A 55095-nucleotide genomic window follows, 5' to 3' on the forward strand; every position below is an offset into this window, starting at 1 on the left:
TGCCGGTGAAGCCCGGCTTGTAGTTCAGGCGGCTCTGGTGAAGATAGACCTCATCCCCCAGCAGGAACCGCGCCACATTGGCCACACGGCTGTCCGCCGCCAGCCGCGCGAACAGCGCGTCGTGTTCGTCAAGCCGGAACACGGTGCGCACCGCGTCCGATCCGGGTTCGGTCACCAGATCCTCTGACCGGATCTGCTGGCCATTGGCGCGCAGCTTCGCCGAGGTGTCGATCAGCAGCCGCACCTCTTCGGGCGTGAACAGGTCACGCCGCACCAGATAGCCTTTTTCGGCGTAAAACTCCGCCTCCTCGCGGGAGACGGGGGCCTTGTCCGTCCAGTCGGACCACAGCACCGGGTCGCGCCGGGCCGTCATCCGCTCTGCATCGGGCAGGCGGGTGGGGTAGGCGTCGGGATCGGTGAACTGCGCGGGTCCGGTTGTGACGTTCATGGGTTTTCCTCCTTCTTGACAGGGCGCGCCGGGCGGCCCTTGGGCCTGCCCGCGCTGTCCAAAGTCGGTCCCCGGACGCCAAATCCGGCCCCTGTCGCAAGGGGCGCCGGGTAAAAATCCGGGGTCCGCTTTGACATTGCTTAGATACACTATAGGTTATTCAGCATGAAAACAAACAATCTGGGAGAAAATGCTTTGACCATCAAACGTCTTGCCACCCTCGCTGCCGGGTCTGTCCTGCTGGGAACCACCGCGCTGTCCGCCGCCACGCTGGAGGAAATTCAGGACAGCGGCACCATCCGCATCGCGGTCGCCAACGAGATCCCCTATGGCTTTGTCGATCCCATGGGCAACGCCCAGGGTGCGGGTCCGGACGTGGCCAAGCACATCATGGAAGAACTGGGCGTCGAGAACATCGAATGGGTGACCACCGATTTCTCCTCGCTGATCCCCGGCCTGCAGGCTGACCGGTTCGACATGGTCGCCGCAGAGATGGCCGTGCTGCCGCAACGCTGTGAAAGCGTTCTGTTTTCCGAGCCCAACACCTCCTATGGCGAGGGCCTGCTGGTCGCGGCGGGCAACCCCAAGGACATCCACGCCTTTTCCGATTTTGCGGAGAATGACGACCTGACCGTCGCCATCATGGCGGGTGCCGACCAGCTGGAAATGTTGCAGGAACTGGGTGTGCCCGAGGACCGCATGGTGACGCTGGCCGCCAATTCCGACGCGATTTCCAACGTGTCGACGGGCCGCGCGGACGCCTATGCCGCCACCAGCCTGACCGTGGCGAGCCTTGCCGACAAATCCGATCAGGTGGAAGGCGCGGCAGAGTTCACCGACCCCGTCATCGGCGGCGAGCCGGTGCGCAGCTGGGGCGCCTTCACCTTTGCCGAAGGCTCCGAATCGCTGCGGGATGCGGTGAACGAAGAGCTGACCGCGTTCAAGGAAACCGAGGAATGGGCGGAAATCCTGACCTCCTACGGCTTCTCCGACGCGGATGTGCAGGGATCCGGCACCCGCGCCACCGAGGATCTGTGCGCCGCCGAGGCCATGTAAGCCAGCGCCGGGCCGGCCCCGCGCCGGCCCGGACGACTTTTGAGGATATGCCTTTATGGATGAGATGACCTGGCTGGATTACCTGCCCGTGCTGGGGCAGGGCGCCTGGGTGACCGTTCAGCTGACCGTCTGGTCCACGCTTTTTGGCGCGCTTCTTGCCTTTGCCGCAGGCTTGGGGAAGCTCGCGCGCAACGCCGCCGTTCGCGGGCTTTCCGTCGCCTATATCGAGATTTTCCGGGGCACCTCGCTGCTGGTGCAGCTGTTCTGGCTGTATTTCGCCCTGCCGCTGGTGGGGCAGGCCATCGGCATCAACCTGCGGCTGCCGCCGGTCACGGCGGGCATTCTGGCGCTGTCGCTGAACATCGGGGCTTATGGCGCCGAAGTGGTGCGCGGCGCCGTGCAGGCCGTGACACGCCAGCAATACGAGGCCGCCCGCGCGCTGAATTTCACCCCGCGCCAGACCCTGTTCCGCATCGCGCTGCCGCAGGCCATCCCCGAGATGATGCCGCCCTTCGACAATCTGGCCATCCAGAACCTGAAGGACACGGCGCTGGTGTCGCTGATCTCGCTCGCCGATCTGGCGATGCGGGCGGAACAGCTGCGCAATTACACCCAAGACAGCACCACCATCTACACGCTTGTTCTGCTGATGTATTTCGGCATGGCGCTGGTGCTGACCGCCTTCATGCGCGGGCTGTCGTCGATGGTGGGCCGCTGGCGCCCCGCACAGAGGTAACACATGCTTTTTGGCTTTGAATGGGACACGACCAACGGCTGGACGCTGGCGGTGTCGATCCTGCCGATCCTGATGCGCGGGCTTTGGGTCACGCTGCAGGCCACCGTCTTGGGCTTTGCCATCGCCATGGTGCTGGGGCTGGTGCTGGCCGCGCTGAAGGCCGCGCCCTCCCGGCTGGTGTCATGGCCCGCGCGCGGGGTTTCGGAATTCCTGCGCGACACGCCGCTGCTGATCCAGCTTTTCTTCCTCTATTACGTTCTGCCGGAATTCGGCATCATCCTGCCTGCCTTCCTGACCGGGGCGGTGGCGCTGGGGCTGCAATATTCGGCCTATCTGTCAGAGGTGTACCGCGCCGGGATCGAGGCGGTGCCGCGTGGCCAGCACGAGGCCGCGCGCGCGCTCAACCTTGCGCCGCGCCGGACCTTCAGCCGCATCGTGGTGCCGCAGGCCATCCCGCGCATCGTGCCCGCCATGGGCAATTACCTTGTCTCCATCATGAAGGACGTGCCGGTGCTGTCGGTGGTCACCGTGCTGGAGATGCTGAACGTCGCCAAGATCATCGGCGACCGGACCTTCAACTATCTCGTGCCGCTCTCCATGGTGGGCGGCCTGTATCTGATCCTGACGCTGGTTGCGGCGCAGGGCGTGCGGCGTCTGGACCGGGCGCTGCCAAAGACGGGAATCCCGCTGAAATGACCGACCCCATCATCCGATTTGACAAGGTGGCCAAGCGGTTTGGCGACATCTCCGTGCTGGACGGGCTGGATTTCACCGTCAGCCGCGGCGAGAAAGTCACCATTATCGGCCCTTCGGGGTCGGGCAAATCCACCATCCTGCGCATCCTGATGACGCTGGAGGATATTTCCGACGGCACGGTCTGGGTGGATGGCGAACCGCTCTGGCACGAAAAAGCCGGGGAGGGCACGCTGAAACCGGCCTCAGAGGCGCATCTGCACAAGATGCGCGGCAAGCTGGGCATGGTGTTCCAAAGCTTCAACCTGTTCCCGCACATGACCGTGCTGCGCAACATCACCGAAGCCCCGGTGCAGGTGCTGGGCCTGTCCAAGCCCGAGGCCAAGGACCGCGCCATGGGTCTGCTGGACATGGTGGGGCTGTCCGATCACGCCGAAAAATACCCGCACCAGATGTCGGGCGGGCAGCAGCAGCGCGTCGCCATCGCCCGCGCGCTGGCCATGCGCCCCGACATCCTGCTGTTTGACGAACCGACCTCCGCGCTTGATCCGGAACTGGTGGGCGAGGTGCAGGAGGTGATCCGCAAGCTGGCCTATGAACATGACCTGACCATGCTGCTGGTGACCCACGAGATGCGCTTCGCGCGTGAAATCTCGGACCGGGTGTGTTTCATCGACAAGGGCTCGGTGCATGAAGAGGGCGCGCCGGAGGATCTGTTCACCGCGCCGCAGCAGCCGCGCACGCAGGAATTCCTGCGCGCCGTGCTCGACGGCTGAGATGCGGGCTTGCGCCCTGTTTCGATATTGCTAGAAATACCGAAACAGGAGCGCCGCCCATGGATTTCGACCTGACCGCCGCCCGGCTGGGCGCGCTTGGCAATGCCACAAGGCTGCGGATTTACCGCCTGCTGGTGCGCGCGGGCGATCCGGGCCTGAGCATGGGGCAGCTGCAGGACAAGCTGGGCATCCCCGGCTCCACGCTCAGCCATCACTGCCGCACGCTGGTGCAGGTGGCGCTGATCCTGCAGGAGCGGCAGGGCACCACCGTGCTGTGCCGCGCCAATTACCCGGTGATGCAGGGGCTGCTGGCGGATCTGGCGGCGGAATGCTGCGTCGATGCGGGGGGCGGGGCATGAGATCGCCGCTGGCGATGATCGCGGCGCTGGGGGTCACGCAGATCATCGGCTACGGCTCGCTCTATTATGCCTTTCCGATCATGGCCCCTGCCGTGGCGCAGGAATTTGGCGTCAGCGAGCCGCTGCTCTTTGGCCTGCTGTCGGCGGGGCTGCTTCTGGGCGGGCTGGCGGCGCCCCGGCTGGGCGGGCTTCTGGACCGGATGGGCGCGCCCCGGGTCATGGCGGCGGGCAGTCTGCTGATGGCGGGGCTGAGTGCGGCGCTGGCGCTGGCGCCGTCGCTGCCGGTTTATGGCGCGCTGCTGCTGCTGATCGAACTTCTAAGCTTTACCGTGCTTTATGACGCGGCCTTTGCCACGCTGGCGCAGCGCCAGCCGCAGGACACCCGCCGCGCCATCACCCGGCTGACGCTGATCGCGGGCTTTGCCTCGACCCTGTTCTGGCCGCTGACCGGCTGGCTGGTCGACCATCTGGGCTGGCGCGGCGCGCAGGGCATCTTTGCCGCGCTGCATCTGGGGATCGCGGTGCCGCTGCATCTGGCGCTCGCTGCCCGTCCCCGCCGGCAGGCCGCCCTGCAGCCCGTCGTCAAACCGCCGCTGGCGCTGCCGCCGCCGCTGACCGGTGCGGCGGCGCGGCAGGCCTTCGTGCTGCTGGGGCTCAGCTTTGCGCTGACCGGCATGGCGATTTCGGCGCTTGGCGTGCATCTGGTGCCCGTCCTGCTGGCGCGGGGACTGGGAGAAACCGCCTATCTGGCCGCCATGGTCATGGGCCCGGCGCAGGTGCTGATCCGGGTGGTGGACGCGACGCTGTGGCGGCATCTGCACCCGCTGCAGGTGGCGGTGGTGTCGGCGGCGGCGATCCCGGTGGCGCTGGCGCTGCTGCTGGTGCCGGGCCCTGCGGCGCTCCTGGCCTTTGCCTTTGCGCTGTGTTTCGGGGCCGGGCAGGGCCTGTCCAGCATCGTGCGCGGATCGGTGCCGGTGGCGCTTTTCGGGGTGACGGGGCTGGGGCAGCGGCTGGGACGGCTTGCCGCGATCCGCAGCGTGCTGGGGGCTTCGGCGCCGTTCCTGTTTGCATGGGCCATGGCGCAGCTTGGGGCGCAGGCCGCGATCTGCGCAGCCCTGGCCGTGGCGCTGGCGGGGGTGCTGGCGCTGGTGATGCTGCGCCGTCAGATCGACCGGGCGGTCGCGCTGTCGGTCAGCGCCTGACGCGGGCGGCGCGGGTCAGAGCCCCGGCGCCGGATCGTGGTTCAGCCGGTAGCCGATGCCGCGCACCGACCGGATCGGGTCATGCCCCAGCTGCGACCGGATGGCCCGGCGCACGCGGCTGACATAGGCGTCGATGTTGCGCGCGCCCTCTTCCCAGCTGCGGGTGCCAAAGGCCAGCTTTTCCAGCGTGGCACGGTCGAAGACCGCGTCGGGCACGTCAAAGAACGGCCCCAGCAGGCACAGCGCCATCTTGGTCAGGCTGCCGACCCGCCCGTCATAGCTGATCCGGAACCGGCCCTCGTCCAGTTCGAACCGGCCAGACTGCCGGGTGCCGCGCAGCGAGGCGGGGCGTTCCCGGCGGACCAGCGCGCGGATGTTGAGAAAGGCCTCCGCCTCGGTGCAGGCGGGATCAAGCCGGGCCATGCGCGCGCAGCTGACCGCGTCCGTGGTCAGGGCCAGCAGCGGCAGGGTTTCGGTTGCGCGCGCGGCGTCGATCTGGGCGGCAAGTTCGCGCGGATCGCGGCCCAGATCCGCCATGACGCACAGCACCAGATCGGGTTTTTCGGTGGCGATCCGGGCCAGCGCCCGGTCGGGATCGCGTTCAAAGCCGGGGCGGAATCCGGCCAGCACCAGCGCCGAGGCCACCGCCCCGGGCACTGTCGCGTCGGCGGACAGGATCAGGGCGCCGCCCGTCCTGTCCGTGGTCAGAGGGGCGAGGATGAGACCGGGGTCATCCCAGTGCATACCCTGCTCCACGCACGGTGCGCAGAAGATCCTCGCCGCCATGCACGCCAAGCGCCTTGCGCAACCGACCGATATGCACGTCGACCGTGCGGGTGTCGACATAGATGTCGCGCCCCCAGACCCGGTCCAGCAGCTGTTCGCGCGACCAGACCCGGCCCGGTTTTTCCATGAAGGTGGACAGCAGGCGGAATTCGGTCGGCCCCAGCTTCAGCTCCTGCCCGCCGCGCGTCACGCGATGGGTTTCGGCATCCAGCACGATGTCTTCGAATTCCAGCCGCAGCCCGGCGGCGGCGGGACGGGCCCGGCGCAGCTGCGCCTTCACCCGCGCCATCAGTTCGCGCAGGGAATAGGGTTTGACCACATAGTCATCGGCGCCGGTTTCCAGCCCGCGCACCCGGTCCACTTCTTCGGACCGGGCCGACAGCATGATGACCGGCACGCCCCGGGTCTCGGGGCGGGTCTTGATCTGGCGGCAGACCTCGATGCCCGACAGGTTCGGCAGCATCCAGTCCAGCACGATGACGTCTGGATTTTCCTCATCCAGCAGGACCATGGCTTCTTCGCCATTGCCGGCGGAGGCGACACGAAATCCCTCCGCCTCGAGGTTGTAGCGCAGCACTTCGCGCTGCGCCGCCTCGTCCTCGACCACCAGCACCGTCGGTTGATCGGCGGGCATGTCTTACTCCAGTTCGAAATCGGTCGACAGCTTCGGATCCGACGAGGTGCGGTCGCCCTTGACGCGGTCCTCCACGGGAAGCGCGCCGGAGGTCAGGAACACCACCTGTTCCGCGATGGAGGTGACGTGATCCCCCATGCGTTCGATGTTCTTGGCGATGAAATGCAGATGCATGCAGGAGGTGATGTTGCGCGGATCCTCCAGCATGAAGGTCAGGAATTCGCGGAACAGCGTGTTGTACATCTGGTCCACGTCGCTGTCGCGGTCGATCACGTCGCGGGCCAGCGCCTCGTCGCGCTTGATATAGGCGTCGAGCGCGTCTTTCAGCATGTGCTCCACGTCGCGGGCCATGCGGCGCAGCGCCGAGGTCGAGCTGCCGATGGGCTGCAGCTGCGCCAGAACGCTGGTGCGCTTGGCCATGTTCTTGGCCAGATCGCCGATCCGTTCAAGGTTGGCGGACATGCGCATGACCGACAGCACCACCCGCAGGTCGCCTGCGGTGGGGGCGCGCAGCGCGATCACCCGCGCCGCCTCGTCGTTCAGCATCTCTTCGAGAACGTCGATGGCCTTGTCGCCGGAGCGCACCTGTTCGGCCAGCTCCTCGTCGCGGGTTTCCAGCGACTTGGCGGCGTCGTGGATCGCCACCTCGACCAGACCGCCCATCTTGAGGATCTGGGCCTGAATCCCCTCCAGATCCCGGTCGAAGGCAGAGGCGATGTGTTGTTTGAGGTCGCTCATGGCTTATCCGATCCGTCCGGTGATGTAGGATTCCGTGCGCGGGTCCACAGGGTTGGTGAAGATCTTGCTGGTCTCGCCGTATTCCACCAGATTGCCCAGATGGAAGAACGCGGTCTTCTGGCTGACGCGGGCGGCCTGCTGCATGGAGTGGGTGACGATCACCACCGAATAGTTGGTGCGCAGCTCGTCGATCAGCTCCTCGACCTGTGCCGTGGCGATGGGGTCAAGCGCCGAACAGGGCTCGTCCATCAGCAGCACTTCGGGTTCGGTGGCCACGGCGCGGGCGATGCACAGACGCTGCTGCTGCCCGCCGGAAAGCCCGGTGCCCGGCGACTGCAGGCGGTCCTTGACCTCGTTCCAGATGGCGCCGCGGCGCAGCGCCTTTTCCACGATCTCGTCCAGTTCGGCCTTGTTCTTGGCCATGCCGTGGATGCGCGGCCCGTAGGCCACGTTGTCATAGATCGACTTGGGGAAGGGGTTCGGCTTCTGGAACACCATGCCCACCTTGGCGCGCAGCTGGACCGGGTCCACCCGCTTGTCATAGATGTCCTGCCCGTCGATCGCGATCAGACCCTGCACGCGGCAGATGTCGATGGTGTCGTTCATCCGGTTCAGGCAGCGCAGGAAGGTGGACTTGCCGCAGCCCGACGGTCCGATGAAGGCGGTGACGGTCTTGTCGAGGATGCTGATGTTCACATCCTTGATGGCGTGGGTTTCGCCGTAATAGACCTGCACGTCCTTGGCGACAATCTTGGTGTCCGTGGCTTCCACTTCGGTCTTCCTCAATGGGGAGTCATACATGTGTCTTGTCCTTTACCCGGGTTACCAGCGGCGCTCGAACTTGCGGCGCAGGACGATGGCGATCACGTTCATGGCGAGCAGGAACACCAGCAGAATGATGATCCCGCCCCAGGCGCGTTCGTAATAGGCGGGATCCGCGCGCTTTGCCCATTCGTAGATCTGGGCGGGCATGGCGGAGTTGGGCGACATGAAGCCGGCCGCGATCCCGTCGGGGTAGTTGGTGGCAATATAGCCCACCATCCCGATCAGCAGAAGCGGGGCGGTTTCGCCAAGCGCCTGCGCCAGACCGATGATGGTGCCGGTCAGGATGCCGGGCATGGCCAGCGGCAGCACATGGTGGAACACCGACTGCATCTTCGAGGCCCCGACCCCCAGCGCCGCGTCCCGGATCGAGGGCGGCACCGCCTTCAGCGAGGCGCGGGTGGAGATGATGATGGTCGGCAGCGTCATCAGGGTCAGCACCAGACCGCCGACCAGCGGCGCGGATTGCGGCAGATGCGCGAACTGGATGAAGGCGGCAAGGCCAAGGATCCCGAACACGATCGACGGCACCGCCGCGAGGTTGGAGATGTTCACCTCGATGATGTCGGTGATGCGGTTCTGCGGCGCGAATTCCTCCAGATAGATGGAGGCGGCGACACCGATGGGCAGCGCCAGCAGCAGCACGGTCAGCATCATGAAGAACGAGCCGATCATCGACACGCCAAGCCCGGCCTGCTCTGCCCGGCTTTCCGAAGCGTCGGCGCCGAAGATGAAGGCAGAGTTGAAGCCCTTGTGCACCACGCCCGCGTCGCGCAGCGCGTCGGTCAGGTCCAGATGCTCCACCGCGATGCTGCGGTCATCGGCGATGCCTTCGCGGCTGACCCGGCCCTTGAGATAGCCGTCCACCCGCGAGGAGGCGAGCAGCCGGAATTCCACCGTCTCGCCGATGCGGTCGGGATTGGCGAGCACGAAGTCGCGGATTTCGGCGGGACCGGCGGGCGACAGCAGCGCCTTCATGTCATTGGCATCGGCAAGCTCTGTGGTGATGCCCTGCTCCTGCACGACGGCCCAGAGACCTTCCTGCACCAGCGGCGTATAGCCGAAGGTCGACACTTTCTGGATTTCCGCGATGTCGCCGGTGCCGGTCTTGTCCAGCCGTTCCGGGTCCAGATAGACCGGGACGTTGATGAAGGTCTGCTGGAAGGCGCCGACCCCGTTGTAAAGGATCGACCCCAGCAGCACGACAAGGAAGAACAGGCCGGTGCCGATGGCGGCCAGACCATAGGCGCGGAAGCGTTTTTCGGCGGCGTTGCGGCGGCGGGTGCGGGCATCGGTGGCCAGCAGCCCCGTGGCGGGCGCTGCGGCACCGGAATGGGTTGCGTCGGTCATCAGTCGTACTGCTCCCGGTATTTGCGCACGATATAAAGCGCGAAGACGTTGAGCCCCAGCGTCATGACGAACAGCGTCATGCCAAGGGCGAAGGCCACCAGAGCCTCGGGGCTGGAGAAATCGGCATCCCCGGTCAGCTGGCTCACGATCTTGGCGGTGACGGTGGTCATGGCGTCGAAGGGGTTCAGCGACAGCCGCGCGGCGGCACCCGCGCCCAGCACCACGATCATCGTCTCGCCGATGGCGCGCGAGGCGGCCAGCAGCACGGCGCCCACGATGCCCGGCAGGGCGGCGGGCAGGATCACTTCGCGGATGGTTTCCGACTTGGTGGCGCCCAGCCCGTAAGAGCCGTCGCGCAGCGACTGCGGCACCGAGTTGATGATGTCATCCGACAGCGAGGAAACGAAGGGGATCAGCATGATGCCCATGACGAGCCCTGCGGTCATCACGGCGGTGCCCGACTGCATCCAGCCCAGACCCTCGCGCCCGAACACCTCAAGCAGCAGCGGCCCCACGGTCAGCAGCGCGAACAGACCGTAGACGATGGTGGGGATGCCTGCCAGCAGTTCCAGCAGCGGCTTGGCCCATGCCCGCAGCTTCGGCCCGGCATATTCCGACAGGTAGACCGCCGCAAAAAGCCCGATCGGCACCGACACCAGCAGCGCGATCAGCGAGATGTAGAAGGTGCCCCAGAGCAGCGGCCAGATGCCCAGCTCGGACCCGCCGCCGAACGAGGGCGACCATGTGAAGGAGCCGAAGAATTTCGCGGCCGGATAGACGCGGAAGAATTCGACCGTGTTGAAGATCAGCGACAGCACGATGCCGATGGTGGTCAGCACCGCGATGGAGGCGGCGGCCAGCAGCAGGGCGCGGACGCCCTTTTCCACGGCATTGCGGGCGCGGAACTCCCCTTGGGATTCCCGGACCCCCAGCGCGAGCCCGCCTGCGGCCAGCGCCAGAACCACCACGGTCATCAGCAGCCCGCCGGTGGCGTTCACAGAGCGGTAGGTCTGCGCGGCGCGCAGCAGGTCTGGACTGACATTGGAGCCAAGCGCGATGCCTGCTTCCGCCAGCCGTTCGCGCACATCGGTGAATTCGGTGCGCAGCGAGGAGGCCTGCTCCTGCCCCATCAGGCCGCGCGACACGGCAAGATCGAGCCCGTCCGCCACCCGGCGCACGTCCGACATCACCAGCCCCAGCGTGGAGCCTTCGGGAATTGCGGTCTGGGGAAGCTGCTGTGCGGCCTGGTTGTTGACCACGAAAGGCTGCGCCAGCAGCCAGATGACCAGCGCCAGCAGGGCCGGGGTCATCACCTTCATGGCCACGTTCCACCCATAATAATTGGGCAGGGAATGCAGGTTGCGGCTGTTGCCGCCGACGGAGGAGATCGCGCGGACACGTCCGGCGAAATATCCCGCCACGGCCAGCGCGAATATGATCAGGATCAGCCAGAGAACAGGCATTGGGCCCCCAGGTCAGGTCTCGGTGACAATCACCAAACGCAACCGGAGGGCGGCAGCGTGCCGCCCTCCGGTCATCGGAAAATTTCCGATTACATGCTTTCGCCCATGGTCACTTCGTCGGCGACCTTCTGCTGGGTGTCGCCCAGCTCGGGGTCGGCCACGAGGCCATAGTTGGACAGCGGGCCGGAGGGGCCGGCGATCTCGTCAGAGACGAAGAACTCGGCATATTCCTTCAGGCCGGGGATCACGCCGATATGGGCTTTCTTCACGTAGAAGAACAGCGGGCGCGACACCGGGTATTCACCGGTGGAGATGGTGTCGGTGGAGGGGGCGACGCCGGACATGGTCGCAACCTTCAGCTTGTCGGTGTTGTTCTCGTAGAACGCCAGACCGAACACGCCCACACCGTTGGTGTTGCTGTCGATACGGGCCAGGGTCTCGGTGTAGTCGCCGTCGATGTCGACCGAACGGCCATCGGTGCGGACCTGCAGGCAGGCGCCTTCGGCGTCGTCTTCGGACATGCCGCCCGCGATCATGGCTTCCATCGCGCCGGTTTCTTCGCAGCCAGCTGCCAGAACCTTCTCTTCGAACACTTCACGGGTGCCGTGCTTGGTGCCCGGGATGAAGGCGGCGATTTCGACTTCCGGCAGATCGGCGTTGAAATCCGACCACATGGTGTGGGGGTTGTCGACCAGTTCGCCGTCAACCATGACCTTGGGGGCCAGAGCGTTGAACCAGTCGGCGGGCTCGAACGCGGTGAAGTCCGGGCCGGTCTTCTGGCTGGCGAAGACGATGCCGTCATAGCCGATGCGGACTTCCATGATGTCGGTCACGCCGTTGGCGGCGCAGGCTTCGACTTCGCTGTCACGGATGGCGCGCGATGCGTTGGCGATGTCGATGGTGTTTTCGCCCACGCCTTCGCAGAAACGCTTCAGACCCGAGGAGGAGCCGCCGGATTCGATCACCGGGGTCGGGAAGTCGAAGTTTTCGCCGAAAGCTTCTGCCACGATCGAGGCGTAAGGCAGAACGGTCGACGAACCGGCGACCTGAACGTTGTCACGGGCAGCGGCAGCGGTGGCCGATGCTGCGGCGAGCGCCAGAGCCGAGACTGCGAGTTTGACGGATTGCATGTGGATGCTCCTGTTGCAACGGTTGCGGCCAGTCATTGACCTCGGTCCGACCGCTAAGTGGATTCGGTAATCCTTATGCAAATTATTGGTGACAGTTTTGTAACAAGGTTCGACCTTTCTTGGCCATGGCAGAATCCCCTGCAGGCAGCCTCGGGCACTGCGGCGCCGGGTCGGGCCGTGACAGCTGCGCCATCTCCATGGATTTTGGGCCGCAGGGGCGCAGGGGCACAGGGGGCAACCTGCCCCGCCTGTTGATCCTGAATCTTTGGAAGCTGGAGGTTCGGGCGTGGCGTCCACGCCAGCCCACAGGTTTTCGACCGCATCCGCAAGGTTCATCCCCCACCGCGCGTTCAGGCCGCGTGCCAGCTTGCGGCTGAAAACCTCAATGTCGATCCCGCGCTGGTCCTGTGACGCGCCCACTGTTACGCGCCCAGGGGCGAGACCGGGCAGAGCCTTGGCCTGATGGGGCGGAAAAGCGCATCACGGGACTGATGCGCCTTCGATGTGGTCCGGGACAAGATTTCACCGGAACCTCCCGGCCTGACCTGATGGAAGGGCACGGTGCGGAAAACGGGGTCCGGGGCCACGTTTGGGATGGGGGGCACGACTGGCAGCAGAGGCGGAGCACCTGAAAGCAGCCCGCTTTCGCGCAGAAAACCCCCACAAAGGACTGTCCGCCGCCTGCGGCCGAAGCGTTTGGGGGAATGGCCGCAGGTGCCGTATCTTTGTTCCGCAACGTCACAGGACTGTCACCAAAGCCCGTTACCCCCGGGCCAAACGCAAAATATGGGGAAAAACATGAAAGCTCTCTGCACTCTGACGGCTGCCGCCACGCTCGCACTCGCAATCCCGGCCCATGCCGAATTCGCGCTCGACAGCCGGTTCACCGATGCCGATGGCGATCTGATCGCCGATATTCCCAGCGATGCGGCCCAGCAGGTCGATCCTGACACGCTGATCTTCGCCTATACCCCCGTCGAGGATCCGGCGGTCTATGCCGAGGTCTGGCAGGGGTTCCTTGACCACATGGCCGAAGTCACCGGCAAGGACGTGCAGTTCTTCCCGGTCCAGTCGAACGCCGCCCAGATCGAGGCGATGCGGGCCGGGCGCCTGCATGTGGCGGGGTTCAACACCGGGTCGAACCCGCTCGCCGTGGCCTGCGCGGGCTTCCGCCCCTTTGCCATGATGGCCGCCGAAGACGGCTCTTTCGGCTATGAGATGGAAATCATCACCTACCCCGACTCGGGCATCGACAGCATCGAGGCGATCAAGGGCAAGCAGATGGCCTTCACCTCCGAAACCTCGAATTCGGGCTTCAAGGCACCTTCCGCGATCCTGTCCGCCGAATTCGGCATGAGCGCCGGCGCGGATTTCGAACCGGTCTTCTCGGGCGCGCATGACAATTCGATCCTTGGCGTCGCCAACAAGGATTACCCCGCCGCCGCCATCGCCAATTCGGTCAAGGCCCGCATGATCGAGCGTGAGGTGGTCACCCCCGACCAGCTCGTGACACTTTATACCTCGGAAACCTTCCCGACGACCGGCTACGGCACCGCCTACAACCTGACCCCGGAGCTGCAGGAGTCCATTCAGGAAGCCTTCTTCAGCTTTGACTGGGAAGGCTCCGCGCTGGCCGAAGAGTTCAGCAAGTCGGGCGAAGAGACGTTCATCCCGATCACCTTCCAGGAAGACTGGGCCGTGATCCGCACGATCGACGAGGCCACCGGCGTCGTCTACGCTTGCGAATAATCCCCCGACAGTCCTGAATGCTCATGGGCGGCACTCTGCTGCCCATGACTTTTTTTGCGGAGTGCCCAAGATGCTGACCCTCGAAGGTCTGTCCAAGACCTACAAGACCGGCGACGCCGCGCTGACCGAGGTGTCGCTCAGCGTGCCCAAGGGCCAGATCATGGGGCTGATCGGGCCGTCCGGCGCGGGCAAGTCGACGCTGATCCGCTGCATCAACCGGCTGGTCGATCCCACCGCGGGGCGGATCCTGCTGGGCGATGTGGATCTGGTCCGGCTGGGCAAGGCCGACCTGCGCCGCCAGCGCCGCCGCATCGGCATGATCTTTCAGGAATATGCGCTGGTCGAACGGCTGACGGTGATGGAAAACGTGCTGTCGGGCCGTCTGGGCTATGTGCCGTTCTGGCGCAGCTTCCTGCGCCGCTATCCCGGCCCCGACATCCAGCGCGCCTATCAGCTGCTCGACCGGGTCGGGCTGATCGACCATGCCGACAAGCGCGCCGATGCGCTGTCCGGCGGGCAGCGGCAGAGGGTCGGCATCGCACGGGCGCTGGCGCAGGATCCCGAACTGCTGCTGGTGGACGAACCCACCGCCAGCCTTGATCCCAAGACCAGCCGCCAGATCATGCGCCTGCTGACCGAGATCTGCGCCGAACGCGGCCTGCCCGCCATCGTCAACATCCATGACGTGCCGCTGGCCCAGCAGTTCATGCAGCGCATCGTCGGGCTGCGCGCGGGCCGCGTGGTGTTCGACGGCGCCCCCGACCAGCTGACCCATGACGCGCTGACCGCGATCTATGGCGAAGAGGACTGGAACGCGATGCGGCAGGGCGATGACGAACAGTCGCAGGCCGAGGCAGAGGCGCGCGACCGCATGGCGGCGCTGGCCCGATGACCACGCAGCGCTATCCCACCACATGGCGCCGCCCGCCGCAGATCCTCAAGGACCGGCGCTGGCGCATCGCGATCCAGATCGGCATCGTGGTCTATCTTTTCCTTGCCATCGGCACGGTCGAGGTGAACTGGTCCCGCGTCTATGACGGGCTGGAACGCGGCCAGCGCTTTGTCATGGGCTTCCTGCAGCCCGATTTCACCAGCCGCTGGCGCGACATCAGTCAGGGTCTGGTGGAAAGCCTGACCATGACGCTGACCTCCACCGTGATCGGCGTCGCGATTTCCGTGCCCATCGGCATCGGGGCGGCCCGCAATCTTGCGCCGCGCGGGGTCTATTACGTCTGCCGCGCCATCATCGCGGTCAGCCGCGCGCTGCAGGAGGTGATCATCGCGATCTTTTTCGTGGCGATGTTCGGCTTTGGCCCCTTCGCGGGCTTCCTGACGCTGTCCTTCGCCACCATCGGCTTCATCGCCAAGCTGGTGGCCGATGACATCGAGGAGATCGACGAGGCACAGGTGGAGGCGGTGCGCGCCACCGGCGCCTCATGGGCGCAGCTGGTGAATTACGCGGTGCAGCCGCAGGTGATGCCCCGGCTGATCGGGCTGTCGCTCTACCGGCTGGACATCAACTTCCGCGAAAGCGCGGTGATCGGCATCGTGGGGGCGGGCGGGATCGGCGCCACGCTCAACACCGCCATCGACCGCTACGAATATGACAGCGCCGGAGCCATCCTGCTCATCATCATCGGAATCGTCATGATCGCCGAATACAGCTCCAGCTATCTGCGGAAGTTCCTGCAATGACCGAGATCTCTCATTACCGCCAGATCTGGTCGCACCGCACCCCGCGCGCGCGGCTGCTGCTGTGGGCGGGCTGGCTGGCGCTGGTGGCGCTGTTCGTCTGGTGCTGGCAGGTGATGACGCAGGACACGATCTGGTTCTTCGTCGCCGACGCGCCGCAGCAGGCCGCCGATATCGGCGGGCGGATGCTGCCGCCGCGCTGGTCCTACCTGCCCGAACTGATGCAGCCGCTCTGGGACACGCTCAACATCGCGACGCTGGGCACGCTGGGCGGGGTCATCATGGCGGTGCCGGTGGCGTTTTTTGCCGCGCGCAACACCACGCCGTCGGTCACGCTGCTGCGGCCCGTCGCGCTGTTCATCATCGTGGCGTCGCGGTCGATCAATTCGCTGATCTGGGCGCTGCTGCTGGTGGCGATCATCGGGCCGGGCCTGCTGGCCGGGATCGTGGCCATCGCGCTGCGCTCCATCGGCTTTGTGGGCAAGCTGCTCTATGAGGCGATCGAAGAGACCGATGCCCGCCAGATCGAGGCGATCGAGGCGACCGGCGCCAGCGCCGCGCAGGTGCTGAGCTATGGCATCGTGCCGCAGATCATGCCCGCCTTCTGGGGCATCACCGTCTTCCGCTGGGACATCAACATCCGCGAAAGCACCATCCTTGGTCTGGTCGGCGCGGGCGGCATCGGGCTGAAGCTGCAGGGCTCGCTCAACACGCTGGCATGGAGTCAGGTGTCGGTGATCCTGCTGCTGATCCTTGGCACCGTGGTGCTGAGCGAATGGGTGTCGTCGCGGGTGCGGCAGGCGATCATCTGAGCCGGGGGGCGGGCGCGGGATCAGACCCGCAGCCCTTCGGCATTGAACAGATGCAGCGCCTCGGGCGGGAAGCTGACCGCGATGGCCGGGCCCGGCGACAGCCAGCGCCGGTCATGGGTCAGCACCTTGAACACGGCACCCGCCAGCGTGAGATGCAGGATGATGCCATGCCCGGTGGGTTCCACCAGATCCACGGTCGCATCCAGTGCGCCCTGCCCGGCGGGAGCGGGCTGCACATGTTCGGGCCGGATGCCCAGCGTCGCCCCGCCCATGGCGGCGGGCATCGTCTCGGGCAGCGCCACCTGCCGCCCGTCGGCGAGCCGCAGCACCCCGCCCGCCACGTCCCCGGCCAGAAAATTCATCCCCGGCGAGCCGATGAACCCCGCCACGAACAGGTTCGCGGGCCGGTCATACAGATCAAGCGGCGTGCCGACCTGCTGGATATGGCCGCCATGCATGGCAACGATGCGGTCGGCAAGGGTCATCGCCTCTACCTGATCGTGGGTGACATAGATCGAGGTGGCGCCAAGTTCGCGGTGCAGCTTGCGGATTTCGGCCCGCATCTGTTCGCGCAGCCGGGCATCAAGGTTGGACAGCGGTTCGTCGAACAGGAACGCCTTGGGCTGGCGCACGATGGCCCGGCCCATGGCGACCCGCTGCCGCTGCCCGCCCGACAGCGCCTTCGGCTTGCGCTCCAGCAGCGCGTCGAGGCCCAGCTTGACCGAGGCCGCGCGCACCTTCTGGGTGATGGTGGGCTTGTCGGTCTTCCGCAGCCGCAGCGAATAGCTCATGTTGTCGGCCACACTCATATGCGGGTAAAGCGCGTAGCTCTGGAACACCATGGCGATGTCGCGCGCCTTGGGCGGCAGCGTGTTCATCACCCGGTCATCGATGCGGATTTCGCCGCCGGTGATCTCTTCCAGCCCCGCGATCNGCCTTGGGCGGCAGCGTGTTCATCACCCGGTCATCGATGCGGATTTCGCCGCCGGTGATCTCTTCCAGCCCCGCGATCATGCGCAGCAGCGTCGATTTTCCGCAGCCCGAAGGCCCGACCAGCACGATGAATTCGCCGTCGCCGATCTGCAGGTTGATGTCGTCCAGAACGCGGATCGTGCCGTAATTCTTGCTGACGGAGCGGATTTCCATCGTGGCCATGGGGTTATCCTTTCACGGCGCCGGCGGTCATGCCCTGCACCAGATAGCGTTGGATGAGCAGGAAGAAGAGACAGGCGGGGATCAGCGCCAGCACGCCCGCCGCCATCATCTGCCCGTAATCGACGGAGAATTTCGACACGAAGGTCAGCAGTCCCACCGGGAAGGTGGCCTTTTCGCTGCCAGAGATCAGCATCAGCGCAAAGATCATCTCGGACCATGCGGCGGTGAAGACAAAGCCCAGCGTCGCCGCCACCCCCGGCAGCGCCAGCGGCAGGATGATCTGACGAAAGGCGGTGAAGCGGTCGGCGCCGTCGATCATCGCCGCCTGTTCCAGATCCGGCGGGATGCCGTCGAAAAAGCCCTGCATCAGGAAGGACGCGAAGGGCACGTTGAAGGCGGTATAGACAAGGATCAGCCCGGTCAGGCTGTTGGTCAGCCCCAGCGGCGACAGGATCTTGAAGATCGGCGCCACCAGCATGACCAGCGGGAACATCTGCGTCACCAGCAGCAGCCCCGCCAGCCACATCTTGCCCCGGAACCGGAAGCGCGACAGCGCATAGCCCATGAGGGCTGCCAGCACGGTGGAGACCAGCGCGGTGGTGCCCGAGACGATGAGGCTGTTGGCGAAGAAGCGGGGAAATTCGCTGTTGGCCAGCACGAAGCGGAAATGGTCCAGCGTCGTGGCCGAAGGCCAGAGCCGCACGCCTTCGGAATAGAGCAGGTCGTTGGGCGTCACCGAGACCTTGAGCAGCCAGAACAGCGGAAACAGCGCGAAGGTGATGAAGGCAAGGATGGCGGCGCGATGCGCCAGCGTGCCGAAGATGCGGGTCGCGGTCATGTCACCTGTCCCTGTTGGAAAGCTTCTGGCGGAAGACGAGGATGACCATGGAATAGGCCAGCAGCAGCGCAAGCAGCACCAGCGCCACGGCGGAGGCATAGCCGAAATCCAGCCGCCGGAACGCCTGCGTGAAGATGTAGCTGGCCACGGTCTGCGTGCGGTCCGCCGGTCCGCCATTGGTCATCACGATGATGAGGTCGGCGAAATTGGCGACCCAGACCGTGCGCAGCAGCACGGTGATGGCGATGACCGGCGCCAGATAGGGCAGGGTGATGGAGAAGAAGCGCTGGATCGGCGAGGCGCCGTCGATGGACGCGGCCTCATACAGATCCTTGGGGATGGACTGCAGCGCGGCCAGCAGGGTGATGGCAAAGAAGGGGATGCCCCACCATGTCGCGGCGACGATGGGCCCCCACATGGCGATCTGCGGATCGGACAGGATGTTGGACGGCTCCTCCATCAGCCCCATCGCGGTCAGCCAGTGCGGGATCGGCCCGATCACCGGGTTGAACAGCCACGCCCAGTTGAGCCCGGCCAGAAAGGTCGGCACCGCCCATGGCAGGAACACCAGCGACTGCGCGATGCCGCGCCCGGCAAAGGGCACGTTGAGCAGCAGCGCGAGGATCAACCCGAAGCTCAGCTGCAAAAAGACGCTGGCGCCGGTCCACCACAGGGTGTTGCGCAGCGCCCGCAGGAAGGCCGCGTCCTGCCCCAGCGCCTGAAAATGGTCGAGCCCGACAAAGCCGCCCGAAAACGGGTTGAGCAGCTGGATGTCGCGGAAGGCGTAGGAAATGCCAAGGATCAGCGGCACCAGCATCACGGCGGTGATCAGGATCAGCACCGGCGCGCAGTAAAGCCATGGCTCCAGCGTCAGGGCGACGCGCTGGCGCAGCGGGCGCCGGGTCGGGATGGGGATGGGCGTGGCGGTCATCGGTCCTCCGGAAAGGGGGCAGGGCCGGACGCGCACGCCCGGCCCCGGCCTCGGATCAGTCGGCGAGGAAGTTCTGCTGCGCCTTGGTCAGATAGGCCGCCCATTCAGAGGCAAGCTCCTGCGGCGTGATCTCTCCCAGCAGCGCCCGCTGCCCGGAGGCGATGGAGAGCGAGTCCTTGAAATAGGCGAATTCTTCCAGATAGGTCGGCATGGTGGTCGGCACCACGTCCTCGTCCGCCAGCGCGTCGAACCAGCCCTCGAAGGCGGGGGCGGCGTAGAATTCATCCTCTTCGGCGGATTTCAGCACCGGCAGCGCGCCAATGGTCTTGTTCCACGCGATGTTGCCTTCGGGGCCTTCCAGCGTGGCGATCAGATTCCATGCCAGATCCTTGTGTTCGGACGCGGCCATCATCGACCAGCCCGCATAGCCGATGGTCGGGAAGGACTTGCCATCCGGGCCTTTCGGCATCGGGATCACGCCATACTGGTCTTCGGTCATGCGTTCGGCGATGGCGATAAGCGCGTCGGGATCCTGATCCAGAAAGGCGCAGGTGCCCGAATAGAAGCCCGCGACGATTTCGTTGAAGCCCCAGTTCACGCTGTCCCGGGGGGCGAGCCCGTCCTTGTAAAGGTTCACATACCACTCGATCCCTTTGGCCCAGCCTTCGCTGTCCATGGTGGAGGTGCCGTCTTCGGTGAAATAGCGGTTGTCGCCCGCCATGGTCGCGGCGGCCATCATCCAGCCGTTAAGCCCGCCCGGCCCGCCGCGCATGCAGTAGCCCGATTTGCCGGGCAGGTCGGAAATCGCTTCCGACGCGCTGCGGAATTCGGCGAGCGTGGTCGGCGGCTCCACCCCGGCTTCGGCCAGCAGATCCTTGTTGTAGAACAGCGCCCGCAGATAGAAGCCATAGGGCAGCATATAGGCGGTGTCATCGACATCGCGGCCCAGTTCCAGCGCGCGGTCGGTAAGATCGGCGGTGGTGTCCCAGTCCGCAAGATAGGGTTCAAGGCTTTCGAGCAGGCCGTTATTGGCATAAAGCGACAGCCATGTGTCCGGCATTTCCACCACGTCGGGCAGATCGCCCGCCGAAACCATGGTGGCGAATTTCTGGAAGGCTTCGCCCCATGGCAGCGAGATGATCTCGACCGTGGTGCCGGGATTGGCCTCCTCGAAGGTGGCGACGATCTGGCGGAGCGTTTCGGTGCGGGCCGGGCTGGTGATCACCTCGACAAGGCGCAGCGTGGTGTCGGCGCTGGCCGCCCCGCTGGCCGCCAGAAGCGCGAGCGTGCTGGCGCTGATAAGGTTTTTCATGGTCTTCTCTCCCTGTTGAACGGCGGTCGGTGCGTGTCGGCCCGGGATGGGCCGTCACCGCGCGGCAGCGATGGCCGCAGTCAGATCGGCCCAAAGGGCCTCTGTCCCCTCCAGCCCGACATGCAGCCGGACCGAGCGGGCGGAGATGCCGAATTCATGGGCCGAGTTGGGTCTGGCCTTCTGTTCGAGCACGACATCTCCGGGCACCACGAGGCTTTCATGCCCGCCCCAGCTGACGCCCAGCTTGAAAAGCCGCAGCGCGTCGCAGAAGCGGCGCAGGTCGATGCCATCGTGGAAAAGGAATGAGAACAGGCCGGTGGTGCCGCGCAGCCCCGGCGGCAGCGGCACAAGGCCCGGATGCAGCACGCGGTCTACACAGTCGAGCTGCTGCAGGCGGCGCGCGATCTCCAGCGCGCTGTCCTGATGGGCGGCGACCCGCAGCGGCAGCGTGCGCAGCCCGCGCAGCAGCAGCCACGCATCCATCGGCGCGATACGCCCGCCCAGATAGGGGTAAATCTCTGCCCGCACCCGGTCGACATTCGCCTTGGATCCGGCGATGACGCCCGCCACCACATCGCTGTGCCCGCCGATATATTTGGAGGCGGAATGCACCACCAGATCGACCCCCAGCGTCAGCGGGTTCTGAAACACCGGCGTGGCCCAGCTGTTGTCGATGACCGAAAACACGCCATGCCGCTGTGCCGCCGCCGCCAGCGCGCCCACGTCGAGCGCCTCCATCACCCAGCTTGTCGGGCTTTCCAGATACAGCAGCTTGGCGCCGGGCAGGGCCCGTTCCACCGCCTGCGGATCGGTGCCGTCCACATAATCCACGGTGATCTTCATGCGCTGCAGATGGGTGCCGAACAGCCGGAACGCATCGGGATAGACGTTGCGCACCGCCACGATCCGGTCGCCCGGCGCCACATTGGCCAGCACCGAGGCCGAGATTGCCGCCATGCCAGAGGCGAAGGCGAGCGCGTCTTCGGCCTGTTCCAGCTCGGCCAGCTTCACCTCGAAGGCGCGCACGGTGGGGTTGAGGCCGCGGCTGTAGATGGGGCGGGTGATCTCGCCGCGATAGGCCGCGATCATCTCGTCATAGCTGTCGAAGGTAAACAGCGAGGTCTGCACGATGGGCGGCACCACGGCGCCAAGCAGGCTTTCGGCATCGTGGGCCACGATCAGGCGGGAGGCCTCGTAGAGGTCGGTCATGGACGCATGTTCCTGATGTCCTCCTCGACCACGTCGAGGATCTTGCGGGTTTCTTCTGCCGCAGCCGCCGTGTCTCCGGCGCAGATCGCGTTGAAGAGGGTGCGGTGATAGGGAAAGGAGCGGGCGGCAAAATCGGGCCGGTCAAAAGGCCGCTCCCAGAACCGTTCGAAGATATCGCGCATCTGTTCCAGAAGCTGGCGGAACAGCGGATTGTGCGCCGCGTCATAGACGGTCATGTGAAAGGCGAAATCCGCCTTGCCGCTGCCGCCTTCGCGGTGATGGGTGCGCTCCATCTCTTCCAGCGCCTCCTGCATCCGCGCGATGTCTTCGGGCGTGCGGCGGCGCGCGGCGGCGATGGAGGCCTCGATCTCGATGCCACGCCGCACCTCCAGCGTCATCAGCAGCGCCTCGGCCAGACCGTCCGCCGACAGGCTGAGCGGCATGTAGATGGTTTCGGCTGAAATCTGGCGCAGCAGATAGGTGCCGGAGCCGATCCGCGCCTCGACGATGCCAAGGGCGGAAAGCTGGCTCACCACCTCGCGGATGCTGGAGCGCCCGACCTTGAGCGCTGCGGTCAGTTCGCGTTCGGGCGGCAGCCGGTCGCCGGGCTGCAGGTTGCGCGTTTTGATGTAGCGCGCCAGCGCATCCATGATCTGGCGGCTGCGGCCAAGCGGCGGCAGGGCGGCCAGATCTTCGGACACGGGGTCAGGGGGGGCGGCTGGATCGGTCATATTGGTAATAGGTCAGACCAATTTGAGTCGTGCAAGCGGTTTTTACCCCAAGCTGGTCGCGCGCTTCCGGGGCAACTGCCCGAAAAACATGCAGCCGCCTGCACCTGCCCGAAAAACTGACCAATTAGTTTGACCATTTGCTATCTTTTTTTCTACTGTTTCCCCGAGGGAGACCAGAATGACCAAGACCAACCAGACACCCCCTGCCGCAGGGCGGGCCCGATGAAGCGGTTCTGGGCCGATTATTCCAGACAGGCCTTTGCGGAACTGGACCATGACCGCCTGATCGCGGTGCTGCCCATCGGCGCCATCGAACAGCATGGCCCGCATCTGCCGATGTCGGTGGATGCCTGCACCGTGCATAACGTGGCGCAGCGGCTGGCGGCGGCGCTGCCCGACACCAGCCCGGTGCTGATCCTGCCCACGCAGGCGATCTGCAAAAGCGACGAACACATCGATTTTCCCGGCACGCTGACCCTGACCGGCGAAACCTTCGGCCATGTCCTGCGCGAGATCGGCGCCAGCGTGGCCCGGGCCGGGGTGCGCAAGCTGGTCTTTCTCAACGGGCATGGCGGCAATATCCCCGCCATGGACATGGCCGCGCGGGATCTGCGCATCCGCCATGGCATGATGGCGTTTTCCGCGAACTGGTTCGGCTTCGGCATGCCGGAGGGGATCTATTCCGCCACCGAGCTTGGCCATGGCATCCATGCGGGCGACATGGAAACCTCGGTCATGCTGGCGCTGGATCCTGCCAATGTGGACATGAGCCTTGCCCGCGATTTCCGCTCGCGCGGGCAGGATCTGGCGGAACAGACGCAGCATCTGGGTCTGGGCCGCGCCGTCAAACCCGGCTGGAAAACGCAGGATCTGAGCACCAGCGGCGCCTGTGGCGAGGCGCATCTGGCCAGCGCCGAAAAGGGCGAGGCCACGCTTGCCCATGCCGTGACAAAGCTGGTCGCCGCCATGGCGGAGATCGACAGCCTGCCGCTGTCCTGGCTTGACCGCAAACCGGAGATCTGAGCGATGAGCACGCTTCCGCACGGGTCCACCGCGCCCGATCTGATCGACATGCGCGATGTCGACAAGGTGTTCAGCAACGGCACCATCGCCCTGCGCGGCATGTCGCTGAGCATCAGGCAGGGCGAATTCGTCAGCTTTCTGGGCCCGTCGGGCTGCGGCAAAAGCACGGCGCTGAAGATGATCGCGGGGCTGCTGTCCGTCTCCAAGGGCGCCATCACCGTCAACGGCCATCCCGCCGGGCAAAGCCGCGACGGCAGCGATATCGGCTTCGTCTTTCAGGAGGCGACGCTGATGCCATGGGCCACGGTCTTCGACAATGTCCACCTGCCGCTGAAGCTGCACGGGCTGAGCAAGGCCGAAGCCCGCGAACGGGTCGACGAGGCGCTGGCCATGGTCGGGCTGTCGAACTTCGCCACCTCCTATCCGCGCGAGCTTTCGGGCGGCATGCGGATGCGGGTGTCCATCGCGCGGGCGATGGTGACCCGGCCCAAGCTTCTGCTGATGGACGAGCCCTTCGCGGCGCTGGACGAAATGACCCGGTCCAAGCTGAATGACGAGGTGCTGGCGCTTTGGAAATCGCATGGGCTGACGGTGATCTTCGTCACGCATTCGGTGTTTGAATCCGTCTACCTGTCCAGCCGCGTCGTGGTGATGGCGGCCCGGCCCGGGCGCGTGGTGCATGACATCCCGCTTACCACCGACATTCCGCGCACCGCCGATTACCGCATGTCCACCACCTATGCCGAGACCTGCAAACAGGTCAGCACCGCCTTGGAAGGGACCATGACCCATGTCGATCTCAACCATTGACCCCGAAACCGGCCTTGCCGTCGACAGCCACGTGCCCGACCCGCGCCTGCTGCGCGAACGGCGGGAGCGGCGGCTGCAGCTGATCCTGCCGGTGGCCGCACTTGGCTGCGCGATCGGGCTCTGGGAATTTCTGGTCTGGTATCACGAGGTGCCGCATTACCTGATCCCGGCCCCCAGCCTGATCGCCAAGACGCTGGTCACCGACGGCGCGTCGCTGATGCAGAGCGCGCTGTTTACCGTCAAGCTCACCCTGCTGTCGCTGGCGCTGGCCATCATCGGCGGCGTGTCGCTGGGCATGGTCTTTGCCCTGTCCCGCCCGATCGAGATGAGTCTCTTTCCCTTCGCCGTGATCCTGCAGGTGACGCCGGTGGTCGCCATCGCGCCGCTGATCCTGATCTATGTCAGCAACACCTTCGCGGCCCTGCTGATCTGCGCGTGGATCGTCGCCTTCTTTCCGATCCTGTCCAACACCGCCATCGGCCTGCGCAGCGCCGATCACAACCTGCGCGACATGTTCCGGCTCTATCAGGCGACGCCGTGGCAGCGGCTGCGTTATCTGCTGATCCCCTCGGCGCTGCCCTATTTCATGGCCGCGCTGAAGATCGCGGGCGGGCTGGCGCTGATCGGCGCGGTGGTGGCCGAATTTGTCGCGGGCACGGCGGGGCAGAATACCGGGCTCGCCTCGCGCATTCTGGAATCGAGCTTCCGCAATGAAATCCCGCGCATGTTCGCGGCGCTGTTCCTTGTGTCGGTGCTGGGCGTCATCATTTTCCTCGCGACCTCGTGGCTGTCCCGCGCCGTTCTCGGCCACTGGCACGAGAGCGAGATCAAGCGCGAAGGATGACCCAAATGACCACGCCCGACGGATCCGGCGCCACCCTGACCGGCCTTACGCTGGCAGGCCGCGCCGGGCACTGGGATCTGACCCATCGCGAGGGCCGGATCACCGCGCTCCGCCCCTCTGCCAGCAGCGGCGGCGGCTTCGTGATGCCGCCGCTTGCGGACATTCACGTCCATCTCGACAAGACCTTCACCGCCGAGCGGATGCCGCACCGCGCCGCCTCGCTGTTTGATGCCATCGACATGATGTCGGCGGATGCCGAAACATGGACCGAAGCCGATCTGCGGCAGCGGGCACGGTCCGGGCTGGCGCGCGCCGCCGCCCATGGCACGCAGGCGATGCGCAGCCATGTCGACTGGCACGAGGCGACCCCGCCCTTGGCATGGCACGTCCTGCGGGAACTGGCGCAGGACTGGGGCGACCGGATCGACCTGCAGCTCGCCTCGCTCACGCCGCTTGATGCGCTGCAGGACATCGGCCCCGCCGTGGCGCAGACCTTGCAAGCCGAAGGCGGCGTGATGGGCGCCTTTGTCTATCGCAACGACGATCTGCCCGCCAAGCTGGCCACGGTCTTCGATCTGGCGGAACGGCACGGGCTTGATCTGGATTTCCACGTGGACGAAGGGCTCGACCCCGAAGCGCAGGGCATCGACGCCATCATCGCAGAGACGGCGCGGCGCGGCATGGCGGGGCGCGTGCTTTGCGGGCATGGCTGCGCGCTGTCGGTGCGCGATGCCGCAGAGGTGCAGCGGCTGCTGGACCGGGCGGCTGCGGCGGGGGTGGGGCTGACCGTGCTGCCCGGCGCCAACAGCTATCTGCAGGATGCCAGCGCAGGCCGCACGCCGCGCCTGCGCGGCCTTGCCCCGCTGCAGGAGGCGCGCCATGCCGGGGTGCCGGTGATGCTGGGGTCGGACAATGTCCGCGACGGGTTCTTCCCCTATGGCGATTATGACCTGTGGGATGTCTACCGGCTGGCGGTCCTGACCGGGCATCTCGATCCCGAAACGTGGCTCGACGCGATCAGCGCCACGCCGGCCCGCTGGATGGGCCGCGATCTGAGCCTGCGCGAGGGCGGTCCCGCCTCGTTCATCCGCATTGCGGCCAGCGGCCCTGTGGATGCGGTGAGCCGGGCGAGCGCGGCGCGCGAGATCTGGCGGGACGGCAGGCGGATGCCGGGAATTCAAGGAGAGCACGCATGACGAAGACCTGGAATCAGGCCGCCTTTACCGCCGAACTGGGCGAGATCCGCGTCCATGCCGACGAGAAATACCTCGCGGCGCGGTCGCATGACTATTTCTGGTACAGCCCCATCCTGAACGACCAGCTGAAGGATCTGCGCGGCGAACTGCTGGTGATGCCGCAGACCGTGGAGGAGGTGAAACATGTCGCCTCGCTGGTGGCGCGGCACCGGGTGCCCCTGACCCTGCGTGGCGGCGGCACCGGCAATTACGGGCAATGCGTGCCGCTGGAGGGCGGGGTCATCATGGATCTGACCCGGCTGAGCGAGGTGATCGAGATCACGCCCGGCCATGCCCGGGTGCAGGCGGGGGCGCGGATCTCGCGGCTTGACGATGCGGCGCGGGAGACCGGGCAGGAACTGCTGATGTATCCCTCCACCCGGCAGATGGCGACGATCGGCGGCTTTCTGGCGGGCGGATCCGGCGGCATCGGCTCGCTGCGGCACGGGATGCTGCGCGATCCCGGCAATATCTCCTATGTAAAGGTGGTGACGGTGGAGCCGGAGCCGCAGGTCATCGAACTGCATGGCGACGAGATCCAGAAAGTGCAGCACGCCTATGGCACCAATGGCATTGTCGTGGAAATCGGGCTGGCGCTGACCAAGGCGACCGACTGGATTCACACCGCAGCGCTGTTTGACGGATATGACCGGGCGCTGGATTTCGCCATCGACGTGCAGCAGGACGGGCTTGACTGTTATCTGCTGTCGGCGGTGGAGCGGCGCTTTGCGCCCTATTACCGCAAGTTCGGCGATTATTTCCCGGCGGATCGCGACGCGATCTTCGCCATGGTGGCGCCCGAGGAAATGGACCGGTTCCGCGCCGATGCCGAGGCCAAGGGCGGGCGGGTGTCCTTTGCCATGACCAAGACCGAAATTCAGGAGGCCGGGCTGCAGCCCGCTTATGAATGCGGCTGGAATCACACCACGCTGCAGGCGCTGAAGGTCGACAAGGGCTGGACCTATCTTCAGGTCGCCTATCCCCGGCCCTTTGATCCCGATCTGGTGATGCGGCAGATGCAGCGCCATGGCGAGGATCTGTTCTGGCATCACGAAATGGCGCGCATGGATGGCGAGATTCAGATCTTCGCGCTGCCGCTGGTGCGCTATCGCGGCAAGGACGCGATGTATGACCTGATCGCGGAGCTGGAGGAAAAGGACGGCTGCACGATCTTTGATCCCCATGTCGTCACCATCGAGGATGGCGGCATGAAGGAAATCGACGACAGCCAGATCGCCTTCAAGAAACTGGCCGATCCCTATGGCCTAATGAACCCGGGAAAAACCCGGGGCTGGACCGCCGACATGGCGCGCGGCGACTGATACCCCAACACGGAGAAATCGAATGTTTGCAAAGACAACGGTCCTTGGCGCCTTTGGCGCGATATGGGCGGCAGGTGCTGTATGGGCCGCCGATCCGGTGGTGTTTGGCACCAACTGGCTGGCACAGGGCGGGCATGGCGGCTTTTATCAGGCGCTGGTCGACGGCACTTATGAAAAATACGGGCTGGATGTGGAAATCCAGCCCGGCGGTCCGCAGGTCAACAACCGCCCCATGCTGTCGGCCGGGCGGCTCGATTTCCTGATGGCGGGCAATCTGCTGCTGTCTTTCGACAATGTGCGCAACGGCATTCCCACCACGGTCGTCGCGGCCTTTTACCAGAAAGACCCGCAGACCCTGATGACCCATGCCGGGCAATATGACAGCTTCGCGGCTCTGACCGAGGCGCCGACGGTGCTGATTTCCAAGGACGGGCAGTTCAGCTTCTGGCAGTGGCTGGTCGATGACCACGGCTTCCGCGACGAACAGCTGCGCCCCTACGGCTTCAATCTGGCGCAGTTCCTGAGCGACGAGGCGGTGGTGCAGCAGGCCTATGGCACGGCGGAGCCGATCTATGCCGCCGATCAGGGCGCCGAGGTCGACACCTTCCTGCTGGCCGATCACGGCTGGAGCACCTATGCCGCCACGCTTGAAACCCGTCAGGAGCTGGTGGAGGAAAACCCGGATCTGGTGCAGCGTTTCGTGAATGCCTCCATCGAGGGCTGGAACAACTTCCTTTATGGCGACCGGACCGCTGCCTATGAGGCGATCATGGCCGCCAATCCGGAAATGACGGTGGAAAAGCTCGACAAGGAAGTGGCGCAGTTCGAAAAGCTGGGCATCATCGATGTGGGCGATGCCGAAACGCTTGGGATTGGCGCGCTGACCGATGAGCGGGTCAAGGCGTTTTACGATCTCGCCATTGCCTCGGGCATCATCGAGGAAGGCTCGGTCGATCTGTCCAAGGTGGCCGATACCAGCTTCGTCAACAAGGGTCACGGGCTTGACATCAAGGCCGCGCTGACCGCGGACTGACCGTCGCCACGGGCGAAGGGCACGGATAAGACCGGGGCCGACCCTTGCGGGGGTCGCCCAATGCAGGCGCGGGAGGGGATGCGGAGACCGATGACCATCGTAGAGACAAAACGCACGCGGATGCGGGAAACCATCCGCGACGCGGCCATTCGGGAATTTGCCCGCAACGGCCTCTCCGGCACCTCGACGCAGGCGATTGCCGATGCCGCCGGTATTTCCAAGGCGCAGCTGCATTATTACATCTCCAGCAAGGAGGATCTGTATCAGGAGGTGCTGGGCCATATCCTTGCCGAATGGCGCGAGATTTTCCTGCTTTCCTCCAACCGCGACGATCCAAGGACGGCGATCCGCACCTATATCCAGCGCAAGATCCAGCAGGCCCTGGACCATCCCGAAATCTCGCGGCTGTTTGCGCGGGAAATGGCGCGGGGGGCTCCGGAAATGGCCAAGCACTGGCCCGGACTCCGCGCGGCGGTGGACGAAGCCGCCGAGGTGATCCGCGGCTGGATCGCCGAGGGCAAGATTGCCCCCGTGGATCCGCTGCTGTTCCAGATCAACATCTGGGCCGTGGCGCAGCATTACGCCGATTACGAAATGCAGGCGCGGATGCTGATGGGCACCGGCACTGACGCGCCGCTGGATGCCGCGCGAATCTCCGAAGAGGCGATCCAGCTGTTTCTGCTGCGCTGCGGCCTGAGCGACACGGAGCGCGCCTCATGAAAGCCCTTATTCCCAATTCCCTGCCGCGCCCCTTTGGCGCCTATTCCCATGGCGTCGAGTCAGGCGGCCTGATTACAACCTCGGGACAGCTGGCGCTGGCCGCCGATGGCGCCATTCCGGAGGGCGTGCAGGCGCAGGCCGAACTGTGTTTCGACCATATCGCCGCCATTCTTGCCGAAGCGGGCGCGGATTTCTCCCATGTGCTGCGCTTTTCCGCCTTCGTGACCCGGCGCGAGGATATGGCGGCCTATATGGCGGTGCGGGATGCGCGGGTGGCACATCTGCCCGTTTTGCCCGCCTCCACGCTGATGATCGTCAGCGGCTTCACCCGGCCCGAATTTCTGGTGGAGGTCGAGGCGCTGGCGCGGCTGCCCTGAGCTAGACCCGGGGCGCCCAGGCTCTTGCACCGCGCGCGGCCTGCCGCTATCGCTGTTGCAATCGAGTGCAACGGCAGCAGGCGGCAAGGGAGGGTCACATGCGTCACCGGATCACAGCGCGCGGCCAGAGGCGGGGCAGGCCATGACCCTGCCGCTGGTCCTTCTGCCCGGCATGATGTGCGATGCCCGGCTGTTTGCGCCCCAGATCGCGGCCCTTTCCGCCGGTCGCAGCCTGATCTGCGCCGATCTGTCCCGGGCCGACAGCATGGCGGATCTGGCCGCCATGGTTCTGGCCGACGCGCCGCGCCGCTTCGCGCTGGCCGGGCTGTCGATGGGCGGCATCCTTGCGATGGAACTGCTGCGGCAGGCGCCGGACCGGGTGGCGCGGCTGGCCCTGCTTGACACCAATCCGCTGGCCGAAACGCCGGAGGTGCAGGCGGGGCGGGCCGGACAGATCGACCGCGCCGCGCGCGGCGAGCTGGCGCAGATGATGGCGGACACCTTCATCCCGCGCTACCTTGCCACGCCCGATCCCGGCATCGAGGCCACCTGCCACGCCATGGCCCGTGATCTGGGGCCGCAGGTCTTTGCCCGGCAAAGCCGTGCCCTGCGCGACCGGCCCGACCAATGCGCCACCCTGCGCGGCTATGACGGGCCCGCGCTGATCCTCTGCGGCGCCGAGGACCGGCTCTGCCCCGTCGCGCGCCACAGGCTGATGCACGACCTGATGCCCCATGCCGCCCTGCACGTGATTGCAGGCGCGGGGCATCTGCCCACGCTGGAAACCCCCCAAACCGTTACGGAGGCGCTGCGCCAATGGCTGAGCTGACCGATCTTCTGGCGCTGTTGCGCCGCGTCGACACCCCCACCGTCTGCAACGCGATCGAGGTGATCGACGGCAGGCGCGGCTTTGACGCCTTTACCCGCGGCACGCTGCTGGCCAGCGATCCCGCCGGGGTGATCGTCGGGCAGGCGCGCACCGCAAAGATCAGCGCGCTGGCCCCCTCGCCCGAGGCGCCGGAGACCGTGCGCGCCCGGCGGATGGACTATTACCGCCACATGGCCACGGGGCAGGGGCCGCGCCTTGCCGTGGTCGAGGATGTGGACGGGGAGGCGGCCATCGGCGCCTTCTGGGGCGAGCTGAACACGGCGGTGCACAAGGGCTTCGGCCTTGCCGGGGCGCTGACCAATGGCGTGATGCGCGATCTGGGTGATCTTGCCCCCGGCTTTCCGGTGCTGGCGGGCGGCATCGGCCCCTCGCACGGGTTCGTGCATGTTACCGAGGTTGGCGGTGCGGTCACGGTCTTTGGCCTGACCGTGCGTCCGGATGACTGGATCCATGCCGACCGTCACGGCGCGCTGGTCATTCCTGCCTCGCATCTGGCCGAACTTCCCGCCGCGATTGGCAAAATGCAGGCGACAGAGGCGATTGTGCTCGACGCCGCGCGCGCGCCGGGGTTCGATTTCGCCAAGTTCGAGGCCACCTGGACCGCCTTCGAGAAAGCCCGCACCTGACGAGGACGCCATGACCCGCCTGCCCCTGCCCGAGACCCTCCGTTTCATCAAGGCGCCGGGGCGCGATGCCGGGGCCGATACCGGTGCCGTGGCCGGGCTGGTGGCCGAAATCCTCGCGCGGGTCAGGGCAGAGGGCGATGCCGCCGTGCGGGACTATACGGCGCGGTTCGACGGGGTCACGCCCGACCGGGTCGAGGTCAGCACCGCAGAGCGCGAGGCGGCGGTTGCCGCACTTGATCCGCAGACCCGCGCCGATACCGAATTCGCCATCGCCAATGTCCGCGCCTTTGCCGAGGCGCAGCTTGGCGCGCTGTCGGAAATCGAGGTGGAACTGCGCCCCGGCGTGCATCTGGGGCATCGAAACATCCCGCTGCAGCGGGTCGGCTGCTATGTGCCCGGCGGGCGCTATCCGCTGCTGTCGGCCCCGGTCATGACGCTGGTGCCCGCCGCGGTCGCGGGCTGCGAGGAGGTGATCGCCTGCCTGCCCCCCACCGCACACGAGGCGATGATCGCGGGCTGCCATCTGTCCGGGGCGCACCGCATCTTCCGCATCGGCGGCGCGCAGGCCATCGCCGCCATGGCCTTTGGCACCGAGACGGTGCCGCCGGTGGACAAGATCGTGGGCCCCGGCAATGCCTTCGTGAACGAGGCCAAGCGGCAGGTCTTCGGCCCGGTCGGCATCGACCAGCTGGCGGGGCCGTCAGAGATTTTCATCCTTGCGGATCACACCGGCGATCCGGAAATGCTGGCCACGGATCTGCTGGCGCAGGCCGAACATGACATCCGCACCCGGGTCGGGCTGATCACCACCGATGCCGCGCTGGCCCATGCCGTGCTGGCGGAGGTGGAGCACCAGCTTGCCAGCCTCTCCACCGCCGAAACCGCCGGGCAGGCATGGCGCGACTATGGCGAAATCGCGCTTTGCCCCGACGAGGCGACGATGATCGCCTATTCCGACATCGTCGCGGCAGAGCATCTGCAGGTGCATACCGAAGATGCGCACGGGCTGTCGCGGCGGCTGCGGCACTATGGCTCGCTGTTCATCGGCACCAACTCCTCGGTGGTCTATAGCGACAAATGTTCGGGCACCAACCATACGCTGCCCACCATGGGCGCGGCGCGCTATACCGGCGGGCTCTGGGTCGGCACCTATATCAAGACCGTCACGCATCAGTGGCTGACCGAAGAGGGCGTGCGGCAGGTGGCGCCGCCCGCCGCGCGGCAGGCCGCGTCGGAAACGCTTGAAGGGCACCGCCGCGCGGCGCAGCTGCGCCTTGACCGGCAGCAGGCCAGCCCCCGGCGCTAGGCCCGCGCCGCGATTCGACCGCCCAAATCCGGCCTGATCCCCCGGCGCCCCAGCGCCCGCCGCGTCCTGTCCGGGACGGGGCAGGGGCGGCTTTGACCATCAAGCCCCTGACAGACCTCGCATAATCCAAAATTGCACTCGCTTGCAAAAATCTCTTGCGCAAAGGTGACTCCCGCGCTACCCATTTTGCAATCGAGTGCAAAGGGTGCCGGAGGAGGCGCCTGCTCGAGACGGCAGGACCGCAGCGATCCCATCACCACGGCCAGATCCGGGCGGAAGCCCGCCCCGGTCTGCTGCGCGCTCCGACAGGAATAGCCCGTCAGGGCAGGGAGGAGAGACATGAAGTTCATCACCACCATGGCGGCAGCCCTCTGCGCCGTCACCATGCCCGCGATGGCCGAGACCATCCGCATCGGCCATGCCACCCCCGAGGATTCCCCGATCCACAAGGCGCTGCTGCAGTTCAAGCAGACCGTGGAAGACCGCTCCGAAGGCGACATCACGGTGGAGATCTTCCCCGGTGGCCAGATCGGATCGGTGCAGGAGATGGTGGAGCTGGTCCAGTCCGGCAACATCACCATGACCACCGGCGCCTCGGTGCATCTGTCCGCCACCGTGCCGGAGCTTGGCGTGCTCGACCAGTTCCTGCTGTTTGACGACGAAACCCATGCCCGCACGGTGCTGGACGGCCCGGCGGGCGACGCGCTTGGCGCGGCGATGGAAAGCCGCGACCTGCATCTGGTCGGGTTCATGGAACTGGGCTTCCGCTCCTTCACCAATTCGCGCGCCCCGCTCGACAGCCTCGCCGCCTTCGAGGGGCTGCGGATGCGCTCCGCCGACAACCCGGTGCAGATCAAGGCATGGCGTGCCATCGGCGCGGTGCCGGTGCCGCTGGCATGGGGCGAGATCTATTCCTCGCTGCAGCAGGGGCTGATCGACGGGCAGGAATCCGCACTTTCCTCCATGATCGTCGAACGCTTCTTCGAGGTGCAGGAGTATGTCTCGCTGACCGGGCATATCTACTGGCCGGAACTCTGGATGGCGAATGCCGACTGGTATGCCGGGCTGTCAGAGGCGGAGCGCGAGATCATCGACACCGCCGCGCAGGAGACCGTGACCCTGCAGCGCGAACTGACCGCCGAGGCCAATGCCGCGACGCTGGCCAAGCTGGAAGAGGCCGGGCTTGCCGTCAACGAACTGCCCGCCGAGGACCGCGCCGAAATGGGCGCGATGATGAATGCCGCCATCGAGGCAGACATCCGCGGCAAGGTCGGCGACGCCGTCTACGACCAGTTCATGTCCGCGCTGCAGTAACGGGGGAGGCCATGCTCGCAAAGCTCGAGAAATGGGCCGAGCCGGTGGTGATCGTCACGGCGCTGGCCGTGGTGATCCTCCTCGTCTTCGCCGACGTGGTGGCGCGGTTCGCCTTTTCCACCTCCATCGCATGGGCGGGAGAAGTGGCGCGGCTGGCCTTCGTCTACATGATCTATTTCGGGGTCAGTTACGCGATCCGCGACCGGCGGCACATGCGGGTCACGGTTCTGGTGGACATGGCGCCGCCCCGGCTGCGCCGCTGGCTGCTGCTGCTGGCCGAGGCGGTGTTTCTGGTCTATTCCCTCGCGGTCTGCTGGCTGGGGGTCGTCATCACCCAGAACGCGGCGGCGCGCGGCAAGATCCTGTCGGCCACCGAATGGCCCACCGCCGTGCTTTACGGCGTGATCGCGGTGACCGGCGCGCTGTCGGTGCTGCGGCTCTGCCAGCAGATCTGGCGCATCGCCGTGACGGGCGACGCGCAGCTTTCTCCGCAGATGGACGTCTGACATGACCTCGGCCCTGCTTTTCGGCAGCTTCTTCCTGCTGCTCGCCATCGGCGTGCCGATCGGCATCGCACTTGGCGCGGCCTCGCTGATCGCCATCGCCTATATCCCCTTCCTCAACTTCGACCTTTACGCGCTGGGGCTGGTGTCGGGGATCGACAGCTTCACCCTGATCGCGGTCGTGCTGTTCACCCTTGCCGGCAACATCATGAGCCAGGGCGGCATCTCGAACCGGCTGGTGCGGGTCGCCGATCTTGCCTTCGGGCGCGCACCCGGCGATCTGGGCACCGTCACCATCATGGCCTGCCTCTTCTTCGCGGCGATCTCCGGCACCGGGTCGGCCACCGTCGCGGCCATCGGGCTTGCGATGATCCCGGCCTTGGTCGCGCGCGGCTATGACCGGGCCTATGCCGGGGCCATGGTCGCCTCGGCGGGCGGGCTTGGCGTGATGATCCCGCCTTCGGTGGTGATGATCGTCTATGCGGTGCAGGCGGGGGTTTCGGTCACGGCACTGTTCATGGCCGGGATCGTGCCCGGCCTCGTGATCGCGGCAACGCTCATCGTCTACAACTGGCTGAACCGCCGCAAGGTCGCACCGGTGGTGGTGGAGCCGCCGTCGCGCGGCGCGCTGCTGGCCGCGCTGAACGAGGCGAAGCTGGCGCTGCTGATGCCCGCCGTGGTGCTGGGCGGCATCTATGGCGGGCTGGTGACCCCCACCGAAAGCTCGGCGGTGGCCGTGGTCTATGCGCTGGTGGTGTCGGTCTGCGTCTACCGCGAACTGCCGCTGCGCGCCCTGCCGGGGATGATGCTGGAAAGCGCGCTGCTGGTCTCGACCGTGCTGGTCATCATCGGTGCCTCGGTCGCGTTTGGCCGGATCATCGCGCTGGAACAGATCCCGCAGGCGCTGTCCGCGCTGGTGCTGTCGCTCACCCAGTCGAAGGTGCTCGTGCTGCTGGCGGCGCTGGCGCTGCTGCTGATCGTCGGCACCTTTCTTGAAACGCTGGCGGCCATCGTGATCCTGACCCCGGTGCTGCTGCCGGTGATGGTGAAGCTGGGCGTCGATCCGGTGCATTTCGGCATCATCATGATCGTGGCGCTGGCCATCGGCTTTGTCACCCCGCCGCTTGGCGCGAACCTGTTCATGGCCGCGCAGGTGGGGCGGATCCCGTTCGATGCCATCGCGCGGCGCATCCTGCCCTGGGTGCTGGCCATGATCGTGGCGCTGCTGATCATCTCCTTCCTTCCGGGGCTGTCGCTCGGCCTGCCGCGGATCTTTCTGGACTATGGCGGCTGACCCGGCCCCGTCGCGCCAGTGCTGCAAGAGAGGACAGAGTGACCTTGCGTCGTCAGATAACCCCTTCCGCCCACGGGACAATCGGCACGCCCGCGCCTATGATGCGCGGGCTGTCCCGGACCTGTGGCCGGGGCGGCGTGACCTTGGACGACACGCAAGAGGCGCGCAGCATGACAATCGAGAAGGTGACGATGGCGGAAGTGGCCGCAAAGGCCGGCGTGAGCCGGTCCGCAGTCAGCAGATACTTCACGCCGGGGGCCTCCGTGTCGAAAAAGACCGCCGAGAAGGTCCGGCTTGCCGCCGAGGCGCTGGGGTTCCGCCCCAACATCCTCGCGCGGTCGCTGATCACCGGGCAGAGCCGGATCATCGGGCTCGTGATCGCCTATCTCGAAAACTACTTCTACCCCGAGGTGCTGGAGAAGCTGTCGAAGGCGCTGCAGGAACGCGGCTATCATGTGCTGGTCTTCATGTCCTCGCAGGGGTCGGAGACGGTGGACGACGTCATTCAGGAAATCCTCGACTATCAGGTGGCGGGGCTGGTGACAGCCTCGGTGTCGCTGTCCTCCGAACTCTCCACCCGCTGCGCGGCACTTGGCGTGCCGGTGGTGCTGTTCAACCGCGCGCAGGATGGCAAGGGCGTGACCTGCGTCACCTCCGACAATGCCGATGGCGGGCGGCAGGTGGCGCGGCTGTTCACCGCCGCCGGGCATCGCCGCATCGCCTATGTGGCGGGGTGGGAACAGGCCTCGACCCAGCGCGACCGCGAGGCGGGCTTCCTGCAGGGGCTGGCCGAGGCCGGGCAGGTGCTGTTTGCCCGCGCCGTCGGCAATTACGAGGCGGCGGCGGCCAAGGCGGCGGCACGCCAGCTTTTTGCCGGCAAGTCCGAGGCGGAGCGGCCCGATGCGGTCTTTGTCGCCAACGATCACATGGCCTTCGTCGTCATGGACGTGCTGCGTTTCGAGCTTGGCCTGAAGGTGCCCGGCGATGTCTCGGTGGTGGGGTTCGACGATGTGCCCCCCGCCGCATGGCCCGCCTATGACCTGACCACGGTGCGGCAGGATGCCGAAACCATGGTGGCGCGCACCGTCGAGCGTCTGCTTGCGCAGATCGAGACCCCCGCCGAGGCCTCTTCGGAGCCGATCCGCATGCCCGCGCCGCTGGTGCTGCGCGGATCCGCCCGCATCCCCGAGGGCTGGAGCCCCCCGAACCCGAACCACTACAGGAGATCTGAATGACCCCCGCCATGGACATGACCGCGCGCATCGTGCGCTACGGCGAGTTGCAGCCCTGCCGCACCGCCTTCATCGACGCGCATACGCCCGGCTCGAACCAGAAGGAAAACTTTACCATCATCGGCGGCGGCGTGTCGGAAAGCGCCGACCAGCATGTGCATATCAGCCTGCCGCACGGGTTCAACATCGGCGCCGCCGGGCAGCCGCCGCATTGCCGCAACTCGCTGCATTCGCACCGCACCGCCGAAGTGTTCTTTGTCCTGTCCGGGCGCTGGCGCTTTTTCTGGGGCCGCTGGGGCACGGCGGGCGAGGTGATCCTTGAACCCGGCGACATCATCAACATCCCCACCGGCATCTTCCGCGGCTTCGAAAATGTCGGCACCGATTACGGGATGATCATGGCCGTGCTTGGGGGCGACGATGCGGGCGGCGGGGTGATCTGGGCGCCGCAGGTGATCGAGGACGCGCGCGATCACGGGCTGGTGCTTGGCGAGAACGGCAAGCTTTACGACAGCAAGAAGGGCCAGACCCTGCCCGACGGCATCGCCCCCATGCCGGTGCTCAGCGAGGCAGAGCTGAAAGCCTTCCCCGAACCCAGCGCGCTGGAGGTGCTGCCGCGCCATGTGGCGCGCTACCTCGATCTTTCGGCGATGGCGGCCAAGACGCCAGTCACCGTGATTGGCGAGACCGGGCGCCTGCCCGACCGCCCCGGATTCGAGGTTGAACTGGTGACGCGCGGCTCTGCCCTGACCACGCCCGTGGCTGACGCGCGGCCCTCGGTGCTGATGCCGGTTTTCGGGCATTGGCGCGTGGTCTGGGAGGGCGGCAGCACCATCCTTGCGCCGGGCGACACGATGAGCGTGCCGGAAAACCTGCCGGTGACGATTGAGCCCAGCATGTCCGGCGAGGCGGGGCTTTACCGCATCCGTGGCACGCAGGATCCGGCGGGCGAGACCTGGAAGGGCTGAGCGGCCCGTTTCCGCAGACGGCGCGGCCCCGGCACCCGGGCCGCGCCAGACCCGTGCCGCACGGGGACCGGACTGGCAAGGCTGGCCCCGACCGCCGGGCGCGGCGGCAGGGGTTATGCCCATAATGCGAATTATGTAATATAGCCCGCGCGCGCATGGCACGGCGTCAGCCCGCTGTCAGCGCCGCTCCGGACCACCGCCCATCCGCTGCACCAGCGCGGCGAGCGTCGGCTCTCCCTCCCCAAGGGCTGCGACCACCGACCACAGATCCTCGGCAGGACCGGCGCCAAGCAGCGTGGCCGATTTGGCGCGCAGCCGTGGCGCAAGGCTTTCGGGATCCCCTGCGGCAAGGATGTCGTGATGCGCCTCGCGGATCCCGTCGCGCGTGGTCACCGACACCCGGGCCTCGCTGTCGCTCAGGCTGCTGTCCGGCGCCACCACCACCCGGTCGCGCAGCGCACAAAGATCGGCGCGGGCGCAGGTTTCCTCGCTATAGACGTCCAGCGCGGCGGTATCGACCCCGGCCAGCATCATCGCGGCGGCAAGCCGGTAGCTGAACTTGGCCTGCAGCCCGGTGGCGGGTTCGGGCAGGTTGCAGACCGCCAGCCAGCGGGGATGGGTGCGGATGGTCAGCTGCGTGACCTCCTCCGGGCGCAGCCCCTCTGCGCGCAGGATCCGCAGGGCCTCAAGCATCGCGTGCAGGCCGTGACAGCAGGCATGGAACTTGTAGGAAATGCGCGGAAACACCCAGTCCGTGCCAAGACCGTCAAGCGCCGCGCCTTCCGCGCTGCCCGCATGGGTGGGCCCGAAGCCCTGCGCGCCTTCGATCGCGTCCGGTGCCGATGTCGCCCCCGCCCGCGCCAGCAGCGCCGAAGTCACCCCCACCTCGGCGGCGAAGCCCGCGTTGAGCGGTTTGCCCATGGTGCCGAACTGGCTTTTCAGCCCCGCCGCCCGGGTTGCGGTCAGGCACAGCGCCTCTGCCATGGTCGCGGCATCAAGGCCCCAGATCCGCGCGGCAGCAGCCGTGGCCCCGAACGCGCCAGAGGTGCCGGTCTGGTGAAACCCCGCCTCGTAATGCGGCCGCCCCAGCCACGCGCCGATCCGGCAGGCGGTTTCCAGACCCACCGCCACCGCATCCAGAAACTCCGCCGCCCCCGCCTGCGCCGTCTCTGCGGCGGCGAGCGCTGCGGGAATGACCGCGACGCTGGGATGGCCGATATGGCCAAAATGCGTGTCGTCGTAATCCAGCGCGTGGCTCACCGCCCCGTTGGCCAGCGCAGCGGCGGCGGCAGGGGCGCGCCCGCCGCCGATCAGCGTGGCCCCCCCGGCAGCGGCGGCACTGTCGCGGGCCATGGCGCGGGCGGCACGGGCCACCGGTTCCTGCCTGCCCGCAAGGCCGACCGTCGCCCAGTCAAACAGCGACAGCCGCACGAAACTGCGCATCCGCGCGTCCCCGGTGGCGGGGCCCGCGGCAAAACGGGCAAGGGTCTGTGCAAGGGTCATGGCGTCTTTCATTCCGTGGCTGTCTGGGGGGGTTCGGTGTCGCGCCCGGCCCGGGCCAGCAGATCCGGCAGCCAGTCGGGTTCAGGCTCTGCGGGCGCCAGCGGATCGCGGGGGCCCAGCTTTTCCGTCAGCACCAGCCCGGCAAGGCGCTGGCGGTCGGTGGCGATGGCGGCATGGCTGCCCGCAAGCCGGGCACCCTCCCATGCAAGGAAAACCGCCGAGGCGATGTGATAGGCCGCACTCGCCGCGCGCCGCGTCTCTGCGGTTTCGGCAGGGCCGTCCTGACCCGAGACCGCGCGCAGCAGCGCCGCCACCCGGTCCAGCGTCGCGCCAAGCCGCTCCGCCAGCGGCGCCTCGACCTCGGCAAGGCAGGTGCGCAGATGCGCCGCAAGCGCGTCGAATGCGCCCTCGCGCCGCGCCGCGCGCAGCACGTCCAGCGCCACGATGTTGCTCGTGCCTTCCCAGATCGAGCCCAGATGCGCATCGCGCAGCACGCGGGCATCGGACCATTCCTCGATATAGCCGCAGCCGCCGCGCACCTCCATCGCGTCCCCCGTCACCCGGCGGGCATCGCGGCAGGCGCGGAATTTCACCAGCGGCGTGAGGATGCGCAGCACCCGGGCCATATCGGCATCGCCCCGGTCCGCCGCCTCCAGCACGCGGGCGGTGTGGAACACCATGCTGCGCCCCTGCTCGGCGGCAAGCAGCATCTTGGCCAGCTGCCGCCGCATCAGCGGCATGTCGATCAGCCGCGCCCCAAAGGCCCGGCGGTGCCGCGAGATGTGCAGCGCCTCGCCGACCGCGCGCCGCATCAGCCCGGCGCTGCGCACGCCATTGGCAAGCCGCGACATGTTGATCATGTCGGTCATCTGCTTGAAACCCTGCCCCGCCGCGCCGACCAGATAGGCCTCTGCCCCGTCCAGCACGATCTCGCCCGAGGCCATCGACCGCGTGCCCAGCTTGTCCTTCAGCCGGATGATCCGGTAGTGGTTGAGCCGCCCGTCCGGCAGGTGCCGGGGCAGCAGGAACAGCGACAGGCCGCGGGTGCCGCTTTCGGCGCCTTCGGGCCGCGCCAGCACCATGGCCAGCGCGGCATCGGGGTTGGAGCAGAACCACTTGTCGCCGTAAAGCCTCCAGCCGCCGTCCTGCGGGCGCGCCACGGTCTCCACCGCGCCCACATCCGACCCCGCCGCCTGTTCGGTCATGAACATCGCGCCCTGAAACAGCCGGTCCATGTCCTGACTGGTGAGCCGGTCAAGATAGCGCGCGATCAGGTCTTCCGATCCGAACCTGCGCAGGGTGCGCGTCAGCGACTCCGTCATGCTGAGCGGACAGCAGAGCCCGAATTCCGCCTGCACGAACAGGTAGACCAGCGCATATTTCGCCATGGGCGGCAGCGGCTCCGCCTGCCCGAACACCCCGCCCCGATGCGACATGGCGGCAAGGCCGAATTCGCCGAAGGCATGGCGTTCAAGCGCCTCATAGGCGGGATGCTTGTCGATGCGCTGCACCGGCGTGCCGGTCCGGTCGCGCAGCACCAGCACGGGCGGGTTCCTGTCGGCGGCAAGGGCCAGCTGCTCCAGCCGGTCCCCGACCAGCGCGCCCATGCGCGCCAGCTGCGGCTCCAGCACCGGGTGCAGGTCGGGGGGCAGATAGACCGACAGCAGGGCCGCAAAGGCCGGATCGGCGTGATAGGCGTTCATGCCCCGGCTGTCGGGAACGGGGCCTGCGCTGGGTCTGGTCATGATGCGCCCCCCCTCAGCCGCAGAGCGCCGCCTTGGCGGCGCGGTACTCGCGGTCAAGCCGCGCCACGATCCGGGCCGCAGGTTCAACCGCCTGCGACTGCGCCACCGCCTGTCCCGCGCTCCAGACCTGCGACCACGCGCGCGGCCTGTCGGGATCGGACTTCGCCCCCATGCGGCGCGGCTGCGCCAGCCACGCCTCCTCCAGATCGACGCCCGCCGCCTCGATGCTGGGGACAAGGTAATTGGCCGGGGTGCCCGAAAACAGCGGCGTATACAGGATCTGGTCCGACGCCGCCGCGACGATCATCTGCTTGTGGCCCTCTGGCGCGATCGCCTCCTCGGCGGGGATGAAGACCGTGCCGGCATAGGCGAAATCGCAGCCCAGCACTTCGGCGGCGAGGATCGCGCGGCCATTCGCGATGGCCCCCGACAGCACCAGCGGCCCGTCATGGAAGGCGCGCACCTCCTCGACCAGCGCAAAGGGGCTCAGCGTGCCCGCATGGCCCCCGGCCCCGGCACAGACAAGGATCAGCCCGTCCACCCCCGCCGCCACGGCGCGGCGGGCATGGCGCGCCTTGACCACGTCATGAAAGACCAGCCCGCCATAGCCATGCACCGCCGCCACCACCCTGTCGGGCGCCGAAAGCGAGGTGATGACCAGCGGCACCTCGTGGCGCACGAGCGTGGCCAGATCCTCCTCCAGCCGGGTGTTGTAGTCATGCACGATCAGGTTGACCCCGAACGGCGCCGGGGTTTCGCCGGTGTCCTGACGGTGCGCGTCAAGCCGGGTCCGGATCTGGGTCAGCCAGAGGTCAAGCTGGTCGGCGGGGCGCGCGTTCAGCGCCGGAAAGGTGCCGATGATGCCCGCCTTGCACTGCGCCACCACCAGATCCACCCCGGAGACAAGGAACATCGGCGCCCCGATCAGCGGCAGTTTCAGCCCGGCCCGCAGCCCGGCAAGGCGGTGCTTCGGCGCGGTGTGGCGTTGCTGGGTCATGCGATCCTCACTTTCCTGATGGGGTCGGGCCTGATGGCCTGCGGGGGGCCGGGGCGGCGGGTCCGGCGGCGGGCGCCATCTGCGCCTGACCGCGCAGCAACAGCCGCCGGGCCCGCGCCACGACCGGAGAGCGCAGCATCTCTGCCTCGGCATCGGGCAGCGCGTCCTCTTCCGCCGCCAGCGCATGGCGCGCCCAGTCCAGATCCTGCGGCGTGGTGCGGAAGCCCGCGCGCGCCGGGGCCAGCTGCCGGGGATGGATCAGGCATTTGCCGCCGAACCCCAGCTCGCTCGCATGCCGCGCGTCATCCGCAATCGCCGCCGCATCGGTGACGCTGACCGTCACCCCGTCCAGCGGCGGCGGAGCCCCCGCCAGCCGGGCCGCCTGCACAAGACGGCTGCGCAGCGGCAGCAGGGCAAGCCGGGTATGCGCGCAGCCCAGATCCTCGGAAAGGTCGATCGACCCGAAGGCAAGCCGGTCCGCCAGTTCGGCGATCTGTTCGACCCGCGACAGGCCGCGCACCGTTTCGATCTGCGCGATGATCTTCTGGCCCGGACGCAGCGCGCCGCGCACCGCCGCGATCTGCTCGGCGCTGTCGCTTTTGGGCAGCACGATCCCGTCCACCCCGGCCATGCGCGCAAAGGCAAGGTCATCGCGGTGCCACAGCGTGCCCGCGCCGTTCACCCGCAGGTAAAGCACCACCGACCGGTCCTGCGGCAGCGCGCGCTGCGGGATGCGCCGCACCGCCGCCTTGCTGTCGGGGGCGACCGAATCCTCCAGATCGATCACCACCATGTCCGACCCCGCCGCACAGGCCGCGGCAAAGCTGTCGGGCCGCGCCGCGGACACGAACAGCGGAAAGCTCGGGGTCTGGTCGCTGAGGCGGGTCATGTCCATGAGGGGGCTCCCGTGGGTCCGGCAGATGCGGTGGCGCCGAAATCAGCGGGACTGCGGGCCGGAATTGCGCAGGATCTCCTCCTCGGTCCGCTGCCACAGTTCAAAGGCGATGGGATCGCTGCGTTCTTCAAGGATATGCCCGACAAGCCCGATGGACCGCGCCATGACCCCGAAGCCGCGCACGATCTGCCAGGGAAAGCCGAATTCGCAGCAGATCGCGCCGATGGCGCCCGTGGCATTGATCGGCAGCGCCTTGCCGCGCGCCGCCTCCGCCTCGCGCTGAAGGCACTGCATCAGCGCGACATATTCCCCCGACAGCCCGTTCTGCGCCGCGATCTCGAACAGGCGCGGCGTGCGCGGATCAACCGGCTTGTGCAGCGGATGGCCAAGCCCCGGCAGGATCTGCCCGCGCGCGGCATGATCGGCCACCACCTTTGTCGCGATTGCCTCCAGATCCGCGCCGGTGCCCAGCCTCTCGGCGGGCAGCGCCTCGTAAAGCAGCCGCGCGGCACCCTCCATGGATCCGACAAGCACCGTGCCAAGCCCGTTCAGCCCCGCCGCCACCGCCGCCTGCAGCGATTCCGGCGCGCCCATATAGGTCAGGCGGGCGACCATGGCCGAAGGTGTGATGCCGTGTTCCACCAGCGTGATGACGATGGCGTTGAACACCTTCGATTCCTCCGGCGTGGGCTTGCGATGCGCGGTCAGCAGAAAGGCCAGATCGCCAAGATTCATCTCGCCAAGGATCTCGCTCGGCAGGTCGAACCCGCGCACGGTGATCTGGTCGGGCGTGCTCCAGCCGATGTCCGAGGTCAGCTTGTCCTTGCGTTTGGGCATGGTCTTTCCTTCAGGTCAGAAGTTTCGCTTCGGTCACCGCCTGCACGTCCTCAAGGCTGTTGCCCTTGGTCAGTTCGACGACCCGGAAGCCGCCGGGGGTCACGTCGAGCACGGCCAGATCGGTGTAGACGCGGCTGACGACGCCAAGCCCGGTCAGCGGATAGGTGCAGCGTTTCAGCAGCTTGGGCGTGCCGTCGCGGTTGACGTGGCGCATCATCACGAGGATCCGCGGCACCCCCACCACCAGATCCATCGCGCCGCCAACCGCGGGGGGGAATTTTTCGTCCAGCGTCGCCCAGTTCGCCAGATCGCCGGTTTCGGCCACCTGATAGGCGCCAAGCACGGCGATATCGATATGGCCGCCGCGCATCATCGCGAAACTGTCGGAATGCTCGAAATAGGCGGCCCCCGGTGCTGCGGTGACATAGCGCTTGCTGGCGTCGATCAGTTCCAGATCCTCTTCGCCCTCGGGCGGGGTCGGGCCCACGCCGAGGATCCCGTTTTCGGAATGATAGATCACCTCGCGGCCCTCGGGCACATAGGCCGAGACATGGGTGGGTTTGCCGATTCCAAGGTTCACATAGGCGCCATCGGGGATGTCCTGCGCCACGCGGGCGGCAAGTTCGGCATCCTCCAGCGCGGTCAGCCGCGCGCCGTTCAGGTTCAAGACGGTCGTCATGGCCGCACCCCGTATTCCACCACGCTCTGGACAAAGATGCCCGGTGTCACCACCCGTTCCGGATCAAGCGGCGTGTCGGACAGCTGCCGCACCTCGGCCACCGCATGTTTCGACGCCATGGCCATCACCGGGTTGAAGTTGCGCGCCGTGGCGTGGAAGCTGAGATTGCCCCAGCGGTCGCCACGGTCGGCCCGCAGCAACGCAAAATCCGCAGGCAGCGGCGCCTCCAGCACATAGCCGCGCCCGTCGATGATCCGGGTCTCCTTGCCCTCGGCCAGAAGCGTGCCGTAACCCGTTGGCGTCAGGAAGCCGCCCAGCCCCGCCCCGGCGGCGCGGATGCGTTCGGCCAGCGTGCCCTGCGGCACCACCTCCAGCGCGACCTCGCCCGCCTCGTAGCGCTTTTCGAACCAGATCGACCCCGGCGAGCGCGGGTAGGAACAGATGACCTTGGCCACCCGCCCCGCCTTCAGCAGCTTGGCGATGCCGGTCTCTCCGGCGCCCGCGTTGTTGGAAATCACCGTAAGCCCCGTCGCCCCCTGCGCCAGCAGCGCGTCGATCAGCCCGAAGGGGATGCCCGAGGATCCGAAGCCTCCGATCATGACCGAAGCGCCGTCGGGGATCGGGGCCACCGCGCTTTCAAGGTCCGTCACAGTTTTGTCCATCTGCAGGTCTCCCGTTGTCTGGATCACGCCTTGGCGGCGCTTCTGCGGCGCCCGAGCCCGAGATTCACCACGATCACCGCCACCAGCACCCCGGCCCCGCCAAGGCTTGTGGTCAGTTCGGGCACGAGGATCAGCACGCCGCCAAGCGCGAAGGCGATGCGGCTCAGCACGCCGATGCGACCGACCTTGTAGATCCATGCCTCGAACCCGGAGGTGATCGCCCAGATCGCCACAAGCGTCAGCGCCACCCGTTCGAGGATCTGCGGCCATGTGCCTTCCATGATCAGCGCCGGATCGTAGACGAAGATGAAGGGCAGCACAAAAAGCGGCATGCCAAGGCGCATGGCGTGAAGCCCGGTCTGCATCGGCTTTGATCCCGCGACATTCGCGGCGGTGATCGCGGCCAGCGCGACCGGCGGCGTGATGTAGGACAGCATGCCCCAGTAAAGGATGAACAGATGGCTCGCGATCGGGTTGAGCCCGGCCTGCACCAGCGCCGGGGCCAGCAGGATCGACAGGAAGATGTAGCAGGCGGTGACCGTCATCCCCATGCCCAGCACGAAGCTGGTCACCGCCCCAGCAATCAGCATCAGCGCGGTGTTGCCGCCCGCATACAGCAGCAGTTCGCGGGAAAACGCGCCCGCCACGCCGGTATAGGACAGGCCGCCGACCACCAGACCGATGCCCGCCAGCACGGCGACAAGGTTTGCGACATTCGCCGAGGTGTCAAGCAGCAGCGCCTTGGCCCGGGCCAGCGTCAGGCGGGTGTCCTTGTTGAACGCCGTCGCCACCAGCATCACCACCGAGGCATAGTAGGGGGAGCGCGCTTCCATGCGCAGGCCCATCAGCACGAAGATCAGCACCGCAAGGCTCAGCAGATAGGGCCAGCCGGATTTCAGCACCGGCCAGAGCGCGGGCATCTCGCTGCGCGGCAGGCCCTTCAGCCCGCGGCGGGCCGCGTACATGTCGACCTGAAACAGCAGCGCCACGTAGAACATCAGCGCCGGGATGACCGCGGCGACCACGATGCTGGAATACTGCACCCCAAGGAACGAGGCCATGACGAAGGCCACGGTGCCCATCACCGGCGGCATCAGCGTGGCGCCGGTGGAGGCGCAGGCCTCGACCGCGGCGGCGTAATGCGCGGGATAGCCGACCCGCCGCATCGTCGGGATCGAGAACGGGCCCGAGGTCAGGATGTTGGAGATCACGCTGCCCGACAGCGAGCCCAGGATGCCCGAGCCCATCACCGCCACCTTGGCAGGGCCGCCGCGGCTGTGCCCGAGCAGCGCCGAGGCCAGTTCCATGAAGAAATCGCTGCCCTTGGTCGCGACCAGCACCGAGCCGAAGATCACGAAGCCGATCACCAGTTCCGCGACGACCTGCATCGGAATGCCGATGATCGACTCGACCCCCAGCACATGCGCCCGGACGGTGCCGATCAGCGAATATTCGGTGCCCCACAGGAAGCCGGGCATGTAATCGGCGTAAAGCGGATAGGTGCCGAACAGCAGCGCGGTCACCAGCAGGATCGTCCCGCCCGCGCGCCGCACCCCTTCAAGCACCAGCACGATCAGCACCGAGGCCATGAGATCGGCCATGGGTGGCGCGTCGTATTCCCAGCCCTTCTGGATGATGTCGAGCCCGTGCAGCCCCAGCCATCCGGCACTGACCAGCGCCGCGACCGCAAGCCCCGGATCAAGCCAGCGGAGGCGGCGCGGATGCAGGGTGCTGGCGGGCAGGGTCAGGAAGGCGACGGCCAGAAAGATGCCGATGAGGTAATAAAGATAGGCGTTGCCCAGAGGCTGGAACCCGAAAAGGTTCAGCAGGAACTGCTGGTTGATCGCCATGACGATCCCGAGCGCTCCCAGCCCCATGACGATCACCCGGCGGGCTGTCTGGTCGGCAAGGATGGGGCGGGCCCCTGCGCCCTGCCCCTCGGGCAATGCGGCATCTGTGGTCTTTTCGGAAACCATGGTCTCTTCCCGATCCAAGGCAGGACGTGCCCCGGCGCGGACCGCGCCGGGGAGATTCAGCGGCCTGCGGGTCAGTTCAGGCCCGCGACAACCTCGGCGCGCCGGGCCATCCATGCCTCGGCGAACTCGTCCTCGGACAGCCCGTCATTCTGCGGCTTGAACTCCTCCCAAGCGGCCAGCAGCGCGTCCATGCGCTCGGTCCGCTTGGCGTTCCATGCGTCATCCTCTTCGGTCCAGATGCCCTTTTCCTTGAGGTAGCGGATGGCGCCGTCATGGAAGGGCACGTCGATCGCGGGCCTGCCGGAAATGTCGAGCGACCAGCGCGACATGGTGGCGGTGCCGTCCTTGTAAAGATCATAGCTTTCGTCGAGCGCCTTGATGAAGGCATAGACCTCGTCCGCCGTCTGCTCGGTCGTGGTGGTGATCACCGGGTAGCGGTAGGCGGCCATCTTGGCGATCTCGCCCTCGGCCAGACCGGCGGCCACATCCTCGTCGGAGGGCCCCATGATCGGCAGCACCTTCAGCAGGCCCTCCCAGCCCGCCGCGTTCTCCGCCTCCAGCGGGGCGTAATGGATGCCGCGCGGGCTTTCCGCCAGTTCATAAAGCTGGCTGGTGGTCGGCGTGGTGCAGGTGGCATCGGACTCGTTGCGGGTCATGGACGACATCGCCGCCGCATAGGTCGGGAAGGTGATGACCTCGACATCGTCAAGCGTCAGCCCGCCAAAGGCGAGGATCGCCTCGCATTTCACGTTCACCGACGGGTTGCCCGCCACAAAGGCGATGCGCTTGCCACGGGCATCGGCCACCGTGTCGATCCCGGCATCGCCCGCCGCGATCAGCGTGATCCCCGCCGGACGACCGGCCACGGCGCGCAGCGCGCGCGGGCCCCAGTCGGGCGTGGCGAAATCGAACGCACCTTCGGAGACGAAGAACGCCTCGGTCGCAAGGAAGGCGTAATCGGCCCGCCCCTGCAGCAGCGGCTGCAGGCGGCCGATGCCGCTGCCCGAAGGCTGGATCCGCACGCGGGTGCCGAATTCCTTGCCAAAGGCGTCAGCGATGGCCGAGGCTTCGGCATATCCGGCCGATCCCACGTCATAGGATGTCCAGACCATCGTATCGGGCAGATCCTGTGCCGCCGCGCCAAAGGCGCTCAGTGCCATCAGGCCGCCCGCAGCGGCCCCGAGTTTGAATCCGGTTTTCATGCTTTCCTCCCTGTGCATCCGAAAACGTGGGCGGGTCACTCCTCCTGTGACCTGCCTCCCGGGGATGCGCGTGGCATGCCTTGCGGGATTTACGTCTTCCTCCGGGTTCAAGCTTGGCGAACTGGCAGCCATGATTCAAATGCATTATACATATATCAGAGATACCCATGAGGCATGAATGGATTTCCGTCAGCTGCGCAACTTCATCCAGGTGGTCGAGCTGAGCAGCATCACCGCCGCCGCCGAACGTCTGAACATCGCCCAGCCCGCCCTCAGCCGTCAGGTCAAGGCGCTGGAGGATGAACTGAACGTGTCGCTGCTGCGCCGCCACGGGCGCGGCGTCATGCCCACCGAAGAAGGCATCCGGCTGGCCCGGCGCGCCAAGGCCATCCTCGAAGAGGTGGAGGACATGGCGGGCGACATCTCCGGCAACAGCGCGCCGCTGTCGGGCACGGTGACGCTGGGGCTGCCGCCCACGGTGGCCGAGATTCTGGCGACCCACATGATCGAACGCACGATGACGCGGTTTCCGGACGTGAAGCTGCGCGTCATCTCGGGGTTCAGCGGCCATGTGCAGGACTGGCTGCTGCGCGGCAAGATCGATCTGGGCGTGGGCTATGAAGGGCAGAAATCCCCGTCGATCCGGGCACAACCCATTATCATCGAACAGCTTTTCCTGATCCAGTCGGCACAGACCGAAGGCGGGCGCGACGGCGTGCCCATCCCGGTGCGCGACGCGCTTGGCAAACCGCTGATCCTGCCCAACCCCGAACACGGCCTGCGCGGACGGGTCGAGGCGATCTCGCAGGAAGAGCAGATCGCGCTCGACGTGGTGCTGGAAATCGACATCCTGTCGACCATGCTTGCCTTTGTCGAACGCGGGCTTGGCAGCACCATCCTGCCGCTGGTGAGCGTGATCGATCACGTGCGCGACGGGCGGCTGATCGCGCGGCCCATCGTGCAGCGCACCATCGACCGGACGCTGGTGCTGATGACGCCGCTCAACCGGCCCGGATCCCGGCTGGCCAGCAGCTTTGCGGAATTCCTGACCGCAGAGGTGCATGCGATGGTGGCCACCGGGCAATGGCCCGGAACGACGCTCTGACACGGCTATCATGCCCCTCCGGCATGCCGGAGAGGTCAGCCATGCCCGGCATGGCAGGTCAGATCAGGCCGCCCGCCATCAGACCCGCCAGAAACAGCAGCCAGACCAGCAGGATGGCAAGGCAGTAGGGGCCGTTCCAGACCAGCCCGATCCGGGCGGTGCTGCGCCCCATGATCGCGGCGGCGACCACCAGCGTCGTGATGAAGGGCGAAAGACCGATCACCGCCGTCCAGCCGCCGGTGATCGCCAGGGCGATCGCGGTATTGCTCAGCCCCGGCATCGCCAGCTGTGCGGCAATCGCGCCAAAGACCGACGCCGTCACGATCGGGTTCACGCCGCAGAGCGCCAGAACCACCGTCAGCAGGCAGAGCCCCAGCGCCAGCACGATGGGGCCCAGCCCCAGCCCAAGGATCGCCGCCCGCAGAGCCTCTGTCGGCAGCAGCGCCAGCAGCAGCACCGGCAGGAAGCCCGCAGCGGCAAACACCCCCACCTCGGCCCCCAGATCGGAAAGCCGCGCCCATGTTGCGCGCGCGGCGGCACCCAGCCCGGCCCGGGCCCGCCCCATGCCGCGCCGCCCGGCGGAGGCGGCCCAAAGCAGCGCATAGACCGGCACGGCGCAGATCAGGCCCTGCTGGAAACTCAGCGGTGTCAGCGCATGGGCCGCAAAGACGGCGGCGCCCAAGGCCAGCACATGCGCCACCAGCGCCGCAGCCCCGCGCCAGCTGCCCGGTGGCGGGCTTGGGCGCGGCAGGCCAAGCCGCCGGAACCGGCGCCCGTCGCGCCGGTCGAAGCCCCAGCCGATGGCGACAAAGACAAAGGACATGGCAAGGCCAGCCGGGCCAAAATCCATGTAGGACGCGCCCGGCAGCGCGATCAGGATCGCATTGGTGGCAAAGCCGAAGGGCGACCAGAGCGAGATCATCGAAAACCCCCGCACCACCGCAAGCGTCATGCGCCGCAGCCGCGCCTCGACCGCCTCTTCGGGCAGACGCGCCGCCGTCTCGGCGGTCATCGAGCGCTTGGCAAGGTCGAGCAGCAGCGCGAGCCCGCCAAAATTGATCAGCACGCCAAACAGATGCCCGCCGAAGGTCATGGCAAGGTAGCGGCGTGAGGCGGGCTGACTGGTGACATAGGCCCCCGCCTGCAGCACCTCGGGGGCGATGGCCGCCGCCGACCGCAGCGTGCCCAGCATGGCGATAAGCGCGGCAAGAAAGATCATCCGGTCGGCGGCCTGCCAGAGCACCCCGGCGGGAACGCCCCGCCAGAGCGCCAGCGCCAGAACCGCCAGCGACAGCAGCAGCGGCACCCATGTGCCGGTGCGGAACTGCCGCCACGCCAGCAGCAGGAACAGCACCAGCGCACCCGCCGCCAGAGCGGTAAGCGCGCGCGAGTCGATGAAGATCAGCAGCAGCGCCGCCACCATGACCACGGCCATGGCGATCCGGCGCAGGGTCACGGGCAGCGGCGCGGGGGCCGCCGCCGGTCCGGGGGACAGCGGCCCCCGGAGGCTCAGCATCCCCGGAAGCGCGGCGGTCTTTTCTCGGCAAAGGCCGCCCGCCCTTCCGCCGCATCCGCGCTGTTGAGCAGCAGGGGCTGCAGCGTCTGCTCGTATTCAAGCGCCTCGGCAAGATCGCGCGCGAACCAGTCGAGGATGAACTGCCGGGGCAGCACCGCGCCCTCCGCCTCGGCCAGCGCAAGGGCAGAGGCGACGCGCAGCGCCTCGCCCGGTTCCGCCAGCGCGTCAACGATCCCCAGCGCCTCGGCCTCGGGCGCGCCCACCACGCGGTTGGTCAGGATAAGCCGCCGCGCCCGCGCGGGCCCGATCCGGGCGGGCAGCGTGCTCAGCAGCCCCATGTCGGGCATCAGCGCGATCTTGGTGAAGCTCGCGACGAACCGCGCCTCGCGCGAGGCGACGATGGTCGGACAGGCCAGCGCCAGCGCAAAGCCGCCGCCCGCCGCCCAGCCCTCGACCGCGGCGACCAGCGGTTTCGGAAAGCGCGCCATGCGGGTGATGACGTCGCTGATCACCGCGAACCGCTCGCGATGCGCGCCAAGGCTGCGTTCGCCCTGATCGCGGATGTCGCCCCCGCCGGAAAAATGCCCGCCCGCGCCGGTGATGACCACGGCGCGCACCGCATCGTCCCCCGCCGCCCCGGACAGCGCCGCCGACAGCGCCTGCCGTGCCTTATGGCCGACCGGGTTGCGCCGCTCCGGTTCGTTCAGCGTAAGGACAAGCAGCCCGTCCTCGCCCCTCTGCGTCTCGATGCTCATGCCGTCTCCCTCTGCCTGAATAGCCCGTTGCCGATGGCGATCTTGTCGCGCTCCAGCACCCGCGTGCGGAACGAGCCGTCCCGCCAGATCTCCGTCCGCAGCGTCTCGCCGGGATAGACGACGGCGGTGAACCGCCCGTCCATCGCGCCGAACCGGTCCGCGTCGTAATCGCACAGCACCGCAAGCAGCGCATGGGCGGCACAGCCGAAGCTGCAGAGCCCGTGCAGGATCGGACGGTCGAACCCGGCCTTGGCCGCCACACGCGGATCCAGATGCAGCGGGTTCGGATCGGCATTCCAGCGGTAATGCAGCGCCTGCTCGGGCCGGGTCGGCGTGTCGAACACATGATCGGGCGCAGTGTCGGGCAGCGGGTGCGGCGGTTTCACCGGCCCGTCCGGCCCGCCAAAGCCGCCATCGCCGCGCAGGAAGGTGGTGCCGCGGCAGGTCGCCAGCAGCGTGCCGGTCTCCGCCTCGCGGATCTGCTTTTCCGAATACAGCAGCGCGCCGCGTCCTTCGCCCTTGTCGACAAGGCCGGTCACGCGGGTCTTGGCGATCACCGTGCCCTCGGGGGGCAGGGTCTGGTGCAGCGTCATGCCCTGTTCGCCATGCACCAGCCGAAGCGCGTCGACCCCGGTCTCCGGACGGCCCAGCCAGAACCCGGGATGGCCAAGGATGTTGACCATGGCGGGCATGGCGCGCCGGTCCTCGGCCAGCGCCCCGACATAGGCCAGCTGCCGCAGATCCATCGGATCCTGCCCCATGCCGATGCTCAGCGCATACTGCGCGACCTGCGCCGGGCCATAGCTCTGCCGCACCTCGGGAATGTCGAAGGCCCTCAGGTGGTCATAGTCAATGGCCATGCGCCGCCTCCTCCTGCCCGTGGAGTTCGATGACGGCGTCAAGCGCAAAGGCCCCCTGCCCTTCGGGCATCGCCAGCACCGGGTTGAGGTCGATCGACACCAGCCGCGCGCCCGCCCCCGCCGCAAACACCGACAGGCGCGACAGCATCTGCGCCAGCGCGTCGATATCCGCCGGGGGCTGCCCGCGCGCGCCCTGCAGGATCGCGGCGGCGCGGATCGACAGGATCATCTCCCGCGCGGTTTCCGGCCCGAAGGGACAGGCGCGCAGCGCCACATCGTTGAGCAGTTCGACGAAAATGCCGCCAAGCCCGAACACGGCGACCGGCCCGAAGGTCGGATCGCGGCTGATCCCCATCAGGCATTCCACCCCGCCCGACAGCTGCTTGGCCACCAGCACGCCGGTCACCACCGCGCCGGGCGCATGGGTGGCCGCCGCCGACAGGATCTCGGCATGGGCGGCGCGCACCGCCTCGGCGGTGCCGATGTTCAGCTTGACCGCCCCGATGTCGGATTTGTGCAGGATGTCCGGCGACAGGATCTTCATCACCACCGGAAAGCCGAAGGACTCCGCCGCCGCCACGGCGTCTTCCGCGCTCTGCACCGCGCGTTCGGGGGCGGCGGCGATCCCGGCCCCGGCAAGCAGCGCCTTGGCCTGCGCCTCGTCCGGCGGGCCCTCGGGCAGCGTGACCGGCACCACCTCCGGCAGGGCGGGCCCCGGTCCGCGCGCCCGCCCGGCGCCAAGCCGCAGGATCGCGTCCAGCGCCCGCACCGCGCGGCAGGGATCGTTGAAGACCAGAATGCCCGCATCGTCATAGCGCTGCAGCACCTCGCGCTCTCCCAAGGCGCAGAAGGCGATGATCCGGTCGGGATAGGCCGCGCGCAGCGGCGCCATCGCCTCCAGGATCACGTCAGACATGGCCCGGCTGCCCGCGACATAGGTCAGGAAACACAGCACCGCCCCGTACCCGCCCTCTTCCAGCCCGCTGCGGGTGAAGAGGTCCAGCAGCGAGGGATCGTTCAGCGCCTGCGCGGTGCAGTCGAGCGGATTGACCGGCGAGGCATAGGGCAGCGCCGCTTTCAGCACCGCCTGCGCCGCCTCTGGCATCGCGGGCATCGGCAGGCCGACCCGTTCCGCCTCGTCGCTGGCCACGATGCCCGCGCCGCCGCTGACCGTGACGACCCCCAGCGAATGCCGCGCCGGAAACACCTTCTTGGAGGCGGCATAGGCGATGTCCATCATCGTCTCGGGGTCGCGCAGGATGATCGCGCCATGATCGGACAGCACCGCATCCGCAACCACCGCATCCCCGGTCAGCGAGGCGGTATGCGAGGCCGCCGCACGGGCACCGACCGCCGAACGGCCGGACTTGAGCGCCAGCACCGGCTTGCCCGCCGCGCGCGCCGCGTCCAGCGCCGCCAGCAGCGCGGGCGCGTCATTGATCGCCTCCATATAGGTGCAGATCACGTCGGTGCTGTCGCTTTCGGCCATCCAGCGGATCGCGTCGGCCACGGTGATGTCGGCCTCGTTGCCGGTGGTGATGAGCACCGAACAGCCCAGCCCCTGATCCCGCGCCAGCGCGCCAAGATGCGCGCCAAAGGCCCCGGACTGGCTGGCGATGCCGATATTGCCCGGGCGCGGCATCCCGGTATCAAGCGAGGAGGAGAAGGTGCCGTAATAGCCGATCCCGACATTGTAGACACCCAGCGTGTTCGGCCCGAGCAGGCGCATGCCATGGTGCCGGGCCCGGGCGACCAGCGCGCGCTGCGCCGCCTCGCCCTCTGCCCCGGTCTCGGCGAAGCCTGCCGAAAACAGCGTTGCCGCCTTGCAGCCCCTGCGGCCAAGCGCCTCGATCGTTTCGGGCACCAGCTTCGCGGGCACCGCGATCAGCGCGGCATCGGGCGTTTCGGGCAGGTCGTCGACGCTGGCGTAACAGGGCAGGCCCTGCACCCTGTCGCGTTTGGGATTGACCGGCAGGATGCGGCCCGCGAAGCCTGCGCGCAGCATCGCCGCGATGGGGCGCCCGCCGATCCGGGTGACATCGTCCGACGCCCCGATCACTGCCACGGAGCGCGGGGCGATCAGCCCGTCGATATGGGAAAGATCGCTCATAGCGCCGCCTCCGATCCAAGAATGGCCGTGCACTGGCTGGACAGCGTGCCACCATTGCCGTGACAGAGCGCAAGGCTGCAGTCCGCGATCTGCCGTGCCCCCGCCACGCCGCGGATCTGCGCCACCGCCTCGGCG

The 55095-nt window shown here is 67.1% G+C and carries 55 protein-coding genes and 1 pseudogene (2 of these 56 running past the window's edge); 27 read left to right on the forward strand and 29 right to left on the reverse strand.

The annotated features are described in order from the left end of the window. Window positions 1–448, reverse strand: the start of a protein-coding gene (gene thpD, locus VK682_RS14645) for an ectoine hydroxylase (protein ID WP_324782107.1). It extends 497 nt beyond the left edge of the window; only the first 448 of its 945 coding nucleotides appear in the window; its start codon is at window positions 446–448; its stop codon lies off the left edge, out of view. A gap of 195 nt (window positions 449–643) precedes the next feature. Between thpD and ehuB the strand changes: the two genes are divergently transcribed. From ehuB to VK682_RS14675, 6 genes are read left to right on the forward strand one after another with little or no spacing between them, the layout of a single operon-like run. Beyond that, window positions 644–1504 (forward strand): ectoine/hydroxyectoine ABC transporter substrate-binding protein EhuB, encoded by an 861-nt coding sequence (gene ehuB, locus VK682_RS14650; protein WP_207543634.1) that lies wholly within the window; start codon window positions 644–646, stop codon window positions 1502–1504. 55 nt (window positions 1505–1559) lie between these two features. Beyond that, on the forward strand, window positions 1560–2240 hold the full coding sequence (gene ehuC / locus VK682_RS14655; protein WP_230796493.1) for an ectoine/hydroxyectoine ABC transporter permease subunit EhuC: 681 nt from the start codon (window positions 1560–1562) through the stop codon (window positions 2238–2240). Between the two features lie 3 nt (window positions 2241–2243). Further along, complete coding sequence (gene ehuD, locus VK682_RS14660) at window positions 2244–2936, forward strand: ectoine/hydroxyectoine ABC transporter permease subunit EhuD (RefSeq protein WP_089848297.1); 693 nt, start codon at window positions 2244–2246, stop codon at window positions 2934–2936. Continuing rightward, window positions 2933–3709, forward strand: coding sequence for an ectoine/hydroxyectoine ABC transporter ATP-binding protein EhuA (gene ehuA, locus VK682_RS14665; RefSeq protein ID WP_324782108.1), 777 nt, complete (start codon window positions 2933–2935; stop codon window positions 3707–3709). The genes ehuD and ehuA overlap by 4 nt, the downstream gene beginning before the upstream one ends. A 59-nt stretch (window positions 3710–3768) precedes the next feature. Next, on the forward strand, window positions 3769–4068 hold the full coding sequence (locus VK682_RS14670) for an ArsR/SmtB family transcription factor (RefSeq protein ID WP_324782109.1): 300 nt from the start codon (window positions 3769–3771) through the stop codon (window positions 4066–4068). Then, entirely contained in the window at window positions 4065–5270 is a 1206-nt protein-coding gene (locus tag VK682_RS14675; RefSeq protein ID WP_324782110.1) for an MFS transporter, read from the forward strand. Before VK682_RS14670 ends, VK682_RS14675 begins: the two co-directional genes overlap by 4 nt. Before the next feature lie 15 nt (window positions 5271–5285). Here the strand turns inward: VK682_RS14675 and VK682_RS14680 are convergent, their stop codons facing one another. From VK682_RS14680 to VK682_RS14710, 7 genes are all read right to left on the reverse strand, one after another. Then, window positions 5286–6014 carry a winged helix-turn-helix transcriptional regulator gene (locus VK682_RS14680; protein WP_165616828.1) on the reverse strand — a complete coding sequence of 243 codons (729 nt, stop codon included), beginning with the start codon at window positions 6012–6014 and terminating at the stop codon, window positions 5286–5288. After that, entirely contained in the window at window positions 6001–6690 is a 690-nt protein-coding gene (phoB, locus tag VK682_RS14685; protein WP_089848287.1) for a phosphate regulon transcriptional regulator PhoB, read from the reverse strand. The genes VK682_RS14680 and phoB overlap by 14 nt, the downstream gene beginning before the upstream one ends. A gap of 3 nt (window positions 6691–6693) precedes the next feature. Then, window positions 6694–7428: a phosphate signaling complex protein PhoU gene (phoU, locus tag VK682_RS14690; RefSeq protein WP_089848285.1), complete on the reverse strand. Its 735-nt coding sequence runs from the start codon at window positions 7426–7428 to the stop codon at window positions 6694–6696. Window positions 7429–7431: 3 nt separating this feature from the next. After that, a complete protein-coding gene (pstB, locus tag VK682_RS14695; RefSeq protein ID WP_230796498.1) occupies window positions 7432–8229 on the reverse strand; it encodes a phosphate ABC transporter ATP-binding protein PstB in 798 nt (265 codons plus the stop codon). A gap of 21 nt (window positions 8230–8250) precedes the next feature. Continuing rightward, window positions 8251–9600: a phosphate ABC transporter permease PstA gene (gene pstA / locus VK682_RS14700; protein ID WP_230796499.1), complete on the reverse strand. Its 1350-nt coding sequence runs from the start codon at window positions 9598–9600 to the stop codon at window positions 8251–8253. Further along, entirely contained in the window at window positions 9600–11063 is a 1464-nt protein-coding gene (gene pstC, locus VK682_RS14705; protein WP_089848281.1) for a phosphate ABC transporter permease subunit PstC, read from the reverse strand. The genes pstA and pstC overlap by 1 nt, the downstream gene beginning before the upstream one ends. Before the next feature lie 89 nt (window positions 11064–11152). Then, on the reverse strand, window positions 11153–12193 hold the full coding sequence (locus VK682_RS14710) for a substrate-binding domain-containing protein (RefSeq protein ID WP_089848279.1): 1041 nt from the start codon (window positions 12191–12193) through the stop codon (window positions 11153–11155). Window positions 12194–12991: 798 nt separating this feature from the next. Here VK682_RS14710 and phnD point away from each other — a divergent pair. From phnD to phnE (VK682_RS14730), 4 genes are all read left to right on the forward strand, one after another. Next, the gene (phnD, locus tag VK682_RS14715) at window positions 12992–13942 is read left to right on the forward strand and encodes a phosphate/phosphite/phosphonate ABC transporter substrate-binding protein (RefSeq protein WP_230796501.1); all 951 of its coding nucleotides are present in this window, start codon (window positions 12992–12994) and stop codon (window positions 13940–13942) included. Between the two features lie 70 nt (window positions 13943–14012). Further along, complete coding sequence (phnC, locus tag VK682_RS14720) at window positions 14013–14834, forward strand: phosphonate ABC transporter ATP-binding protein (protein ID WP_089848277.1); 822 nt, start codon at window positions 14013–14015, stop codon at window positions 14832–14834. Beyond that, window positions 14831–15637, forward strand: a complete 807-nt coding sequence (phnE, locus tag VK682_RS14725) for a phosphonate ABC transporter, permease protein PhnE (RefSeq protein ID WP_230796503.1) — start codon at window positions 14831–14833, stop codon at window positions 15635–15637. The genes phnC and phnE (VK682_RS14725) overlap by 4 nt, the downstream gene beginning before the upstream one ends. Beyond that, window positions 15634–16446 carry a phosphonate ABC transporter, permease protein PhnE gene (gene phnE, locus VK682_RS14730; RefSeq protein WP_230796505.1) on the forward strand — a complete coding sequence of 271 codons (813 nt, stop codon included), beginning with the start codon at window positions 15634–15636 and terminating at the stop codon, window positions 16444–16446. The genes phnE (VK682_RS14725) and phnE (VK682_RS14730) overlap by 4 nt, the downstream gene beginning before the upstream one ends. A gap of 20 nt (window positions 16447–16466) precedes the next feature. Here the strand turns inward: phnE (VK682_RS14730) and VK682_RS14735 are convergent. The 6 genes and pseudogenes from VK682_RS14735 to VK682_RS14760 form a co-directional block, all read right to left on the reverse strand. Continuing rightward, window positions 16467–17601, reverse strand: a pseudogene (locus VK682_RS14735) (ABC transporter ATP-binding protein). A 4-nt stretch (window positions 17602–17605) separates the two neighbouring features. Further along, complete coding sequence (locus tag VK682_RS14740) at window positions 17606–18439, reverse strand: carbohydrate ABC transporter permease (RefSeq protein ID WP_089848269.1); 834 nt, start codon at window positions 18437–18439, stop codon at window positions 17606–17608. A 1-nt stretch (window position 18440) separates the two neighbouring features. Next, window positions 18441–19370: a carbohydrate ABC transporter permease gene (locus VK682_RS14745; protein WP_230796509.1), complete on the reverse strand. Its 930-nt coding sequence runs from the start codon at window positions 19368–19370 to the stop codon at window positions 18441–18443. A 55-nt stretch (window positions 19371–19425) separates the two neighbouring features. After that, on the reverse strand, window positions 19426–20682 hold the full coding sequence (locus tag VK682_RS14750) for an ABC transporter substrate-binding protein (protein ID WP_230796511.1): 1257 nt from the start codon (window positions 20680–20682) through the stop codon (window positions 19426–19428). 54 nt (window positions 20683–20736) lie between these two features. Then, entirely contained in the window at window positions 20737–21891 is a 1155-nt protein-coding gene (locus VK682_RS14755; RefSeq protein WP_230796512.1) for a PLP-dependent transferase, read from the reverse strand. Beyond that, window positions 21888–22622: a FadR/GntR family transcriptional regulator gene (locus VK682_RS14760; protein ID WP_324782111.1), complete on the reverse strand. Its 735-nt coding sequence runs from the start codon at window positions 22620–22622 to the stop codon at window positions 21888–21890. Before VK682_RS14760 ends, VK682_RS14755 begins: the two co-directional genes overlap by 4 nt. A 222-nt stretch (window positions 22623–22844) precedes the next feature. Between VK682_RS14760 and VK682_RS14765 the strand changes: the two genes are divergently transcribed. From VK682_RS14765 to VK682_RS14830, 14 genes are all read left to right on the forward strand, one after another. Continuing rightward, window positions 22845–23645, forward strand: coding sequence for a creatininase family protein (locus VK682_RS14765; RefSeq protein ID WP_324782112.1), 801 nt, complete (start codon window positions 22845–22847; stop codon window positions 23643–23645). Between the two features lie 3 nt (window positions 23646–23648). Continuing rightward, window positions 23649–24455: an ABC transporter ATP-binding protein gene (locus tag VK682_RS14770; RefSeq protein WP_324782113.1), complete on the forward strand. Its 807-nt coding sequence runs from the start codon at window positions 23649–23651 to the stop codon at window positions 24453–24455. Continuing rightward, complete coding sequence (locus tag VK682_RS14775; RefSeq protein ID WP_324782114.1) at window positions 24436–25299, forward strand: ABC transporter permease; 864 nt, start codon at window positions 24436–24438, stop codon at window positions 25297–25299. Before VK682_RS14770 ends, VK682_RS14775 begins: the two co-directional genes overlap by 20 nt. Window positions 25300–25304: 5 nt before the next feature. After that, complete coding sequence (locus tag VK682_RS14780; protein WP_324782115.1) at window positions 25305–26495, forward strand: amidohydrolase family protein; 1191 nt, start codon at window positions 25305–25307, stop codon at window positions 26493–26495. After that, window positions 26492–27856 (forward strand): FAD-binding oxidoreductase, encoded by a 1365-nt coding sequence (locus VK682_RS14785; protein ID WP_230796523.1) that lies wholly within the window; start codon window positions 26492–26494, stop codon window positions 27854–27856. Before VK682_RS14780 ends, VK682_RS14785 begins: the two co-directional genes overlap by 4 nt. Before the next feature lie 22 nt (window positions 27857–27878). After that, entirely contained in the window at window positions 27879–28889 is a 1011-nt protein-coding gene (locus tag VK682_RS14790) for an ABC transporter substrate-binding protein (RefSeq protein ID WP_230796525.1), read from the forward strand. 90 nt (window positions 28890–28979) lie between these two features. Continuing rightward, a complete protein-coding gene (locus tag VK682_RS14795; protein WP_230796527.1) occupies window positions 28980–29609 on the forward strand; it encodes a TetR family transcriptional regulator C-terminal domain-containing protein in 630 nt (209 codons plus the stop codon). Further along, window positions 29606–29986, forward strand: coding sequence for a RidA family protein (locus VK682_RS14800; RefSeq protein WP_230796529.1), 381 nt, complete (start codon window positions 29606–29608; stop codon window positions 29984–29986). Before VK682_RS14795 ends, VK682_RS14800 begins: the two co-directional genes overlap by 4 nt. 142 nt (window positions 29987–30128) lie before the next feature. After that, a complete protein-coding gene (locus VK682_RS14805; protein ID WP_089848234.1) occupies window positions 30129–30815 on the forward strand; it encodes an alpha/beta fold hydrolase in 687 nt (228 codons plus the stop codon). Next, complete coding sequence (locus tag VK682_RS14810; protein WP_230796531.1) at window positions 30803–31501, forward strand: RraA family protein; 699 nt, start codon at window positions 30803–30805, stop codon at window positions 31499–31501. Before VK682_RS14805 ends, VK682_RS14810 begins: the two co-directional genes overlap by 13 nt. A gap of 10 nt (window positions 31502–31511) precedes the next feature. Then, entirely contained in the window at window positions 31512–32807 is a 1296-nt protein-coding gene (gene hisD, locus VK682_RS14815) for a histidinol dehydrogenase (RefSeq protein WP_230796533.1), read from the forward strand. A 339-nt stretch (window positions 32808–33146) separates the two neighbouring features. Next, a complete protein-coding gene (locus VK682_RS14820) occupies window positions 33147–34121 on the forward strand; it encodes a TRAP transporter substrate-binding protein (RefSeq protein WP_324782116.1) in 975 nt (324 codons plus the stop codon). Between the two features lie 11 nt (window positions 34122–34132). After that, window positions 34133–34627, forward strand: coding sequence for a TRAP transporter small permease (locus VK682_RS14825; protein WP_089848230.1), 495 nt, complete (start codon window positions 34133–34135; stop codon window positions 34625–34627). 1 nt (window position 34628) lies between these two features. Beyond that, window positions 34629–35918 carry a TRAP transporter large permease gene (locus tag VK682_RS14830; RefSeq protein ID WP_089848227.1) on the forward strand — a complete coding sequence of 430 codons (1290 nt, stop codon included), beginning with the start codon at window positions 34629–34631 and terminating at the stop codon, window positions 35916–35918. A 52-nt stretch (window positions 35919–35970) separates the two neighbouring features. Here VK682_RS14830 and VK682_RS14835 read toward each other — a convergent pair whose 3' ends face one another. Further along, window positions 35971–36168, reverse strand: coding sequence for a hypothetical protein (locus VK682_RS14835; protein ID WP_324782130.1), 198 nt, complete (start codon window positions 36166–36168; stop codon window positions 35971–35973). Between VK682_RS14835 and VK682_RS14840 the strand changes: the two genes are divergently transcribed. Continuing rightward, window positions 36089–37153 (forward strand): LacI family DNA-binding transcriptional regulator, encoded by a 1065-nt coding sequence (locus VK682_RS14840; RefSeq protein ID WP_324782117.1) that lies wholly within the window; start codon window positions 36089–36091, stop codon window positions 37151–37153. The genes VK682_RS14835 and VK682_RS14840 overlap by 80 nt on opposite strands. Continuing rightward, a complete protein-coding gene (locus tag VK682_RS14845) occupies window positions 37150–38118 on the forward strand; it encodes a cupin domain-containing protein (protein WP_324782118.1) in 969 nt (322 codons plus the stop codon). Before VK682_RS14840 ends, VK682_RS14845 begins: the two co-directional genes overlap by 4 nt. A 177-nt stretch (window positions 38119–38295) precedes the next feature. Here VK682_RS14845 and VK682_RS14850 read toward each other — a convergent pair whose 3' ends face one another. The 9 genes from VK682_RS14850 to VK682_RS14890 form a co-directional block, all read right to left on the reverse strand. Further along, on the reverse strand, window positions 38296–39621 hold the full coding sequence (locus tag VK682_RS14850; protein ID WP_324782119.1) for an MmgE/PrpD family protein: 1326 nt from the start codon (window positions 39619–39621) through the stop codon (window positions 38296–38298). An 8-nt stretch (window positions 39622–39629) separates the two neighbouring features. After that, window positions 39630–41366 (reverse strand): acyl-CoA dehydrogenase family protein, encoded by a 1737-nt coding sequence (locus VK682_RS14855; RefSeq protein ID WP_324782120.1) that lies wholly within the window; start codon window positions 41364–41366, stop codon window positions 39630–39632. Window positions 41367–41379: 13 nt separating this feature from the next. Further along, on the reverse strand, window positions 41380–42363 hold the full coding sequence (locus VK682_RS14860) for an NAD(P)H-dependent flavin oxidoreductase (protein ID WP_324782121.1): 984 nt from the start codon (window positions 42361–42363) through the stop codon (window positions 41380–41382). 7 nt (window positions 42364–42370) lie between these two features. Further along, the gene (locus VK682_RS14865) at window positions 42371–43258 is read right to left on the reverse strand and encodes an HpcH/HpaI aldolase/citrate lyase family protein (RefSeq protein ID WP_324782122.1); all 888 of its coding nucleotides are present in this window, start codon (window positions 43256–43258) and stop codon (window positions 42371–42373) included. 42 nt (window positions 43259–43300) lie between these two features. Beyond that, complete coding sequence (locus tag VK682_RS14870; protein WP_324782123.1) at window positions 43301–44095, reverse strand: citryl-CoA lyase; 795 nt, start codon at window positions 44093–44095, stop codon at window positions 43301–43303. Window positions 44096–44105: 10 nt separating this feature from the next. After that, a complete protein-coding gene (locus VK682_RS14875; protein WP_230796544.1) occupies window positions 44106–44774 on the reverse strand; it encodes a 3-oxoacid CoA-transferase subunit B in 669 nt (222 codons plus the stop codon). Then, entirely contained in the window at window positions 44771–45436 is a 666-nt protein-coding gene (locus tag VK682_RS14880) for a 3-oxoacid CoA-transferase subunit A (RefSeq protein WP_089848219.1), read from the reverse strand. Before VK682_RS14880 ends, VK682_RS14875 begins: the two co-directional genes overlap by 4 nt. A gap of 23 nt (window positions 45437–45459) precedes the next feature. After that, window positions 45460–47412 carry a TRAP transporter permease gene (locus tag VK682_RS14885; protein ID WP_089848218.1) on the reverse strand — a complete coding sequence of 651 codons (1953 nt, stop codon included), beginning with the start codon at window positions 47410–47412 and terminating at the stop codon, window positions 45460–45462. 71 nt (window positions 47413–47483) lie between these two features. Further along, complete coding sequence (locus tag VK682_RS14890; protein WP_089848468.1) at window positions 47484–48614, reverse strand: TAXI family TRAP transporter solute-binding subunit; 1131 nt, start codon at window positions 48612–48614, stop codon at window positions 47484–47486. Between the two features lie 178 nt (window positions 48615–48792). On the opposite strand from VK682_RS14890, the gene VK682_RS14895 reads away from it, so the two are divergent. After that, the gene (locus VK682_RS14895; protein WP_324782124.1) at window positions 48793–49719 is read left to right on the forward strand and encodes a LysR family transcriptional regulator; all 927 of its coding nucleotides are present in this window, start codon (window positions 48793–48795) and stop codon (window positions 49717–49719) included. 58 nt (window positions 49720–49777) lie between these two features. Here VK682_RS14895 and VK682_RS14900 read toward each other — a convergent pair whose 3' ends face one another. The 5 genes in view from VK682_RS14900 to VK682_RS14920 are tightly spaced (each overlapping or abutting the next) and all read right to left on the reverse strand, a layout consistent with a single transcriptional unit that may run on beyond the window. Beyond that, window positions 49778–51235, reverse strand: a complete 1458-nt coding sequence (locus VK682_RS14900; protein ID WP_230796546.1) for a hypothetical protein — start codon at window positions 51233–51235, stop codon at window positions 49778–49780. Further along, complete coding sequence (locus VK682_RS14905; RefSeq protein ID WP_324782125.1) at window positions 51229–51990, reverse strand: enoyl-CoA hydratase/isomerase family protein; 762 nt, start codon at window positions 51988–51990, stop codon at window positions 51229–51231. The genes VK682_RS14900 and VK682_RS14905 overlap by 7 nt, the downstream gene beginning before the upstream one ends. Further along, on the reverse strand, window positions 51987–52850 hold the full coding sequence (locus VK682_RS14910) for a MaoC family dehydratase (protein WP_230796551.1): 864 nt from the start codon (window positions 52848–52850) through the stop codon (window positions 51987–51989). Before VK682_RS14910 ends, VK682_RS14905 begins: the two co-directional genes overlap by 4 nt. Then, window positions 52840–54960: an acetate--CoA ligase family protein gene (locus VK682_RS14915; protein WP_230796553.1), complete on the reverse strand. Its 2121-nt coding sequence runs from the start codon at window positions 54958–54960 to the stop codon at window positions 52840–52842. Before VK682_RS14915 ends, VK682_RS14910 begins: the two co-directional genes overlap by 11 nt. Next, window positions 54957–55095: the 3' end of a thiolase family protein gene (locus VK682_RS14920; RefSeq protein WP_230796555.1), read on the reverse strand. 1016 nt of this gene lie beyond the right edge of the window; only the last 139 of its 1155 coding nucleotides appear in the window; the start codon falls outside the window, past its right edge — the gene reads right to left on this strand; the stop codon is at window positions 54957–54959. Before VK682_RS14920 ends, VK682_RS14915 begins: the two co-directional genes overlap by 4 nt.

The organism is Salipiger marinus (genome assembly GCF_035481585.1).
GTDB classification, from domain to species: domain Bacteria; phylum Pseudomonadota; class Alphaproteobacteria; order Rhodobacterales; family Rhodobacteraceae; genus Salipiger; species Salipiger marinus.

Excerpts from the sequence above, each read along its gene's own strand:
- VK682_RS14760 (WP_324782111.1), bottom strand. The coding sequence starts at position 22,622 with ATGACCGATCCAGCCGCCCCCCCTGACCCCGTGTCCGAAGATCTGGCC.
- VK682_RS14915 (WP_230796553.1), bottom strand. The coding sequence starts at position 54,960 with ATGAGCGATCTTTCCCATATCGACGGGCTGATCGCCCCGCGCTCCGTG.
- VK682_RS14795 (WP_230796527.1), top strand. The coding sequence starts at position 28,980 with ATGACCATCGTAGAGACAAAACGCACGCGGATGCGGGAAACCATCCGC.
- VK682_RS14825 (WP_089848230.1), top strand. The coding sequence starts at position 34,133 with ATGCTCGCAAAGCTCGAGAAATGGGCCGAGCCGGTGGTGATCGTCACG.
- pstB (WP_230796498.1), bottom strand. The coding sequence starts at position 8,229 with ATGTATGACTCCCCATTGAGGAAGACCGAAGTGGAAGCCACGGACACC.
- VK682_RS14870 (WP_324782123.1), bottom strand. The coding sequence starts at position 44,095 with ATGCCCAAACGCAAGGACAAGCTGACCTCGGACATCGGCTGGAGCACG.
- VK682_RS14845 (WP_324782118.1), top strand. The coding sequence starts at position 37,150 with ATGACCCCCGCCATGGACATGACCGCGCGCATCGTGCGCTACGGCGAG.
- VK682_RS14895 (WP_324782124.1), top strand. The coding sequence starts at position 48,793 with ATGGATTTCCGTCAGCTGCGCAACTTCATCCAGGTGGTCGAGCTGAGC.
- pstC (WP_089848281.1), bottom strand. The coding sequence starts at position 11,063 with ATGCCTGTTCTCTGGCTGATCCTGATCATATTCGCGCTGGCCGTGGCG.
- phnE (WP_230796503.1), top strand. The coding sequence starts at position 14,831 with ATGACCACGCAGCGCTATCCCACCACATGGCGCCGCCCGCCGCAGATC.
- VK682_RS14900 (WP_230796546.1), bottom strand. The coding sequence starts at position 51,235 with ATGCTGAGCCTCCGGGGGCCGCTGTCCCCCGGACCGGCGGCGGCCCCC.
- VK682_RS14765 (WP_324782112.1), top strand. The coding sequence starts at position 22,845 with ATGAAGCGGTTCTGGGCCGATTATTCCAGACAGGCCTTTGCGGAACTG.
- VK682_RS14850 (WP_324782119.1), bottom strand. The coding sequence starts at position 39,621 with ATGACCCTTGCACAGACCCTTGCCCGTTTTGCCGCGGGCCCCGCCACC.
- VK682_RS14740 (WP_089848269.1), bottom strand. The coding sequence starts at position 18,439 with ATGACCGCGACCCGCATCTTCGGCACGCTGGCGCATCGCGCCGCCATC.
- pstA (WP_230796499.1), bottom strand. The coding sequence starts at position 9,600 with ATGACCGACGCAACCCATTCCGGTGCCGCAGCGCCCGCCACGGGGCTG.
- VK682_RS14885 (WP_089848218.1), bottom strand. The coding sequence starts at position 47,412 with ATGGTTTCCGAAAAGACCACAGATGCCGCATTGCCCGAGGGGCAGGGC.
- ehuC (WP_230796493.1), top strand. The coding sequence starts at position 1,560 with ATGGATGAGATGACCTGGCTGGATTACCTGCCCGTGCTGGGGCAGGGC.
- VK682_RS14905 (WP_324782125.1), bottom strand. The coding sequence starts at position 51,990 with ATGAGCATCGAGACGCAGAGGGGCGAGGACGGGCTGCTTGTCCTTACG.
- VK682_RS14800 (WP_230796529.1), top strand. The coding sequence starts at position 29,606 with ATGAAAGCCCTTATTCCCAATTCCCTGCCGCGCCCCTTTGGCGCCTAT.
- VK682_RS14820 (WP_324782116.1), top strand. The coding sequence starts at position 33,147 with ATGAAGTTCATCACCACCATGGCGGCAGCCCTCTGCGCCGTCACCATG.
- VK682_RS14790 (WP_230796525.1), top strand. The coding sequence starts at position 27,879 with ATGTTTGCAAAGACAACGGTCCTTGGCGCCTTTGGCGCGATATGGGCG.
- VK682_RS14840 (WP_324782117.1), top strand. The coding sequence starts at position 36,089 with ATGACAATCGAGAAGGTGACGATGGCGGAAGTGGCCGCAAAGGCCGGC.
- VK682_RS14755 (WP_230796512.1), bottom strand. The coding sequence starts at position 21,891 with ATGACCGACCTCTACGAGGCCTCCCGCCTGATCGTGGCCCACGATGCC.
- VK682_RS14810 (WP_230796531.1), top strand. The coding sequence starts at position 30,803 with ATGGCTGAGCTGACCGATCTTCTGGCGCTGTTGCGCCGCGTCGACACC.
- ehuA (WP_324782108.1), top strand. The coding sequence starts at position 2,933 with ATGACCGACCCCATCATCCGATTTGACAAGGTGGCCAAGCGGTTTGGC.
- VK682_RS14785 (WP_230796523.1), top strand. The coding sequence starts at position 26,492 with ATGACGAAGACCTGGAATCAGGCCGCCTTTACCGCCGAACTGGGCGAG.
- ehuD (WP_089848297.1), top strand. The coding sequence starts at position 2,244 with ATGCTTTTTGGCTTTGAATGGGACACGACCAACGGCTGGACGCTGGCG.
- phnC (WP_089848277.1), top strand. The coding sequence starts at position 14,013 with ATGCTGACCCTCGAAGGTCTGTCCAAGACCTACAAGACCGGCGACGCC.
- VK682_RS14890 (WP_089848468.1), bottom strand. The coding sequence starts at position 48,614 with ATGAAAACCGGATTCAAACTCGGGGCCGCTGCGGGCGGCCTGATGGCA.
- VK682_RS14710 (WP_089848279.1), bottom strand. The coding sequence starts at position 12,193 with ATGCAATCCGTCAAACTCGCAGTCTCGGCTCTGGCGCTCGCCGCAGCA.
- phoB (WP_089848287.1), bottom strand. The coding sequence starts at position 6,690 with ATGCCCGCCGATCAACCGACGGTGCTGGTGGTCGAGGACGAGGCGGCG.
- VK682_RS14880 (WP_089848219.1), bottom strand. The coding sequence starts at position 45,436 with ATGGACAAAACTGTGACGGACCTTGAAAGCGCGGTGGCCCCGATCCCC.
- hisD (WP_230796533.1), top strand. The coding sequence starts at position 31,512 with ATGACCCGCCTGCCCCTGCCCGAGACCCTCCGTTTCATCAAGGCGCCG.
- phnE (WP_230796505.1), top strand. The coding sequence starts at position 15,634 with ATGACCGAGATCTCTCATTACCGCCAGATCTGGTCGCACCGCACCCCG.
- VK682_RS14770 (WP_324782113.1), top strand. The coding sequence starts at position 23,649 with ATGAGCACGCTTCCGCACGGGTCCACCGCGCCCGATCTGATCGACATG.
- VK682_RS14805 (WP_089848234.1), top strand. The coding sequence starts at position 30,129 with ATGACCCTGCCGCTGGTCCTTCTGCCCGGCATGATGTGCGATGCCCGG.
- VK682_RS14865 (WP_324782122.1), bottom strand. The coding sequence starts at position 43,258 with ATGGACATGACCCGCCTCAGCGACCAGACCCCGAGCTTTCCGCTGTTC.
- VK682_RS14910 (WP_230796551.1), bottom strand. The coding sequence starts at position 52,850 with ATGGCCATTGACTATGACCACCTGAGGGCCTTCGACATTCCCGAGGTG.
- phnD (WP_230796501.1), top strand. The coding sequence starts at position 12,992 with ATGAAAGCTCTCTGCACTCTGACGGCTGCCGCCACGCTCGCACTCGCA.
- VK682_RS14745 (WP_230796509.1), bottom strand. The coding sequence starts at position 19,370 with ATGACCGCCACGCCCATCCCCATCCCGACCCGGCGCCCGCTGCGCCAG.
- VK682_RS14680 (WP_165616828.1), bottom strand. The coding sequence starts at position 6,014 with ATGCACTGGGATGACCCCGGTCTCATCCTCGCCCCTCTGACCACGGAC.
- phoU (WP_089848285.1), bottom strand. The coding sequence starts at position 7,428 with ATGAGCGACCTCAAACAACACATCGCCTCTGCCTTCGACCGGGATCTG.
- VK682_RS14855 (WP_324782120.1), bottom strand. The coding sequence starts at position 41,366 with ATGACCAGACCCAGCGCAGGCCCCGTTCCCGACAGCCGGGGCATGAAC.
- VK682_RS14875 (WP_230796544.1), bottom strand. The coding sequence starts at position 44,774 with ATGACGACCGTCTTGAACCTGAACGGCGCGCGGCTGACCGCGCTGGAG.
- VK682_RS14860 (WP_324782121.1), bottom strand. The coding sequence starts at position 42,363 with ATGACCCAGCAACGCCACACCGCGCCGAAGCACCGCCTTGCCGGGCTG.
- VK682_RS14830 (WP_089848227.1), top strand. The coding sequence starts at position 34,629 with ATGACCTCGGCCCTGCTTTTCGGCAGCTTCTTCCTGCTGCTCGCCATC.
- VK682_RS14775 (WP_324782114.1), top strand. The coding sequence starts at position 24,436 with ATGTCGATCTCAACCATTGACCCCGAAACCGGCCTTGCCGTCGACAGC.
- VK682_RS14675 (WP_324782110.1), top strand. The coding sequence starts at position 4,065 with ATGAGATCGCCGCTGGCGATGATCGCGGCGCTGGGGGTCACGCAGATC.
- VK682_RS14780 (WP_324782115.1), top strand. The coding sequence starts at position 25,305 with ATGACCACGCCCGACGGATCCGGCGCCACCCTGACCGGCCTTACGCTG.
- VK682_RS14670 (WP_324782109.1), top strand. The coding sequence starts at position 3,769 with ATGGATTTCGACCTGACCGCCGCCCGGCTGGGCGCGCTTGGCAATGCC.
- VK682_RS14750 (WP_230796511.1), bottom strand. The coding sequence starts at position 20,682 with ATGAAAAACCTTATCAGCGCCAGCACGCTCGCGCTTCTGGCGGCCAGC.